This window comes from Streptomyces sp. NPDC048659 (assembly GCF_040650575.1).
Classification (GTDB): Bacteria; Actinomycetota; Actinomycetes; order Streptomycetales; family Streptomycetaceae; genus Streptomyces.
Map to the genome: position 1 here is coordinate 46,815 of NZ_JBEZHM010000031.1, position 51,067 is coordinate 97,881.

Genomic DNA, 51,067 nt, shown 5'->3' on the forward strand with positions numbered 1-51,067 from the left:
GACCACCGGCCCCACCGGGGCCGTGAAGCCCGCCAGGCCCGCGCCGGACGGCGAACCCGCCGAGACCACCGGCCCCACCGGGGCCGTGAAGCCCGCCGGACCCGCCTGGACCGCCGTCTCCGGCCGACCCGCCAAAGCCCCCGGCGACGTCTGGGCCGCCAGGCCCGCGCCGGACGGCGAACCCGCCGAAGCCACCGGCCCCGCCGACGCCGTCAAGCCCGCCGGACCCGCCCCCGGACCCTCCGGCCCCCGCACCTCCGCCCGGCCCGCCGGGCCCGCCGAGGTCGCCGGGATGGCCCGGCCCGCCGGTGTCGCCGGACCCGTACCGCCCCCGGATCCGCCCGCCTCCTCGCGGCCCGGCTCCGTCGGGGTCGCCGCGCCCGTCGGGGTCGCCGTGCCCGCCCGGTCCGCCGGTCCCGGGGTCGCCGCGCCCGGCCCCGGCCGTGGCGGCGGGTCGTAGGGGTTCGGGCGGAGGCGGCCGTCGGTGAGGCGGCGGGCTGTTCTGGCCGCGTCTCGGGTGGCCGCCGGGCCGGAGTCCGGGGGGGTCGGGGTCGTCATTCGGTCCACCTCACGTTCTCGGGGTCATCGGAACAAGCGCCGCCAGGTCTCCGGGCCCGGGTAGCCGTCGGCCGCGCCGCCGCGCCAGCCCTGGGCCCGCTGGAAGCCCTCGACATTGCGGCGGTCCGCCTCCGTCCACTGCGGACCGGGACCCGACGTGTAGTGCTTGCCGAAGCCCCGCTTCACCAGTTGTTTGCCCAGCTTCTCCACATATGCGCTGGATTGGCCCGGACGGAAGTAGCCACGCCCGGGGAACCCGCTCGCAGTTGCGCTCGACCCGCCCGAACCACTCGAACCGCCGATGTCCTTGCCCCCGCCCGACACCAGCAGCGCCCACGTCTGCGGACCCGGCAGGCCGTCCGCCGCGGCGCCCTTCCAGCCCTGGGCCTGCTGGAACGCCTGGGTCGCCCGGCGGTCCGCCTCCCCCCAGCGGGGGCCCGGGCCCTGCGCGTAGAACTTCTTGCCGCCGCGCGCGACCAGCAGCTGCCCGAGCTGGGTGACGTACGCGTTGTTCGCGCCCGGTCCGAAGCTCGCCGCGCCCGGGTACGGGGTCGCCGTGGCGTCCGAGCCCGATCCCGCGCCCGCGTTGCCCGAGCCGCCGCTCACCACCGCCTTGTAGCGGTAGGCGAGGTAGCGGTCCGAGTTCTCCCAGTACGCGAGCGGCGTCGCCTGCTTCCGGGTGCGCGGCTTCGTCTGCTCGTACGCGATGTACGAGGTGTGGGTGTAGTCCGTCCACCCGCCGAAGATCGTCACGTGCGAGCCGCGCGTCGGGTTGGCGGGGTTGTGGAAGAGCAGGATGTCGCCGGGCTGGAGGTCCGCGCGGTCGATGCGGTCGGCGAAGCGGTCGAGGCTGCCGGTCCACTCGTTGCTCCGCAGGTTCCACGCCATGGAGATGTAGCCGGAGCAGTCCTGCCGGTAGCCGTCGCTCCAGTACCGCTCCATCGAGTACGGCACCTGCGCCGCGACCCAGATCTTCGCGCGGTTGATGATCTCGGCCCGGGTCGTCTTCCGCAGCGTGGCGGTGGAGATCTGACTGGTCGTCGGGGTCGCGTCCGGGGACGGCGCCGAGCCGGGGCCCGGCGCGCCGTGCAGCGGGCCGGCGCCGCCCTGCGGGGTCTCCGGGCCGGGGACGGCGGCCAGGAGGCGGGCCTCCGCGCCCGCCGCCGTCGCCGTCCCCGACGGGTCGGCGGAGTCCGCCACCGCGTCCGCCGCGCCCGTGCCCGCGCCGCCGAGCACCACCCCCGCCGCCGTCACCAGGACCAGCGCGCGGCGGGCGCCGTGCGCGGCCGGGGGGCCGCCCGCCCGTACAGGGAGCCCCAGCGCGAGGTCGCGCCGCTGCCGCGCGCAGCCCGCGCACGGGCAGTCCGACGCGGGTTCGATTTCTTCGAAGACCGGCACACTCATGTGTTCCCCTCCACACTCGTCAAGATCTTTTGGAGCTCCTGCACGGGCGCCAGTGTCTCAACTGTCTGGACAAATCGCATTTTGACGGATCGAAGGCTCGATACGACCATCCGACAGGCCGGGCGGGCCGGGAAATGGTCGGGAGCACGGTCGGAGGTCCTGTAGAGTTCTCGATGTCAGCAGGCGCCGCTAGCTCAGTTGGTTAGAGCAGCTGACTCTTAATCAGCGGGTCCGGGGTTCGAGTCCCTGGCGGCGCACGCGAAGACTGAGGCCCCCACCGATGGTGGGGGCCTCAGTCGTGTACGCGCTTGCGGTGGGCGGTGAGCGGTGTACGGCTCTGGGCCCTGGGCGGGCCTCGCTCTACAGTGAGCGGAACCCCGACCTCCCGCGGCGGCTCCGGGCTCCTCCCGCGGCCCGTGAGCCCGCGGTCGAGGACCGGTCCGGCCGGCGGCCGGCGGGAGCCGATCCGCCGGCCGGTGCCCGGTCGGGTGTCAGCTCCTGGCCGTCTTCACCGAGGTCAGGTACGCCGAGACCACCACGTTCGCCGTGTAGGCGCCCGCCTCCCGGTCGAAGGTGCCGCCGCAGGTGATCAGCCGCAGCTCGGCCCGGTCGGGGTGCCGCTGCCCGTACGCCTTCCGGGGGTCGAAGCCCTCCCGTTCGAGGACCTGGACGTCCTCGATGGTGAATTCCGCGACGCTTCCGTCCGAACGGGTCACGTCGACCGTGGCGCCGGGCCTGGCCGCGCTCAGGCCGTAGAAGACCGCCGGGCGGGTCTCGGTGTCCACGTGCCCGACGAGGAGCGCGGCGCCCGAGGCGCCGGGGCGGGTGCCCGCCCCGTACCAGCCGACCGTCTGCGGCATCTCGAACGGCGGCGGGTCGATCGCCCCCGCCGCGTCGAGGCCGCGGGCCACCACCGGGGCGGCGATCCCCACCGAGGGGATCTCCACCCGGCGCGGCTCCACCGCCCCCGTCGGGGCGTGCGCCGGGGGCAGCGGGAGCCCGAGCGGGCGCCCCACGGCGGCGATGTCGCCGGTGGCGGGCGCCGGGAAGGCGGGGCCGTCCGCCGCGTCCCGGCCCCAGAGCCACAGGCCGCACAGCAGCAGGCCCCAGGCCGCCCCGGTCAGCGCCCGCCCGGAGGACACCGGGTCAGTCCGCGCCCTGGCCCGCGCCCGTACCGCGGCGGCGGGCGCTGCGGAAGGCGACGGACACGGCGGCGACGGCGGCCAGGCCCAGGCCCAGCAGCGTGTACGGGGTGCCCAGCCCCTCCTCGGCGGCGGTCTGCGCCACGCCGGGGGCCGCCGGGGCGGCGAAGGCGGCCGTGCCGCCGCCGCCCGCCCGGACCGGGGCGATCGGGGACGGGTGGTGGGTCGGCTCCTCGTGCCGCTTGACGTGCACGGTGCCGACGTCGGGGTGGTCGTGGCCGTCACAGGTCACGCTGACCTTGTACGTGCCCTCTTCGAGACCCGACTTGAGGGTGGTGTCGCCGAACAGCGGGTCCTTCCCGCCGTCCCGGCCGGTGAGACGCGCGTCGGCGACGAACGCCTGGGACTTGGCGGCGCCGGTCGTGCCCTTGCAGCCGGTGACCCGGATGTCGACGTCGGCGCCGGGATGGGTGCTGGCGGGGGTGACGGTGGCCTGGACTCCGTCGTGGGCCAGGGCGGTGCCCGCCGTGGGCGCGAGCACCAGAACCAGAGCCGCCCCCGTGGCACGGAGAGCGATGGGACCTGAACGCATGGTGACCTCCTGATACTGGCAGGGTCACCCGGTTCGGGCCGTTCCGCATCCGCAGGGGGGCGGCCAGGGGACGCGCGTCCCGTCGGTCAGACGCGCTCGACCAGGTCCGCGATCGACTTGACGACCTTGGACGGGCGGAACGGGAAGCGGTCGATCTCCGCCTGCGTGGTCAGTCCGGTCAGCACCAGGAAGGTCTGCATCCCGGCCTCCAGGCCGGCCAGGATGTCGGTATCCATGCGGTCGCCGATCATCGCGCTGGACTCCGAGTGGGCGCCGATCGCGTTCAGGCCGGTGCGCATCATCAGCGGGTTCGGCTTGCCCGCGAAGTACGGCTCCTTGCCCGTCGCCTTGGTGATCAGGGCGGCGACCGAACCGGTGGCGGGCAGCGGGCCCTCCAGCGACGGGCCGGTCTCGTCCGGGTTGGTGCAGATGAAGCGGGCGCCCGCGTTGATCAGGCGCACCGCCTTCGTCATGGCCTCGAAGGAGTACGTGCGGGTCTCGCCGAGCACCACGTAGTCCGGGTCGTGGTCGGTGAGCACGTAACCGATGTCGTGCAGCGCCGTGGTGAGGCCCGCCTCGCCGATGACGTACGCGGTGCCGCCGGGGCGCTGGTCGTCGAGGAACTTCGCGGTGGCCAGCGCCGAGGTCCAGATGTTCTCGACCGGGACCTCCAGGCCCATGCGGGCCAGGCGCGCGTGCAGATCGCGCGCGGTGTAGATCGAGTTGTTGGTGAGCACCAGGAACGGCTTGCCGGTGTCCCGCAGCTTCGTGATGAACGCGTCGGCGCCGGGGATGGGCACGCCCTCGTGGATGAGGACGCCGTCCATGTCGGTGAGCCAGGATTCGATCGGCTTGCGTTCTGCCATGGGTGCGGGACTCCTGCCGTACAAGACTTCCGGTGTGCTGGGGGCGACGCGACAGCTCTGTGGCGACGCCCCCAGCCTAGGGCCTGTCCGATAATTCGCGTCGGATCAGGCCGGGTCGTCCGGTGCGTGCGCTCGGCGTGCGGCCGGGACGCCCTCGTAGCGGAGCTACTTGGGCGTCCCGGCCGTGCGGCGAGCGTGCGTGCCGGGCGGGCCGGACCCGACGGGAATTGTCGGACAGGCCCTAGGTCAGGAAGCGGCGACCGTGACCCCGTCGATCACCCAGTACCAGTTGTTGGACCCGGTGTAGCGGAAGCGGAAGCTCACGCTGCTCGCCCCGGCGGGGACGGGGACCGTGACGGACTGGGGCTGCGAGATCACGTCCGCCGTGTAGCTCTTGACGAGCGTCGGCGTCCCACCGTTGAACGAGGCCAGGATCTCGGCCGTCTGGGCGCCCTCCTGGCGGTAGAGGGTGGTGAAGCCGAGGGTGACCCGGCTCGCCCCCGCGACCGCGTACGCCGGGGTGACCAGGGTCGAGTCGTAGGTGCCCGAGAAGCTCTTGTCGGCCCACTCGTCGGAGTCGGCGACCGCGAAGACGCCCCGGGCGCGCACGTTGAGCTCGCGGGACTGGTCGCGCTGGGAGCGGGACCAGAACTCGTCGGTGGCGAAGGCCCAGCCGCGCCACTCGGTCACGCCGCCGGTGCCCATGGCGTTGTTGATGACGGACCAGCCGGCGGGGGCGGTGTGGGTGAAGCCGAGGACGCCGGCGGGGATGCCGGTCTCGTCGACGCGGCCGGTGAGGGACGGGTGGAGGGTGTCGAAGGGGTCGGCGGAGCGGTCCTGGACCGGCTTGCCGTCCAGGCCCCAGGCCGGGTCGGGGACGATGCCGAGCTGGCGGAAGACGGTGGCGGCGACGTCGACGAGCCGGGTGTCCACGGGGCGGGCGCCGGCCGCGATGCCGGGGCCCTGGGCGAGGACGAAGGTGCGGCGCTCCTCGATGCTGGAGCCGCCGTGGCCGCCGGCGTCGGTGTGGCCGTGGTCGGTGGCGACGATGACGGTCCAGCGCTCGCTCGCGTACGTCGGGCGGGCCTGGATCGCCGCGAGGAGGCGGCCGAGGTAGGCGTCCTGGACGTCGATGGCGTCGGTGTACTTGGGGCTGGCGGCGCCGTAGTTGTGCCCGATCTCGTCGGTCTCGCCGAAGTAGACGAAGAGGACGTCGGGGTTCTGGTCGCGCAGCACGGACTCGGTGATCTCGGTGATCACGCGGTCGTTGACGGCGTAGTCGTTGTTGTAGACGACCTTGGCGTCGGCGCCGGGGGTGACCGTGCCGTAGGTGTCGAGCTCGGGCCAGTCGACGGCGGCGAAGAGGGAGAGTCCGGGGCGGACCTGGTGCAGCCGGGCGAGGAAGCCGGGGTAGGTGCCGTAGTTGCGGCCGGTGAAGGTGTTGTCCTTCACGCCGTGCTTGTCGGGCCACACGCCGGTGGAGATGGTCGACCAGCCGGGGCCGGAGGAGGTGGCGGCCATCGGGTTGGCGTAGAGCAGCGAGCGGCCGTAGGTGCCGTTCGCCATCAGGGACTTGAGGGTGGGCGCCTTGGCCGCGTCGATGCGGTCGTGGCGCAGGCCGTCCATGCCGACGACGAGCACCTTGTCCTTGCTGGTGCCGTCGGGGAGCGTCGGGGCGGCGGCGGTGGCGGCCGTGGTGGCGGCGAAGGCGCCGGGCGCGGTCACCAGGCCGGTGGCGGCGACGGCGGCGGTGGCGCCCGCGGCGGCGAGCAGGGTGCGGCGGGACGGCCGGGGGGACGGCTGGGCGGATGCCTGGGCGGACGGCTGGGGGGCGCTGGTGATGCCGTTGATCGGCATGACGGGAGTCCTCCGTGATCGGGGGTGAACTGACGGCACAGCAACGCCCCTGATTCCTCAGGGGCGTTGCGCGATCTGGCGTTGGTCCGTACCCGTTATCTTTTCGCTATGCGGGTGCGGGGCGGAACGGACGTGCGGTGAACTCTCAGCTGCCCGTGGCGGTCTTCCACGCGTCCACGTAGGCGGTGAGGTTCTTGTCGATGTCGGACCAGTCGGGCTCGAAGACCTCGACGCCGTCCATCAGCTTGGCGAGCGCGAGGGCGTTCGTGTCGGTGGGCTTGACGTCCTTGCGGGCGGGGAAGCCGCCGCCGATGGCGCTGACCTCGCGCTGGGCCTGCTCGCCGAGCATGAAGTCGAGCAGCTTCTTGCCGTTCTCGGTGTGCGGGGCCTTGGCGACGAGCCCGGCGGCGTACGGCAGGGCGAAGGTGGTGGGCTTGCCGCCGGCCTTGGCCGGGAACCAGATGTCCAGGTTGGGCATGGACCGGGCCTGGGCGTAGTTCATCTGGACGTCGCCGTTGGCGACCAGGATCTCTCCCTTGTCGACCTTCGGGGCGAGCTTGGAGGTGGAGGAGGACGGGCCGACGTTGTTGGCCTGGAGCTTCTTCAGGTAGGCCATGGCCGGCTCCTGGCCGCCGAAGTCGTGCAGGGCCTTGATGAGCACGGCGGTGCCGTCGCCCGCGACGCCGGGGGTGGAGTACTGGACCTTGTCCTTGTACTTCGGGTCCAGCAGCTCCTCCCAGGTGGTGGGGGCGGGCTTGGCCTGCTGCTTGTTGCGGATGAAGCCGAAGTAGTTGTTGACGACGGAGGTCCACTTGCCGTCGTCGGCCTTGTCGGCGCCGCTGACCTGGTCGGCGCCCTGCGGCGCGTACGCCTGGAGCAGCCCCTTGGAGTCGGCCTGCTGGATGAAGGGGGGCAGGGTGACGAGGACGTCGGCCTGGGTGTTGTTCTTCTCGCGGGCGGCGCGCTGGACCATCTCGCCGGAGCCGCCCTCGACGTACTTCACCTTGATGCCGGTCTGCTTCTCGAAGTCCTTGAAGACCTTGTCGTACCAGCCGTCGCCCGCCTCGCCCTTGAGGCCGTCGGCGCTGTAGACGGTGACGACCTTCTCGTCGGCGGCCGCGGAGGAGCCGCCGCAGGCGGTGAGGGTGGCGGCGAGGGCCAGGCAGCCGGTGACGGCGGCGATCGGCTTGGCGTACGGGAAGGGGGTAAGCATGACGTCGTTCTCTCCTAGCGGTACGAGGCTTTGGTACGGATGCGGGAGACGGCGAGCAGGACCAGCAGGGTCGCCGCCATGAGGACCACCGCGAGCGCGGAGCCCGTGAAGAGCGAGCCGCGGTCGGTGGCGGTGAAGATGAGCACCGGCAGCGGGAGCCAGTCCGGCGGGTAGAGCATCATCGTGGCGCTCAGCTCGCCCATGGACAGGGCGAAGCAGAGGCCGGCCGCCGCGGTCAGCGACGGCAGCAGCAGCGGCAGCCGGACCCGGAGCAGCACGTACGAGGGGCGGGCGCCGAGGCTGGCCGCCGCCTGCTCGTAGACCGGGTCGAGCCGCCGGATCGCGGCCGAGACGGACTGGTAGGCGAAGGCCGTGACGAGCACGGTGTGGGCGAGGATCACGATCCAGCGGGTGCCGTTGAGGAGCAGCGGAGGCTGCGAGAAGGCGACCAGGACCGCGAGTCCGACGACCACCGAGGGCACGGCCACCGGCAGCATGAACAGCGCGTCGACGATCCGGCGCCCGCGCTCGCGCAGCGCGGCGGCGGCGAGCGCGGCCCAGGTGCCGGCGGTCAGCGCGAGGGCGCTGGCGGCGAGGGCGGTGACGAGGCTGGTGGTGAGCGCGGTCAGCGACTCGCCGCGCACGGCGGCGGTGTAGTGGGCGGTGGTCGGGCCGGAGGGGAAGGCGCCGGACCAGTGGGTGGAGAGGGAGGCGGCGAGGATGACGAGGAGGGGCAGGGCGAAGAGCGGGACGAAGAGGACCGCGAAGAGGGCCCAGACCGCCCATCTCCCGGCTCGGCTATGCACCAGCACGGCGGCTCACCACCCGGTAGACGGCGTAGAGCCCGACGGAGAGCACCACGTTGACGACGGCGACGACGCAGGCCGAGGCGTAGTCGGATTCGAGGATGGCCTTGCCGTAGACGAGCATCGGGAGGGTCGTGACGCCCTTGGCGCCGGTGAAGAGCACGATCCCGAACTCGTTGAGGCACATCACCAGGACCAGGCTGCCGCCGGCGGCGAGCGCCGGGAGCGCCTCGGGGAGGATCACCCGCCGCACGATCCGCAGCGGGCGGGCGCCGAGCGAGGACGCCACCTCCAGCTGGGCGGTGTCCAGTTGGGAGAAGGCGGCGAGCAGCGGGCGCATCACGAAGGGCGTGAAGTACGTGATCTCGGCGAGGAGCACGCCCCAGGGGGTGGTGAGGAAGTGGAAGGGCCCGTCGGCGGCGCCGGTCAGGTCCGTCCACAGGCCGTTGGCCATGCCGACGGTGCCGTAGAGGAACAGCAGGGCGAGGGTGATCAGGAAGGACGGGAAGGACAGGAAGACGTCGATGAACCGGGCCACCGCCCGACCGCCGGGGAACGGTACGAAGGCGATGACCAGCGCCAGCGTGAAGCCGAGGACGAGGCACCCGGCGGTGGCGGCGAGGGCCAGCCACACGGTGGTGACCAGGGCGTCCCGGAACGAGGCGGACGCGAAGACGTCGGCGTAGGCGCCGGGGGCGAGGGACTCGCGGACGACGAGGGCGAGCGGGTAGAGGAAGACGACGGCGAGGGCGAGGACCGGGGGGACGGTCCAGAACCAGGTGGGCGCGCCCGCGCGGGTGCGGTTCCGGGGCTCCTTGGACGGCGTGCGGGGGGTGGCGGGCACGGCGTCCGCCGCGGGCCGCGCGGCCACGGCGCTCGCGCCCGGGCTAGCCATCGTTCACCCCGGCGGCCAGCAGCACCGCGTCCTCGCGGGCGAAGTGCAGGGTCACCTCGTCGCCGAGCGCGGGGGTCTCCCGCAGCTCCCGTACGTCGGCCTTGATCCGCTGCCCGGAGCCGACGTCGACGTACAGGCGGTGGGTGGAGCCCCGCCACTGGACCTCGGCGATCCGGCCGCTGAGCGCGTTGGGCCCGGGGCCGAGGCCGACGAGGTGGGGCCGGACGCACAGGGTGGCGCCCGCGCCCGGGGCCGCGCCCTCGACCGGCACGTCGAGGGCGACGCCGTCGAGGGTGACCCCGTCGGCGGTGACGAGGACCGGCAGCAGGTTGGCGTTGCCGACGAACGAGGCGGTGAACTCCGTGCGCGGCCTGCGGTACAGCTCCTGCGGGGTGCCGCAGTCCCGCAGCCGGGCCCGGTCCATGACGGCGATCCGGTCGGCGAGGGTGAGCGCCTCGACCTGGTCGTGGGTGACGTACAGGATGGACACGTCCGGCAACTCGCGGTGCAGGCGGGCCAGTTCCGCGAGCATCCCGGAGCGGAGCTGGGCGTCGAGCGCGGAGAGCGGCTCGTCGAGGAGGAGCACGTCGGGGCGGATGGCGAGGGCGCGGGCGATGGCGACGCGCTGCTGCTGCCCGCCGGAGAGCTCGCGCGGGTAGCGCCTGGCGTACGCCCCCATGCCGGTCATCTCCAGCGCCTCGGCGACCCGGCCGGGGATCTCGGCCTTGGGCGCCTTGCGCGCCTTCAGGCCGAAGGCGACGTTGTCCTCGACCCGCAGGTGCGGGAAGAGGGCGTACTGCTGGACGACCATGCCGATGCCGCGCTTGTGCGGCGGCAGCTCGGTGACGTCCCGGTCGCCGATGAACACCCGCCCGGCGGCGGGCCGGACGAAGCCGGCGACGGCCCGCAGGGCGGTGGTCTTGCCGGAGCCGGAGGGCCCGAGCAGGGCCATCACCTCGCCGGGCCCGACGGTGAGGTCGAGGCCGTCGAGGACGGTGTGGTCGCCGTAGCGGACGGAGACGCCGTCGAAGCGTATGCCGCTGGTCATGCCCCGTACTCCCGCAGCAGGTCGGGGAGTCCGGCGACGGAGGCGAGGACGTGGGTGGCGCCGTGCTCGGCGAGCGCGGCCTCGCCGTGCGCCCCGGTGAGGACGCCGGCGACGATCCCGGCGCCGGAGCGGGCGCCGCTGAGCATGTCGTACGAGGTGTCGCCGGCGACCACGGTGTGGCGGACGTCGTCGACGGCGCCGGTGCGCAGGAAGGCGGCGAGGACCAGGTCGGGGTAGGGCCGGCCGCGGCCGCCCGCGTCGGCGGGGCAGAGGGTGAGGGCGACGAGCTCGCGCCAGCCGAGCGCGTCGAGGATGGCGTCCTGGGTGACGCGGGCGAAGCCGGTGGTGAGGACGACGGTCCTGCCCTGCTCGCGCAGGGCCGCGATGGTGTCGGCGGCGCCGGGGACGGGGGCGATCCGGCCGGCCGTGACGAGCTCTCCGTAGGCTTCCTCGAAGGCCAGGTTGGCCTGGTGGGCACGGTGTTCGTCGCCGCCGAAGAGGTGGCGGAAGACGGAGATCTTGGACTCGCCCATGGTGGCGCGGACGTAGTCGATCATCGTGGCGGGGTCCTCGCCGAGGCGTTCGGCGGCGGCGGTGAACGCCTGCTCGACGAGGCCGCCGTCGGCGACGGTGGTGCCCGCCATGTCGAGGACGACGAGGTTGTGCTTCTGCATGGCGGTCACCAGCCCAGTTCGTTCGCGGTGGTCTCTGCGATGGCGGGCGAGCAGGTCATGCCGCGTCCGCCGGGTCCGGTCACCAGCCACACGCCGTCGCGCACCCGCTGGCGGTGGACGACGCGGCTGGTGTCGGTGCACTGCGCGTACACGCCCGCCCAGCGGCGCCGGACGCGCGGCAGGGGGCGGCCGAGGAAGGACTCGACGACGCGGGTGAGGTGCTCGTAGGGGTCTTCGAGGGTGTCGAAGGCGAAGGGGTGCTCGTACTCGTGGGTGTCGCCGATGGTCAGCCCGCCGTCGAGGCGCTGCACCATGAGGAGCTGCATCTTGTGGGCGGCGGCCGTCGGGTCCTGCGCCTGGCCCGCGTTGAGGGCGTCCAGCTCGGGGGAGGCGTACGCCGGGTAGTAGCGGAAGGAGTCGGCGTCGGCGACGGAGGTGGTGAGGGGCTCGCCGAGCGGGTCGGTCTGCATCATCTGGAGCCGGACCCGGCGGACCGGGACCGGGCCGGCGATCTCGCGGACCAGGCCGGAGAGCCAGGCGCCGGTGCACAGGACGACCGCGTCGCCGCTGTGGGTGTCGCCGTGGTCGTCGCGGACCGCGTGCTCGCCGACGACCTCGCGGACCTCGCGGTTCGGCAGGAAGGTGTAGCGGCCGGTGGCCAGGAGCGCCTCGCGGAGGGCGAGCTGGGCGGTGCGGGGTTCGACGGCGGCGTCCCGCTCGCACCACAGGGCGGCCTGGGCGACCCCGTCGTCGAACGCGCCGCGCAGGGCCGGGTTGACGGCCAGCGCCTCGGCGGCGGTGAGCAGCTTGTAGCCGCGGGCGGCGGCGTCGGGGCGGGCCAGGGCGGCCTCGGCGACGGCGAGTTCGAGCTCGTTGCGTACGGGGGTGAGGGACCCGATCGCCCGGAAGCCGAGCCCGGGGACGCGGGCGCCGACGCCCTCCCAGAGCTCGCGGGCGCGCAGGGCGGTGTCGAGCTCCTCGCCGCCCGCCCGGCCGCTGACCCATATCTGGCCGAAGTTGCGGAGCGAGGCGCCGCGCGCCTCCGCCTCGCGCTCGATGTGGACGACCTCATGGCCGCGTTCGACTGCGTGCCAGGCGTGCATGGTTCCCACCACGCCGGCTCCTACGACGATCACCTTCATGCCGTTCACGGTCGGGGCGGCGGGTGACCCGGACCGATCGGCTGGGCGACGGGATGGTGAACGGGGCGCCAAGGTTGGACTAGACCCGTTATTGGTTTGTTATTTGGGGTGGGGTGCGGAGGTGTGGGGGTGCGGGCGGCGGGTGGGCGGAGGGGCGGGGCGGCGGGTGGGCCGGGGCGGGCGTCAGTCCTGGCGGCCCAGGTGGGCCGTGAAGCTGAAGCGGTCGCCCCGGTAGAGCGTGCGGACCCGCTCCAGCGGCCGGCCCGCCGTATCCCGGGAGACGCGGTGGATGAGGAGCATCGGCAGCGCGGGCGGGGTCCCGACGAGCAGGGCCTCGCGCGGGGTGGCCAGGACGGTCTCGATGCGCTCGTCGGCGTCGCCGAAGGAGATGCCGAGCCGGTCGTGGAGATAGGCGTAGAAGGACGAGTCGGGGTCGAAGTCCGTGTCCAGGCGCGGGGCGCGCGCCTCGGAGACGTACGTGCTCTCCAGGCCGACCCGCTCCTCGTCGGCGAGCAGCACCCGCTCCATGTGCCAGACGGGCTCGCCGCGCGCGGCGCCGACCTCGGGGGCGAGCGCCTCCGGGCACGGGAAACGGTCCAGCGAGATCAGCGAACGCCCGGGGGTGCGGCCCTGCCTGCGGACGCCCTCGGTGTAGCTGGCGAGCGAGAGCGGCTGCTCCAGCTTGGGCCCGGCGACCACGGTGCCGCGCCCCTGGCGGCGCAGCCGCCCCTCCAGCAACAGCTCGCGCAGGGCCTGCCGGACGGTCTCGCGCGACACCTCGTAGCGCACGGCGAGGTCCCGCTCGGTGGGCAGCGCCCCGCCTTCGCCCAACTCGGCGATGAGCGCGGCGACTTTCGCCTTCACGGCGTAGTACTTCGGGATGCGGCCGTGCTCGGGGATGCCGGAGCGGATCGGCGCGCCGGGGTCATCGGGGCTGTTCGGGTTCTCCACCTGGTGATCGTTGCAGATGGGAGTGAACGGGGCGGTGTACGTGGGGTGGCCTGTGGGTGCGGCTGGGTGGGGCCGGGGTGCGCGGGTGGCCTATGCGTGCCGCCGGGCGCGGCGGGGGTACGTGGAGTGGTCTACGGGTGCGGCCGGGCGGGGCGGTGCACGCGGAGCGGCCTACGTGCGCCGCCGGACGCGACGGCCTACGCAGAGCGGCCTGTGCGCGGCGGTGTACGTGGGGTGGCCCATGTGTGCCGCCGGGCGCGGCGGGCGGCCAGCACCAGGGCCGCGCCCGCGCCGAGCAGCACCGCCGCGGCGGGCGCGGTCCGGCGCGCGGACTCGCGGCCGGTGCGGGCCAGTTCGGGGCGGGCCGGACGGGGGGACGCGCCGGGCGGGGTGGGGCGGGCGGGGTCGGCGGGGGCCGGTGGGCGGCTGACGCCCGCCTCGGCGGCGGGGTCGGCGGGGTCGGCGGGGCCGACGGTCAGCGTGTAGTCGCCGGACTCGCCGACCCAGTCGCCGTCGTCGCCGCGCCGCTGGACCACGGCGGCGTTGACGACGATCTCGTCGGACGCGGTGTCGGCGCCGAAGGCGAGACGGACGGGGACGGTGAGCGTACGGCGGGCGGGGACGGCGAAGCCGTCGAAGGGGGCGGGGGCGGTCGCTTCCGGTACGGGGGCCGGGGCGGTCCTTTCCGGTACGGGGGCGGGGGCGGCGGGTGCCGTGGCCGACGGGCGCGGCCCCTCGCCCGGGTCGCCGAAGACTCCCACGCTCTCCGCCCGGTCGGTCCCCTCGAAGGCGACGGGCCGCCACAGCCCCGCCTCCGCGTCGTAGAACTCGGCCCGGACCTGGGCGGGCCGCAGGGCGCGGGTGCGGTCGGTGAGGACGAGGACGGGGTGGATGCCGCCGCAGGGCCGGGCGGTGGTGTTGGTGAGGTCGAGGTTCCAGGTGAGGAAGTCGCCGCCCGCGGTGTAGGCGGTGGGCCCGTCCTGGATACGGGTGACGAGCGGGAAGTCGCGGGCACCGTCCGGCCCGCACTCGGGCGGGGGTGCCGGGGCGGGCGGTAGTGCCACAGTGGGCCGAGGCGTCAGCGCCAGTGGGAGCGCTGGGGCGGGCGGGGACGCCAGGGCCAGCGGGAGCGCTGGGGCGGGCGCGAGCACCAGGGCGCGCAGGGGCGCTGCGGCCAGCGGAGCCGCCACGGCGGGCGGGAGCGCGGCGGCCTGCGGCGGTGCCGCTGCGGGTGCGAGCGCCCGGGCATGCGGCGGCGCCACGGTGAGCGGGAGCGCTACGGCCTGCGGCGGCGCCACGGCGGGCAGGGGCGCCTGGGCCAGCGGGAGCACCACAGTGGGCCGAGGGGCCAGGGTCAGCGGGAGCGCCGGGGCGCGCCAGGGCGCTGCAGCCACCGAAGGCGCGATGGCAGGCGGGAGCGCGGCGGGCTGGGGCGGCGCCGCAGCCGGCGCGGACGCCACGCCCTGCGCGAGCGCCACGCCCTGCGCGAGCGCCAGGGCCTGTGCGGTCGGGGCCGCAGTGGCCGTGGTGAGGGCGGCGAGGGCTAGGGCCTTGCGGAGTCGCATGGGCGGTGCCTTTGCTGCTCGCGGGCGTGCGGGTCGGCCGCGACGCTGCCACGCTCCTCCGGGCCGCCGCCCGACCGACACGGCCGGGCCCCCCGGACGCCGCGCGATCCCGCCCGATCAGCCTATTTTCCGACCGGCTGGGGCGGGAAGCCCGAGGGCTCTGCGCCGAAGACCGGGGCCAAGAGCAGATGCGCCGCGCCCTCCGCCACCGTGTCGGGCGCGTCCGTCACCGCCACCTCCGCCGTCAGGCCCAGCTCGGCCAGCACCTCTCGGGCCCCGCGCGCGAAGGCTCCGGGGGCCGCCAGCACCGCCCGGCCGCCCAGCAGCACCCGGTCCATGTCCAGCAGCCGGACCAGGTTCGCCGCGCCCGTACCCAGCACCCGCGCCGCCCCGTCGAGGTCCCCGCGCGCGAGCGCCGCCAGGCACAGCACCTCCAGGCAGCCGCGCCCCCCGCACTCGCAGCGCGGGCCGTCGAGCTGCACGGTCTGGTGCCCCAGCTCCCCCGCCCCGGTCCGGCCCCCGCGCAGCACCGCCCCGCCCAGGACCAGGCCCGCGCCGAGCCCCGTACCGAGATGCAGGTACGCGAACGAGTCCGGGGCCCCGGGGCGCAGCGCCAGGCCCAGGGCGGCGGCGTTGGTGTCCTTGTCCAGCACCACGGGCATCCCCAGCCGCCGCGCCAGCTCCTCGCGCAGCGGGAAGCCGTCCCACTCCGGGAAACCCGTGACCCTCCCGGGCCGGCCCGCCCGGTGGTCCAGCGGGCCCGGCATCGCCACCCCGGCGCCGAGCAGCCCGGCCGGACGGCCTCCCGGACGGCCTCCCGGGCACCCGGCCAGCAGGGCGGCCACCTCCGCGCGGGCCGCCGCCAGCACCGGTTCCGCGCCCGCGCCCAGGTCCAGGGGGGCGCGGCGGACCGCGACGCGCTCGCCGGCCAGGTCGAGCAGGACGGCGGTGAGCTCGTCGCGGTCGAGGTGCAGGCCGACCGCGTGCCCCGCACCGGGCACGAGCCGCAGCACGGTCGCGGGCTTGCCCCCGGTGGAGGCCCGGCGCCCCGCCTCGGCGGCCAGGCCCGCCGCGCGCAGCCGGGCGGTGATCTTGCTGACGGCCTGCGGGGTCAGCCCGGCCCGCTCCGCCAGCTCCATCCGGCTGATCCCGTCCGGACCCGCCGCCCGGAGCAGGCCGAGCAGCAGGGCGGCGCTGGGGCCGAAGGGGCCTAGCGGGGCGGGCAGGAAGGGCGGGACGGGCGAGCCAAGTGGGACGGGCGGGGCAGGCAGGGCAGGCAGGGCAGGCGGGACGGTGCCCGGATCCGGCGTCGGGCCCGCGCCCGTACTCGTACCGGCGCCCGACCCCACACCCGGACCGGCACCCGGACCGGGACCGTCACCGGCACCGGCATCCGCGCCCGCGCTCCCGCTCACCGTCAGGCCCGCCTCCGCCCCCGCCCCCCTGTCCGTACCGCCGCCCGACCCCACACCCGTACCCCTGTCCGTACTCACCCGTCCATTCTCCCCCTTGCTTGCACTTTCGCAACGGCGTTGCCAAAGTGGCAGCCATGACTGGTACCGCCCCCGCCCCCCTCCGCGTCGGTCTCGTCGGCTACGGCCTCGCCGGGTCCGTCTTCCACGCCCCGCTCGTCGCCTCCTCCCCCGGGCTCGTCCTCGACACGGTCACCACCGGGAGCCCCGAGCGGGCCGCCCAGGCGCGGGCCGGGCACCCGGGGGTCACCGTCGCCGGTTCGCCGGAGGAGCTGTGGGAGCGGGCGGACGAGCTCGATCTGGTCGTCGTCGCCTCCCCCAACAAGACGCACGTCCCGGTCGCCACCGCCGCCCTGGAGGCCGGGCTGCCCGTCGTCGTCGACAAGCCGCTCGCCGGGACCGCCGCCGAGGCCCGCGCGCTCGCCGCGCTCGCCGACGAGCGCGGGCTGCTGCTCTCCGTCTTCCAGAACCGCCGCTGGGACGCCGACTTCCTCACCCTCCGCGCCCTCCTCGCCGACGGCGAGCTCGGCGCGGTCCAGCGCTTCGAGTCCCGTTTCGAGCGCTGGCGCCCGCTCCCCAAGGGCGGCTGGCGCGAGTCCGGCGCCCCGGAGGAGATCGGCGGGCTGCTCTACGACCTCGGCAGCCACGTCGTCGACCAGGCGCTGGTCCTCTTCGGCCCGGTCGTCCGGGTGTACGCCGAGTCCGACGTGCGCCGCCCCGGCGCCGAGGCCGACGACGACACCTTCCTCGCGCTCACCCACGCGAACGGCGTCCGCTCGCACCTCTGGGTCAGCGCCACCACCGCCCAGCTCGGCCCCCGCTTCCGGGTGCTCGGCCAGAGCGCCGGCTACGTGAAGTACGGGCTCGACCCCCAGGAGGCCGCCCTGCGCGAGGGCCTGCGCCCCGAGCCCGGCACCCCCTGGGGCGTCGAGCCGGAGGGCCTGTGGGGGCGGCTCGGCTCGGGCGAGTCCCCGCTGACCGGCGGCGGCACCCCGGTCGAGACCCTGCCCGGCGCCTACCCGGCCTACTACGCGGCCGTCGAGGCCGCCCTGCGCGGCACCGGCCCCAACCCGGTCACCGCGCACGAGGCGGCCGACGCCCTCGCCGTACTGGAGGCCGCCCGGCGCTCCGCCCGCGAGGGCGTGGCGGTGACCCTGTGACCGCCGCCGGGACGGCCGGGAACACCGGGGCCGCCGGGACCGCCGGGGCCGCCAAGGCCACCGCGATCGCCGAGACCCCCGGGACGGCCACCCCCACCGAAATCGCCTGGCTGGAGGCCCAGGAGGCCGCGCTGGTCCTCCCCCGTTTCACGTACGAGGACGCCTGGGCCCTCGGCACGATCCTGGTCGAGCTGGCCCGTGAGCGGCGCGCGCCCGTCGCGATCGACGTCCGGCGCGGCGCCCAGCAGCTGTTCCACTGCGCGCTGCCCGGGTCGAGCGCCGACAACGACGCCTGGATCGACCGCAAGCGGCGGGTCGTGGAGCGGTACGGCGTGAGCTCGTTCCTCGTGGGCGCCCGCTTCCGCGCCAAGGGCACCACCTTCGAGCTGTCCTCGCGGCTCGACCCCGACCGCTACGCCGCGCACGGCGGTTCGTTCCCGCTGGCCGTCGCGGGCGCGGGCGTCGTCGGCTCGGTCACCGTCTCGGGGCTGCCGCAGGCCGAGGACCACGCGCTGGTCGTCCTCGGCCTGGAGCGTCTGCTCAGTGCGTACCGGTCGAGCGGCGGCGCCGCCGGCTGACCCACACGAGCGCGCCGCCGCTGGCGGCGAGCCCGGCGGCGGTCACCCCCATGACGATCTTGCCGGTCGTCGAGCCCGCACCGGTGTCGGGGAGTTCGCCGCCGCCGGTGCTCGAACCGCTGGAGCCGCTGGAGCCGCCGGAACCACTCGTGTGGCCGCCGGAGCCACTCGTCCCGCCGCCGTCCGTGGACCCCCCGTCCGCCGAACCGCCGTCCGTCGAGCCCCCGTCCGTCGAGCCCCCGTCGGTCGAACCGCCGTCCGTGGAGCCGCCGTCCGTGGAGCCGCCGTCACTCGTGCCCCCGTCCGTGCCGTGCGAGTCCGTCGGGCTCGGCGTGGGGGTCGGAGTCGGAGTGGGCGTGGGGGTCGGGGTGGGACCTGCGGCGCAGCTCGGCAGGTCGCCGTTGAACGGGTAGGCGTGCAGCTCCTGCCCGCCGCCGCCGTTCGTCAGCGAGGTGTGGGTGAGCGAACCGCTCGTGTAGAAGCGCCCGTTCATGCCGGGCATGGTCACGGTCGCCACGCTCGCCTGCCGGCCGATCAGCACGCTCCCCTCGAACTGCCCGCTGCCCTCGAAGGCCACCTTCGTCGCGTCGGGGAAGTTCCACAGGAGCCGGTCCTGAAGGGCGTCCGGGACGTCTCCGCTGTACGTGTCGATGGTCCGGTCCGCGCCGTAGACGTTGACGAGGGCGGTCGCGCCGGCCGGGACGCCGGTGAAGCGGAAGCCCTGCGAGCCGCCGCTGTTCGACTGGAGGTCGAAGTCGACGTCGAAGACCTGGAGCATCGACTTCCCGTCGCCGGTGAAGAGCGTCTCGCTGCCGCTGTTGACGGCGGTGCCGGTGGCCGGGCGGTGCTTGCCCTTCACGTACGCGTAGCACTGGCTGGCGTCGGTGAGCTCGTCGCGCAGGTCCACGTACTTGGTGACCGCCGCCGTGTCGTGGACGGCGGTCGGCGAGACCGTGCCGGTGAGCTTCCCCGCGTACCGGACGATCCCGTGGACCGTGGCCTCCTCGGCGAGCAGCCGCTGCCCGGCGGCGATGGTGATGTCGCCGCCGGTCGCCATGAAGTCGGTGCCGTCGTCCGGCGGGACGCGCGAACCGACGCCCGCGACGCCGACGTTGTAGATCTGCGAGACGCCGGCCCGCTTGTTCATGTCGAACTTCCCGAGGACGACCACCTTGCCCTCGGCCTCCGCCGCCGCCTGCCGGACGAGGAAGTCGCCGCCGACGAAGACGTTGACGTTGTTGTCGCGGCCCGCGATGGCCCCGTTGTTGACGTCCGGGTACGGGTTGGGGCAGTTGCCCGGCAGACAGGGGCCGAGGCCGCCCGGGAGCGGGTCGGCGAGGCTCGCGGTGGCGAGGCCGCCGACGAGGGCGGCGGCCCCCGCCACCGCCACGGCCGTTCGCATCAGACGCCGACGATTCGACACATGTGCACTCATATGGGCCAATATGCAGAATTCGGGCGTGGATAGCGACGACCCACGCGCGGGGTGTCGGGGGCGTCGCCCGAACGACTCACCGCACGCGGGTCACGGCCGGCCGCCGCGCCGCCCGCCGCCGGAGGCGGGCCGACGGCTCGCGACCGGCCGCCGCCTCAGGCGCTCTTGAGCTGCTGGCGCTGCCGCCCGAGGCCCTCGATCTCCAGCTCGACGACATCGCCCGCGCGCAGGTACGGCTTGGGCTCCGGCTGCCCCATCGCGACACCGGCGGGGGTGCCGGTGTTGATGATGTCGCCGGGGTACAGCGTCATGAAGCGGCTGACGTACCGGACCACCTCGGCGACCGGGAAGATCTGGTCCGAGGTGTGCCCGTCCTGCTTCAGCTCGCCGTTGACCCACAGCCGCAGGGCGAGGTCCTGCGGGTCCGGCACCTCGTCGGCGGTGACCAGCCAGGGCCCCAGCGGGTTGAAGGTCTCGCAGTTCTTGCCCTTGTCCCAGGTGCCGCCGCGCTCGATCTGGAACTCGCGCTCGGAGACGTCGTGGGCGAGCGCGTACCCGGCGACGTGGGCGAGCGCCTCCTCGTCGGTCTCCAGGTAGCGGGCGGTGCGGCCGATGACGATGGCCAGCTCGACCTCCCAGTCGGTCTTCACCGAGCCGCGCGGCACGAGGACCGTGTCGTCGGGGCCGACGACGGTGTCCGCCGCCTTCAGGAAGACGACGGGCTCCGCCGGGGTCGCGGCGCCGACCTCGGCCGCGTGCCCGTGGTAGTTCAGCCCGATGCACACGACCTTGCCGATCCGGCCGACCGGCGGGCCGATCCGCAGCCCCGTCGCGTCGAGCGGAGGCAGCACGCCCGCCCCGGCGGCGGCCCGTACCCGGTCGAGCGCCGAGGCGTCGCCGAGGAGGCCGCCGTCGATGTCGTCGACCAGCGCGGACAGGTCGCGGAGAGTCCCGTACTCGTCGAGGAGGGCGGGCCGCTCGGCCCCCGCCGGGCCGACACGCAGCAGCTTCATGGTCTTCTCCCTGTGGTCGAGGCGGCCCGGGGGGCGGGCCGTGGTGCACCCCGGCCGATGGAGTGCGGCCATCGGAGGATTGGTCGATCCTCCAATGGAACGGGTCACCCCGCAAGACCCCGTTCACACCCTGGACCCTTACGCGGGAGTAACCAGGGCGCCGGCGGCGGGCATGTCCCGGTAGAGGAACGCCCGCTCGACCGCCGTCCACGTGGTGCTGGTGACGATGTAGAGCGCGGCGGCCAGCGGCACGGCGGCGACCGAGAGCAGGGTCGCGAAGGAGAGCAGCGGCAGATAGCGCCCCATGGCGGCGGCCATGCCCGCGCCGGGCTGGCCCGGGTCCGCCACGACGGGGGCGGGGGCGGCGGCGGACTGGCGCCGGGCCCGCAGGAAGTTGTACGTGGCGACGGTGGCGACGATCGCGAAGATCACCAGATAGACCCGGCCGGCCGGGCCGAAGGCGCCGCCGTGAGCGAGGGCGTCGGCGTAGTGGTCGCCGAGCGGGGCGCCGAGGAGGTCGTGGCCCGCCATCCGCCCGCTGGAGAAGAGGTGGAACATCAGGAAGAAGGCGGGCGCCTGGAGCAGGCTCGGCAGGCAGCCGGCGAGCGGCGAGACCTTCTCCTCGGCGTGCAGCTCCATCACCGCCTTCTGGAGCCGCTCGGGGTTCTTGGCGTGCTTCTTGCGCAGCTCGGCGAGGCGCGGGGCGAGCCGGGTGCGGGCCTTCTGGCCGCGGGCGGCGGCGCGGGACAGCGGGTGGACGGCGAGCCGCACGCACATCGTGAACAGGATGATCGCGGCGGCGGTGGCGCTCAGGCCGAAGAGCGGCTGGAGCAGGTCGGCGAGTCGCTCGACCAGGGAGGCGAAAACGGACATGGGAGCCCTCCGAGGGGTCTCGTCGTGCCGGAAGAGAGAGACGTTTTCGGCAGGACGGAACCGCGAGAGGGGTGCGTGAACGAGAGGGTACGGGCCCCTACGCGGCCGTCGGGAGGGGACGGCCGGGCGCTCGTGGCCTGCGGCGGCCCGAGGCGTCGGGATCGCGCTGCGGCAGGAAGGCGGTCCGCCGGGCGCGGTCGCGCAGGGCGGTGCGGACCCGGGTCGGCGGCACGGGCAGGACCGCGGCGGCGCCGATCAGGGAGCAGACGAGGGCGGTCGCGGCCATGGCGACGGCGGCGGAGAGCCCGGCGCCGGTGGAGCCCTCGGAGAGCAGCAGGTCGGCGAGGGCGAGGAGGAAGAGGAGCGGCGCGAGCAGGCGCGGCGTCAGCCCGTTGCGCATCCCGGCCTCCCGTCCGTCCCTGGCCGCCGACGCTCACGCGTCGTCGGTCACCGGCTCCTGCTCGCCCTCCCGTTATACACGACCGGTCTCACGAGCTTGACTCACGAGCGCTCTCACGAGCGGTCTCCAGTGGTACGAGGAGCCGGCGGGGGGTGAGGAGGGCGCGGCCGACCGGGTCGGCGGGGTCCGGGTCGAGGCCGGCGCCGGGCCGCATCTCGATGTCGGCGGGGTGGACGGGGATCCGGCAGGCGGGGCACTCGCCGTGCGGGCCGAGCTCGGTGCCGCAGTCGAGGTGGTGGAAGTGGCGCATGGGCGCGGTGCCGGTCAGCTCCTCGCGCCCCCACAGCCCGAGCGAGCGCAGGACGGGCCAGAGGGCGATGCCGCGCGCGGTGAGCACGTACTCGTCGCGCGGCGGCGACTCCTGGTAGCGGCGCCGGTCGAGGACCCCGGCGTCGACGAGGGTCTGGAGGCGGGCGGCGAGGACCGCGCGGGGGGCGCCGAGGTGGTCGAGGAAGTCCTTGTAGCGGCGCACGCCGTAGAAGGCGTCGCGCACGACGAGGAGGGTCCAGCGCTCGCCGACGATCTCGAGGGCGCGGGCGATGGAGCACTGCTGGGTCGCGTAGTCCTTGCCGAGGGCCATGGGAACGAGTGTAGAGGAACGGGTTCAATGAATGAACCTTCACTGGTACGGTACGAGGACGCTCAAGGTTCAATGAACGAACCGACGGAAGCCGAGGTCCTGCCATGCCCCACTCCGCCGCACAGCCCCCCACCGGGCGGACCGCCGCCGGGAGCCTCGCCGCCGGGAGGGCTGCAGGGAGCGTCGCCAAGGCCGCCGCCGAGGCCGGGGACGGTGACGGCGTCCGGGCCGAGGCAACTGCGGCCCCCCACACCCCCCGGCACGGACGCGCCACCCTCGCCGTCACCAGCGCCGCCACCGCGCTGACGCTGATGAACTACACGGCCCCGATGCTCACCCTCCCCGGCACCGCCCGCGCCTTCGGCACCCCCGCCGCCCTCCAGGCGTGGCTCCTCAACGGCACCCCGCTCGGCCTCGCCGTCCTCCTCCTGGTCGCCGGCAGCCTCGCCGACACCCACGGGCGGCGCCGGGTCTTCCTGCTCGGCACCCTCGGCCTCGGCCTCACCACCGCGCTCGGCGGCTTCGCGGCCTCCACCCTCACCTTCACCCTCGCGCGCGTCGCCCAGGGCGCGGCGAGCGCCGCCGTGCTCGCGGCCAGCCTCGGCCTGCTGGCCCACGCGTACCCGACGGGCGCGGAGCGGATCCGGGCCACCGCCGTCTGGGGCGCCTTCGTCAGCGCGGGCATCGCGCTCGGGCCCCTGCTCGCGGGCGCGCTCAGCACGGTCGCCGACTGGCGCTGGACGTACGTCACGCTGGGCGCCGCGACCCTCCTCGTGGCCGCGCTCGGCACCCGTACCCTCGTGGAGTCCCGCGCCCCGCGCGCCGGCCGGACGGACCTGGCCGGGGCGCTCGCGCTGGGCCTGGCGCTGGCGGCGCTGCTCACCGCGCTGACCCTGGGCCGGGACGGCTGGCTGCGCCCGGCGGTGGGTCTGCTGGCGCTGGCGGCGGTGGCTTTGACGGCGCTGTTCGTGCGGGTCGAGCGGCGGGCGGCGGCCCCGATGATCGACCTGGCGCTGTTCCGCACCCCGGCGTTCCGGGCGGCGACGGCGGGGGCGCTGTTCACGGGGCTCGCGGTGATCGGCTTCTTCAGCGTGCTGCCCGCGCTGCTCCAGCGGGGCGCGGGGATGGCGCCGCTGGCGACGGCGTGGCTGTTCCTGCTCTGGTCGGGCACGGCGTTCGTGGTGGCGCTCCAGTCCCGCAGGCTGGCCGGGCGGCTCTCCGCCACGCACCAGCTCGCGCTGGGCTTCGCGCTGTCGACGGCGGGGGTGCTCGCCCTGTACGGCGCCCTGGAGGGCGCGGGCTGGCCCCGGCTGCTGCCGGGCCTGGTGGTGGCGGGCGCGGGCAGCGGCCTGCTGAACGCGGCCCTGCCCCGGCTCGCGGTGGACTCGGTGCCCCGGGAGCGGGTGGCGATGGGCTCGGGCGCCAACAACACGGCCCGCTACATCGGCTCCTCGGCCGGTGTGGCCCTCGCCCTGGCCCTGTCGACGGCGGGCCCGGACGCGGCCCTGCTGACGTCGGCGGCGCTGGGGCTGGCGGGGGCGGCGGTGACGCTGGCGACGGGACGGGGCTGAGACACCCCTCGCTTCAGCGCGGCAGCCGGGCGTCGGTGAACTCCTCGCGGGCGAGGACGTCGGCGTCCGGCCGGGGGTCGTCGCCGGCCGCAGGCCCGTACCGGCTGACGAGGACGGCGACGGCGAGGTTGACGAGGAGGGCGAGCAGCCCGGCGTTGAGGCCCCAGAGGGGGTCGTTCCCGGTGAAGACCAGGCAGCAGACGAGCACGACCCCGACGACGAGCCCGCAGATCCCGCCGTAGAGCGTCATCCGCCGCCACACCAGCCCCAGCAGGAGCAGCGGCAGGAGCTGCGCCATCCCCTCGTACGAGATGAGGGAGAGCCGGACGAGGGTGGTGGGCGCGGTGTACGTCATGACGAGCGCGAGCACTCCGGCGACGACCACGACGAGCTGCGCGAGCCCCTTCTCGCGGTGGCGCAGCCGGGGCGCGAGGGAGAGCACGCTGCGCCCCCACATGGTGCCGATGACCAGCATGAAGACGGCCATCGGGACGATGGAGGAGAGCGCGGCGGCGACGCCGACGAGGCCGACGGCCCAGGGCGGCAGGGAGTCGGTGACGAGCTCGAAGAGGGCGAGGTTGGAGCCGGCGCCGGTGAGGCCGGGGACGACGAAGAGGGCGGCCATGCCGAGCAGCATGGGGACGAAGAGCAGCACGTTGTAGGCGGGCAGCCAGACGGCGTTGCGGCGCAGGGTGTCGGCGTCGCGGGCGCCGAGGTAGCCGGCGACGGTGGTGGGGAAGATGACGACGGTGAGGGAGTTGAGCAGGGTGGTGGAGGCGAACCAGCCCACCCCGTACCCGCTGGCCTCGCCGCCGTGCCCGGGCAGCGCGAGCCACTCGCGCTTCTCGTCGACGAGGCGGCCGAGGAACTCCCCGTAGCCGTCGAAGTAGTGCAGCGGCACGTACACGGCGAGGAAGCCGAGGGTGAGGATGACGAGGGCGTCCTTGAGGACGGAGACCCAGGCGCTGCCGCGCAGCCCGCTGACGACGACGAAGCCGGTGGTGACGGCGAAGGCGAGGAAGTAGGCGAGGTCGAGCCCGATCCGGCCGTACGAGACGGTGGAGAGCACGACGCCCATGCCGGTGATCTGGAGCTGGATGTACGGGAGCAGGAAGACGGTCGCGAGGACGGCGACGAGCGCGCCGACCCAGGGCCGCCGGTAGCGGTGGGCGGCCATGTCGCTGACGGAGACGAGCCCGTGCTTGCGGGCGTAGCCCCAGAGCATGGGCCCGACGACGTAGCCGAGGGCGTAGCCGCAGGACATGTAGGCGACGACGTACAGCACGGGGGCCCCGTAGTTGTACCCCCATCCCGCGGCCCCGAGATAGCTGAAGCTGGTGTACCCCTCCCCCGCCATCAGCACCCAGATGAACACGGGCCCCAGCGACCGCCCGCCGACCGACCAGTCGGCGAGCCCGCCGCTCTCCTGCCGGCGGACGGCGAGCAGCCCGAGGAGCACGGTGAGGACGAGGAACCCGCCGACGATCCAGAGCGCCGCGCTCACTTCGTCCCTCGCCCGGCCCGCCGGTCGCCGCGCCGCGCGAGGGCGACGGAGAAGGGGGTGAGGACGGTGGCCCCGAGCAGCCAGAAGAGCAGGAACGGGACCCGGTTGACGAAGGGCAGGGCGGCGACGAACAGCAGGTACGGGACGAGCAGCCAGAGCAGATGGGGACGACGCTTGATCACGCGGTCGAGCCTAGGCCCTACGGGGTCACCAGCTTCGCCCAGACGATGAGCCGGTAGGTGGAGGTGTACTCGGGGGTGCAGGTGGTGAGGGTGAGGTAGGCGCCGGGCTCGTCGTACCCGTAGGACGGCTTGTAGAGGGAGCGGGGTACGGGCGCGATGACGCCGCGGTCGCGGGGCGAGGTCTGCGGGAGGACCAGGTCCACGCGGTAGGTGAACGTCCCCTGCCGCGTCCGCACCTCGATGGTGTCGCCCTTGCGCAGCCGGTTCACATAGCGGAAGGGCTCGCCGTGGGTGTTGCGGTGCCCGGCGAGCGCGAAGTTCCCGGCGCGCCCGGGCGCGGCGGTGCCGGGGTAGTGCCCGACGTAGCCGCGGTCGAGCACGCCGCGCTTGGCGACGCCTTCGGCGACGGGGGCGGTGAGGCCGATGCGGGGGATGCGGAGGACGGCGTAGGCGGGGGAGGCGGCGGTCTGCGTATCGGGCTCGGTCTGGGCGTCGGGCCGGCCGCCCGGCCGGGCACCGGCCCGGACACCGGACGGGGCATCGGCCCCGGTACCGGCCCCGGTTCCGGACGGGGCATCGGGCCGGTCGTCCCGCTCCCCCCACTCCCGCTCCAGCGCGCTGACCTGGCGGCCGGCCTGGGCGCGGGCCTGCTCGTTGGTCCACCACAGCTGCTGGACGACGAAGAGCACGAGGACGACGCCGCAGGTGACGAAGAGCTCGGCGGCCACCCAGAGCGCGCGGCCGGCGCGGCCGACGCCGCCGCGCCCCGCGCGCCCCTGCACCACCACCGGATTCCGACGCCGCACGGCGGGCACGATAAGCGCTGGGGCGCCAACTCTCCAGGGCCGTACAGCAGTACGGTGGACGGCATGCGCCCCGACATGTCTGCCGATCACACCACCGAAGCCGAGCGCCTGCTCCGCACCGCGGGGCAGTACCCGGAGGACCGCGAACCGCTGCTGCTGCGGGCGGCGGCCCACCTGGAACTGGCGGGCGACCGCGAGCGGGCCACGACGCTGTACGACACCCTCCTCGCCGACGCGCCGGCGCGGCCGCTCCTCATCAGGTCGCTGAAGGCGGCGAACCTGTGGGAGTACGGGCACGAGGCCGAGGCCCGCGCGATCATCGAGGGCGTCCGGGCGGCCCGCCCGGAGGACCCGGCGCCGTGGGAGATCGCGGCGGAGACGCTGGAGGCGCACGACGAGCTGGAGGAGGCGGAGGCGACGTTCACGGAGGCGGCGGCCCTGCTGCTCCCGCCGTCGGCCGAGGACATCTCGTACGCCCTCCAGTCCCTGCTCGCGGCCCGCCACCGCGTCCGCCGCCTGCTGGCGCTGCCGCACGACGCGCACGACACCCTGGCGGACGGCCTCCACACCGGCGACGTCCCCTTGGACGAGCTGCACGACCCGAAGCGGCTGTGGGCGCTGGGCTCCTCGGACCCGGCCGAGCTCCAGGCCGAGATCACCCGCCTCCGCTCGGAGCTGGGCTCGTACCGCACGGCGCTGTCGCGCCCGTTCCCGGTCGCGGTCCTGCACTGGCCGGAGGCGGAACTGGACGAGCTGCTGGCCGCCTACCCGGAGCTGGAGGCGGAGTACCCGACCTACCGGGCGCACCTGACGGACATCGAGGCGTCCCTCCGCGAACTCGCCCAGGCCGGCACCCCGAACCTGGGCATCGTCCCGGCGACGGTCCCGTCCTACGAAGCCTTCGCCGCCTCGGAAGCCTCCACCCCGGCCAACCCGGACCTCCTCCCCCAGTACGCCACCACCCTGGCCGCCCGAGGCCGAGCCGCAGCCTGGCCGCCGCTGCGGGGGGCGGGGTGCTGGTGCGGGAGGGGGGTCAGTTACGGGGAGTGCCATGGGGGCGCGGAGGGGTAGGCGGGGCCACGGCGAGGCACCGCGCACCGCCCCTCGCTGTCGGTGTCGTCCATTAGTGTCTACGGATCAGCAGTGGCGCGCGTATCCCAAGGCGAGACATGACGACCGACTGGCAGTTCGAGGTACCCACCGCCGGCAGCAAGCGGCTGCCTCCGGACGCTCGCTACATGGAGGCCCTCAGCAGTCAGGGCTACGGCTTCGAAGCGGCCATAGCGGATCTGGTGGACAACTCCATCGACGCCGGCGCCAAGGATGTGGTCGTCCATTTCCTCCGGGACGGGGACCGTCTCGTCAGCCTGCTCATAGTCGACGACGGCAAGGGCATGGACGAGGAGGGGCTGGACATCGCGATGACCGTGGGTGGTCGCCGCGATTACGACGCGCAGGCCCTCGGCATGTTCGGCACGGGTCTGAAGTCCGCCTCGCTGAGCCATGCCGGTTCCGTCACCGTCGTCAGCAAGGTGCGAGGAACGCGCGCCGCCGCTCCGGCCGGCCGGAGATGGACGATGGAGCGAGCCGTGACCGGCTACCAGTGCGACATCGTCGCCCCGGAGTACGCCCAACAGCTCATCGACCGCTACTACGACTGCCCGATCGTCTGGCAGGGAACGGTCGTCCGATGGGACGCGGTCAAGAACTTCCCGCAGACGGCGGGCGGCGGTCAGACCGACCGCTACCTGCACCGGACGATCAACAAGCTGGGGCTCCACCTGGGCCTCCACCTGCACCGCTTCCTGGCACGTGACGACTTCAACATCACCATCGCGGTCGAGGACGTCTCCACCGGCGTCGAGTACATGAACTTCGGCGTCCAGCCGCTCGACCCGTTCGCCTACCCCGTCACGGGGCACCCCGACTACGCCCGTGAGTTCGTCGCCACGGTGCCGTCCGTAGGCCCCATCCCGCTGACCGCGCACATCTGGCCCCCGAGGTCGACCGCGGACGAGTTCAAGGCGGTCGGCACGGGCATCGAACGGCAGGGTTTCTATTTCTACCGCCGCGACCGGCTGGTCCAGGCCGGCGGCTGGAACAACTTCCGGCAGCCCGAGCAGCACCTCGCGCTGGCCCGCGTCGCCGTCGACCTCCCGGACGACGCCGTCGCCTCCGAGGTGTTCCGCCTCACCGTGAAGAAGGACGGGGTCGACTCGTCCCCCGAGTTCGTGACCGCGCTGGAGTCCGCGACGGACGGCGACGGGCGCACGTTCGCCGGGTACGTGGCGGACGCCGACGCAACCTACCGCGCCGCGCGGAAGCGGACCGCCACCACCCGCAAGGCCGTGATTCCCGCCGGCAAGGGTTTCGAGAGCTCCCTTCGGGAGGCGATCGAGGACGAGTTGCCCTTGATCCCCGGCGAGGAACCGATCGCCGTCCGCTGGCAGAAGATCGACAACGGCACCTTCTTCGAGATCGACCGCGAGGGCCGGACGATCGTCCTCAACCACCACTACCGTGGCGCGCTCCTCGGCGGCCGACGCGGTGGCCTCAACGACGCCCCCGTGGTCAAGTCGCTCATGTACCTGCTCCTTCACCAGGTCTTCGAGAAGGAGTACAGCGGCAGCCGCGAGAAAGACAACCTGCAGCTCTGGCAGTCCGTGCTGGTGGCAGCCGCCCGAGCCGAGCTGAACCGGGTCGCCGACCATGACTGATTCCGCCGAGGGTCCCTCGCTGCCCTGGTCGACGGTCGAGCACTACCTGGGGGAAGGGCATGCCGCCAGCTATCCCCTCTCCACCGACGCCGCGCGTCCTCTCGTCTCCTACGAAATAGGCCACGGTGGCGGGGACATCGCCCTGTTCGTGGAGCTCGGGCGGAACGACCGGCTCCCCCGCTCCTCGCTGCCCGCCATCCACATCGACCAGGTGTCCGCGAAGGGCCTGCGCATGGCCCGGATCCGGACCACCCAGGTGACGCTGATGCGCGACTTCCACGACCTGCTGCTCGCCGTGGCCGATCGGATCGTCACGAAGAACCGTTCCCTCGACCACGCCTTCACCGAGACCGTGGACGGCTGGAGTTCCCTGCTCAACCGCCCCCGGATGCTGGACGTCCAACGGCGGATCGGGCTGTTGGGCGAGCTGGCGACCCTGGCTCGACTCGCCGATACGCACGGCTGGGAGTCCGCCGTCGCCTCGTGGACCGGTCCGTACGGCGAAGAGCACGACTTCGCCCTCGGGACCTTCGACCTCGAGGTGAAGACCACCGCGACGGAGCGGCGCCGTCACGTCATCCACGGAATCGAACAGCTCCAGGCCGCACCGAACCGCCCGCTGTGGGTAGCGTCACTGCGCCTGACCCGCGGCGGGACCGGAGGACGCACACTCGCCGATGCTGTCCACTCGGTTCGCCGGGCGGTGACGGAGCAGTCCCCCTCCACACTGGGACGACTCGACGCCGCTCTCGATCGATCCGGATGGTCCGCGGACCTGGCAGACGACGAACGCTGGACACCCCGGGACGAGACTCTGGTCCTGGCGGCCGACGCCGTGCCCCGGCTCACCCCGGCGCTGATCACCGCCGCCACTCTGGAGAGGATCTCGGCCGTACGCTACGAGACGGACCTCACCGGGCTCCCTCCCACTCCGGGGGCCCCTGTGGACCTGGCCGGACTCCTCCTTCCGTGACCTTCCGACCCTCCGCTCTTCCGCCCAAGACGTCCCGATCGCCGAGGAACCGCTGATGAACAGTCCCGACACAGCCGCCGGCGTCCGCCTCGACCTCCACGCCCGCGCGCTGGGCGACATGAGCTCCGGCAAGCCGAAGCGACTCGTCCGCGCACTGGAGTACCAGGCCGAGGACCTCGTCCCCGAGGCCATGGAGTACGCCTCCGAGGCGGACTTCCTGTCCGTGCTCCGCGACGCGCGCTCCATCGACCAGTTGGTCGAAGTCTGGCGCAAGCAGTTGACGCGTTGGGACTACAGCGAGAACGTCGGCTGGTCGGTCCACCCGCCCCGTACCGACGAACGGCGCGCCGACGTGTACGCGCTGCTCGGCGTCGGTGACGAGACCCGCAAGCGTCTCGACGTGCTCATCCCCGTCTCGAAGGCAGACGGGGCTGTCGTCATCAGCACGGAGCACACGCCCTGGTACACCCCCCAGTCCCTGCAAGGGCGCCCCTGGTACTGGCCCGCGTACCGCAGGCTGCTGGTGGAGAAGGGGTGGCCCGAGCACGTCGTCGCCGGCCTCGACGAAGCGACGGACCGGGTCGTGGAACGACTCGCCGACCCGACGGCGCCCGAGGCGTACCAGTCCAAGGGCCTCGTCGTCGGCTACGTCCAGTCGGGCAAGACAGCCAACTTCACCGGCGTCATCGCGAAGGCGATCGACGCGGGCTACCGGCTCGTGATCGTCCTGGGCGGAACGCTCAACATGCTGCGCGCCCAGACCCAGCGGCGCCTGGACATGGAACTGGTCGGGCGCGAGAACATCATGCGCGGCGCGAGCGAGTACGAGTCGGACTACGCCGACGACCCCGCCTGGAGCCAGGGCAGGTTCGCCGCCTTCGGCGCGATGCCCTCCACTCTGGGCGCCTTCGACGTCCATCGGATGACCACCCGTGACGACGACTACCGGAGCCTGCTGCAGGGGATCGTCGCCCTCGAGTACGAGAAGCAGGAGCCCGGCCTTCCGCTCTACGACCCTCGCAACCTCCACCGGGCCGCAGCGCGCCTGATGGTGGTGAAGAAGAACAAGCAGGTGCTGACGAAGCTGGTCAAGGACCTGAGGAAGATCAAGACGCCGCTCTCCCAGATCCCGGTCCTGATCGTGGACGACGAGTCCGACGAGGCGTCGGTCAACACGGCCGACCTGGCCAAGCCGAACGCCGAACGCACCGCGATCAACCAGAAGATCTCGGAGCTGTTGCACATGCTGCCGCGCGCCCAGTACGTGGGCTACACGGCGACCCCCTTCGCGAACGTCTTCGTCGACCCGAGCGACACCGAGGACATCTTCCCGAAGGACTTCATCATCTCGTTGCCCCGCCCGGACGAGTACATGGGCGCCCGCGACTTCCACGACCTCGACTCGGATCCGTCGGACGGGGAACAGACGTACGCGAACTCCAACGAGATGGCCCACGTCCGCTCCGTCGTCGTGGAGGACGACGAGGACGACACCTGTCTCCAGCGCGCCATGGACATGTTCGTGCTGGCCGCCGCGATGAAGCTCTACCGCGAGGACAAGGGCGGCCTCGGCGAGCGCTACTTCCAGCACCACACGATGCTCATCCACGAATCCGTCCGGCAGGAAGATCATCGGCAACTGCTCGGTCGGGTCACCGGGCTGTGGTGGAACTCCGGCTACCTCGGTCCCACCGGCCGGGAGCGGCTCCGCACCCTGTTCGACACCGATGTCGCTCCGGTGTCCGCCGTACGCGCGGACGGCCACGCCGTACCGGCGACGTTCGAGGACCTCGCCCCTTACATCGGCCCCGCCTCCATCCGGATCGGCGGCGACGACAAGCCCATCATCGTGGTCAACGGCGACAAGGACCTCGAGACCGGCGAAGCGGACTTCGACAAGCGGTCCATCTGGAAGATCCTCATCGGCGGACAGAAACTGGCCCGAGGTTTCACGGTCGAGGGGCTGACCGTCTCCTACTTCCGGCGGCGGGCAGGCAATGCCTCCACGCTCATGCAGATGGGCCGATGGTTCGGCTTCCGCAAGGGATACCGGGACCTGGTCCGCCTCTACCTGGGGCGCCAGGAGACCATCGGCAAGAAGGAGATCGATCTCTACGAGGGGTTCGAGGCGATCTGCCGGGACGAGGAGGCGTTCCGTGCGGAGCTCGCGCAGTACTCGGTGACGGTCGACGGGCGCCCCCAGATCACCCCGGACAAGATCCCGCCGCTGGTCTCCCAGCACATTCCGTGGCTCAAGCCCACCAGTCCGAGCAAGATGTACAACTCCCGGCTGGTCACCCTCCGCTCCCCCGGCCAGTGGCAGGAACCGACGGCCTACCCGTCCAAGGCACCCGACCTGCGACACAACACGAACCTGTGGACGCCCGTCCTGGATTCGCTGTCCACCGAGCCGACGCAGTTGTCGTACCACCTGGCCGAGAAGGGCGTCACCCACCGTTACGCGGCCTTGACGGGTCGGATCGCGGCGACCTCGCTCCTCGACCTGCTGACGTCGGTGCGCTGGGGGGCTCCGACCCAGTTCGCGCCGCACCTGGACTACCTGCGGGAGATCACCACGAGTTCCCCCGCCCAGGTGGACGACTGGGTCGTCCTCGCACCGCAGCACGCCCAGGCAGGGCAGCGGATCGGACTCGGTGCCGCAGGGCGCACGTACTCCTACTTCGCTCGTGACCGCCGCCGCGACCCGCTGTTCGGCGCCATCAGCGATCTCAAGCACCGTGCGGCGGCGCTGCGCATCGCGGGCAGCCTCGCCGATCCGGGTGACGCCGGCGTGGAGGGGCTGCGCGCCCCTCGCCAGGGCGTGATCGTCCTGTATCCGGTGGTAGAGCCCGAGCACCGTGCGAACCTTGTCGAAGGCGCGCCGCTCGATCCGGGCCGGGTCGTCATGGCCTTCGGCTTCATCGCACCCGCGTCGGCTCGCAGCCGCGACGGCAGCGTGCTGCGATTCACGACCATCGACTCCTCCCAGGAGGGAGTCGCCATCATCGACAGTGCCTCCACGCGGGCCACGGGCTGACGGAGATCGCGATGAACACCGAAGCGCCCCGCCTTCGAAGCCTCGGCGTCTGCGCCGGAGCCGGAGGTCTCGCCCTCGGACTGGAGAAGGCGGGCTTCGACCCCGTGCTCCTCCTCGACAACAGGGCCGTGGCCTGCGAAACGCTGCGCATGAACCGACCCTCTTGGCAGGTCCTCGACGTCGATCTCCTCGACTTCGACCCCGTGGACCACCAGGAGACCTACGACGTGGACCTGCTTGCGGCCGGACTGCCCCGCGTCAAGGCCACCGCCTCGGTGCACCGCACGGACACCGGCAGCGAACTGGAAGTGCTGAGGGCCACGATCATGCTCATGCACGGCGTACGCCCCCGAGCGCTTTTGATCGAGAACGTCCCGGACCTCGTCACCAAGCCGACCTACGATCCGATCCGGGAATTCGTGACCAAGGAGCTCATCCACCTCGGCTACGACATCCGGTGGTTCGTGCTCAACGCGGCGGACCTCGGGGTGCCACAGGATCGGAAGGAGGGAGTCATCGTCGCGCTGAGGGACGGACGGCTCGACGCCTTCGTTCCTCCGGTCGCCTCGGTCACCCGCCACGTGACGGTCGGGGAGGCACTCGGCACGTCCATGGCCGCCCGCGGTTGGCCCGAGGCCGCTGCCTGGGCCTCCCAGGCAAACAGACCCGCTCCGACATTGGTGGGGGGTTCATGGAATCGCGGCGGCGCGGACCTGGGTCCGACCGGTACCAAGCGGGCATGGGCTCGGATGGGCGTGGACGGCGGCACGGTGGCCGACGACGTCCCCGGCCCGGGCTTCGTCTGGGATCCGTCGCTCGGGCGAGGCGGCATGATGCCGCTCACCGTGCGCCAAACCGCGGATCTGCAGGGGTTCCCATCCGGCTGGGCCTTCGCCGGCCGAAAGACCGCACAATACCGACAAGTGGGGCACGCCACCCCACCTCCGGTCGGGCAGGCGCTGGGCGAGGCGATCAAAACAGCCCTTCGGTCCTGAACACGTCGGATCGAACTGCCTCACCTCCGGCCGGCAACGAGCGACGAGCGACAGTCGCAGTGCCGGGGAGGGCGGTCCGGGTAACCTGTAGCGCTGCCGGGGTCTCCCGGCCAACTCTCTACGAACTCACCATCCACCTGGAGAACACGTGCCACGCCCCGAGATTGTGGATCTTTTCGCCGGGCCGGGTGGGCTCGACGTCGCGGCACGTGATCTGGGCTACGAAGTGACGGGGATCGAGTTCGACCAGGACGCCTGTGACACGCGAAGCGCGGCCGGGCTCGTCACGCTGCAGGGAGACGTACGAGACTTCGGCCCGCACAAATTCCCCAATGCCACGGTCCTGGCCGGGGGGCCTCCGTGTCAGACGTTCACCGTGGCCGGCGGCGGGGCCGGCCGCCGCGCGCTGGACGAGGTGATCGAATTCGCCAGGCGGATGGCCCGGGGCGAGGACGTCCGGTCCAAGCTCGCCGTGCTGGAGGACGAGCGGACCGGGCTCGTCCTGGAGCCACTGCGGTGGGCCCTGGAAGCACTGCGTGACGACCGGCCCTATGAGGCGATCGTGCTGGAGCAGGTCCCCGCGGTCCTCCCCGTCTGGAAGGAATACGCGAGGCTCCTGTCCGCGAAGGGCTACTGGGTCGCCGAACCGAAGGTGCTCCACACGGAACAGTTCGGTGTTCCCCAGACCCGGCGCCGCGCCATCCTCGTGGCCCGCCTCAGTGCCGTGGTCGACCTGCCCGCTCCCACCCACCGCTTGTATCGCAAGGGCGTACCGCGCGGTCATGGCGACCCCGCCTTGAAGCCGTGGGTGTCCATGTCCGAGGCCCTCGACCGGTCGGGCTCCTTCGAGGTGATCTCCAACTACGGCACCGGAGGGGACCCGAAGGCCCGCGGTCGACGCTCCTCCGACGAACCGGCGTTCACGGTCACCGGGAAGATCTCTCGCAACCGGGTCGTGGACACACGTACAAAGGAGGAGTCCCGCTTCACCGACGACGAGGCCGGCCTCCTGCAGACCTTCCCGCGCGGCTACCAGTGGTCCGGCCGGGCAATCGCCCAGCAGATCGGCAACGCGATCCCGCCCTTGTTGGGCAAAGCAGTCCTGGGAGCCGCTCTCGGCTCGGCGACCGAGTACGCCGCCGCCTGATCAGCCGGTCACACGAGGTCCGAGGGCTTCACGAGGGTGACGCCGGAGGACCGCGGAGCGGGAACCGACGGTTCTTCCCCCTTGGCCGGCCGTCTCCGCCGTAGAGGGGCCTCCGCACGCAGCTTCTCGAAGAGGGGAAGCAGCGCGTCCACCGCCGCGCGGGCCACCCGACCGTCATGGGGACCCTCCGGGTGGTCCCAGTCCACGGCCTCCTCGACACCTGCCTGAATCCAGTCGTGGAGCTCGTCGGCGTCGGGCGTCGCGTCCGGCGCCAACACGTCGTACATCAGGGTGCTGCCGGCCGCGTTCACGGCGGACGAGAACGCGTTGACATGGTCTCCGGGGCGAGGAACGCCCGCGTCGAGAAGTCCGCCGATGACACGGATCATGGCCTGGGCTGTGGGCCGGTGATCGATGACGTCCAGGCGCATCGTGGTGTTCAGGACGTCCTGGATCCGGCACGCGGTGGCCACGGGCCCGTAGTCGTCGCCGTCACGGAAGAGTTCCGCCGCCCACCAGAGCCGAGAGAACGTCTGGGTGTAGTGCGGGCCGCAGAAACGGGCGGCCGTCGCGATCCCGGGCCCTTCCGCGGTGTCGGCTCCCTTGTGCCGCCAGACCACGTAGTCCGGGGCCACGACCATGGCCAGGTGGTTCCACACCCGGCTGTCGGCGGCCTCGGCACGGCTCATCCGGAGGGTGGCGTGGAGCCGGGGGGCGAGCCAGCCATCGGCTGCGTAACGGTCGTCGGCGAACCGTCGCATGGCCTCGTCCAGAAGCTCACGGACGGGTGCGGTGCGGCGTCGCGCGGCGGTCCGCTCGTCGTACGCGACGCCGGCCTTGGCGAGCGCCACCTGCGGCGGACGTTCCCGGCCCGACTGAATGCCCCGCCCGAGGTACTTGGCGACGGCTGCATCCGGCAGGAGCGCGAGGACCGGCGGGACTCCGGCGGAAGTGGAAGGGGTCATCGGGCTTCGCTCCTGTCGGCACGGTCGACGGCGCGCACTCCGTCGGCCACCTTCCTGGCGAGCCGGCTCCGCTTGCCCGCCGCGTACTGGATGTTCGTCTGCAGTTCGGACCAGCCGAAGCCCTTCGTACGACGTTCCTCGATGTCGTACAGGGCGTCGGTGAGCGGACGCCCGGGAAGCACATCGGGGAGCATCACCCGGAGCACGGCCTCACGCCAGCCGGTCGGCATGACGGGAGTGCCGTCCTCGTCGGCATCCAGGTCCCCGACGGCGGTGTGGAACATGGCGATCCACGCGTCCTGCGCAATCTGGCCGGTGGTGACATCGCGCAGCACCTTCTCGGCAGCACTGCCGCCGCTGCCGTTGAGCAGCTCGATGAAGCCTTCGGTGGATGCGGTGTTGAGGTAGACCGTGGGAATGTCGCCGGCGGTCTCCACGATCCAGGGCGCGTCCTTGTACGGCCGGAGCCACTCCAGGGGCCCCTCCCGGAAATCCTCCTGCACGATCTCGATCTCCCGTTGACGAACCGGGGCGGCACCCTTGAGATCGAGATACCAGTCCTGCTCGGTCGTGCCGATCACCCGTCCCGGGACCCCGTCGACGGTGGCGACGACGGTCAGACCGAGAGCGGCACGGTTGAGGTGACGGTCCCGGTGCAGGTCGATGTCCCCGTTCCAGACACCGTCGGCCGTCCTCCGGAGCACCGTCGTGGTCCGTGCGTTGGTCGCCTTCTCGGTGAGTGCCGCCAGGCAGACCAGGTCGGTCCACGTCCCGCCGGAGATCTCCGCCTCGGGGAGCGCGGCCTGCAACCGGAGGGTGCAGTACTCCCAGTTCTCTCGACCGGCCTGGTGCAGCGCCACGGTCCGCTCGGGCTTCGAGACGTGCGAGAACGGAAGGGAGGACGTCCCGTCGACGCTGATCGACAGAACGTCGAGATCGATGTCGCCGAACAGGGTCGGGTACGGGTAGACGGACTTCACGCCGCTCCTCCACGGGCCTTCTGGACATCGACGACCAGCCGGGCGAGACCGCCCTGAACCGGATGGGTGGCGGGGTCGGTCACACCGGTGAACACGGCGTTCCGCACCCCGGGTTCGACGACGAGATCGCCGTTCTCCACCCGACAGGCTTCGGATGCGGCGAGCACGGCCCATCCCACAGTGGGACGCCCCCCGGACCGCACGTCGAACTTCGCCACGGGCGTCAGCACCCAGGGGTCTTCGGCAGAGGGCAACTTGATGCCGACGGTCACATGCCAGGCACCGTCATCGGAGACCCGAGCCTGAACACTGCGGACGACCGGGAAGCCCTGGACACGCTTCCCTCCGCCGGTACCTCCTCCTCCGTCCAGCTTGAGCAACTCCCTGAGCGCGGCGGGACCACCCGCCCGGACGACCTCTCGGCGGGCGACCAGACCGCGCACGGCCTTGTCGATCTCGGTCCGGAATTCCTTGAGCCGGGTGAGCGCGCCCCTCTCGTAGAGGGTGGTGAGCTCTTCCGTACGGTCCCACCGGTCGTGCTCGGGCGGTTCGGAGGCCCGGAGGAACGACTCGGCGAGCTCGACGTCCTCGCCCTCCCGGCCGGTGGCGAAGCCCGCGAGCAGCACGGCCTGGAAGGGGGCCGTCCCGAGGGGGAGTTCACGGGGCCGCTGCTCCGTGATGGTCATCCGGTTGCCGCGCATGCATACGACCCGGCTGTGGCGCTCGTCGTGGTCACCGGCCGAAGTGAGGAGCAGGATCGCCCGGTGTTCACGGCCCTTGCCCCGGGCGCGGCCCTTGAGCGGGGACACGACGAGCGGCACCTCGACCATGGCGACCTGGTCGGCGGCCGTCAGCTCCTGGACGGTCTCACCGTCCAGATACGCCTGGAAGGCCCGCCCGAGCGCGGGATGGTGGGCGTGCGGCTCGACCCTTTCCTCGGGAATCAGGACATGGCCGTTCCGGAACGTGGTGACGCTTGCCTCCATGAGCGCGCCGGCCGACTTGCCTCCGATCATGGAGGCCCAGAATCCCTCGGCGAGCGATCGGACGATCTTGTCGTGCATCTCCTGCAGCGTCTCGGCGTCGCCTGACGCGTCATGCGCGCCGACGATCAGGAAGGAGGTACCGGCGGCCGTGCTCCGGCGGTCCAGATGCAGCGCGCGGGTCTCCTCCTCGTCCGCCCACCAGGATCGGGAGACCCCCTTGTGGTCGGGATCGGATTCCGCCTCCCCGAACCAGGCGGGACCGGCGTAGGCGTCGCCGTCGAGTTCGTGCCAGGGCAGATCGAGGCGCCCGACCACGCGACGCTCGACGCGGCCCTCGTGCGGCTCCGAGAGCGTGGAGTTGACCAGGACGAGTCCCAGCCGGCTCGTGGCCCAGAGAGTGGCCTTGCCCAGGCCGTACGAGCCGCCCGCACGACCGCCCGCCTGCTTGTGACTGTCGAGTTGGCGACGCACAACGGCGGCGTACCGGCCGTCCTCGTACTCCGGCCCGGTCAGTCCGGCGGCGTTGTAGTCGTCGACCCGGAGCAACAGGAGGGAACGCTGCTCGTCCAGGTCGTCGAGTGCCGCCTGGAGGCTGCGCGAGACCTTCTGCCCCCCACCGGCCGCCGCCGCGTAGTGCGGCCTCAGGTCATCCCACCGCAGAGCGTCGAGAAATGCGTCGAGATGCTCACCGGTGAGCTCGTGCAGGACGTAGCGGACACGGACCGGCGCCGTGGGGTCCAGGCGCTCGTCGAGCGAGTTCTGGGTCGCCTCGCGCGCGAGGACGGAGAGATCGGCGTCGAAGGCGAAGGCCGCCGCGTTGCCGTACTCCCGACCGCCGTCGAGATGGGCGCGTCGGTGGTGCCACTGCCGGGGCAGGGCGGACACGATGTCCGTGGTGCGGTTGTAGACGGAGGCGGGATCCACGTCGAAGACGGCTGCGATCGCCCGCTTGGTCTCCTCACGAGGCTCCGCACGCCCGTTGATCCAGGCCGAGACCGCGGCCCGGGTCAGCCCGAGCCGCTGCGCGAGATCGACCTGCCGCATGTCCGCCCGCGCGAGCTGGCGCTCCAGCCAGGCCCCGAAGTCTTCGCCCTGTGTGTCCGTCATGCGTGTCCCACCCCTGGGAGGTCGCTTCTCACTACGCGAGTCGACACGTGGGCAACAGCGCTCCCTCCGTGTCCGGCGACCAGGCTAACACCGGATATTTGACAGAACGACATGCGTCAAAAACCGGTAAGCGGCGCTACTTGGCGTGCCTGCCGTCTGCCACACCGAGCGTCACGCGCCGCTCCGTGACGATGGCCGCCACCCTCTCGGCTGCCTCGCCGGCGCTTTCGTGTTCCCAGACGCGGAGCGACATCCAACCCGCCTTGGCCAGGCGGGCGTCGGTGTCCGCGTCCCGAGCACGGTTCTTCTGGATCTTGTCTCGCCAGAACTCCGCGTTCCGTTTCGGCCAAGTCGCGTGTTCCGGACAGCCATGCCAGAAGCAGCCGTCGACGAACACGGCGACCTTGGCCGGGCCGAAGACGATGTCCGCTTCGCGCCGCACGCCCTTCAGCGGGCGCCGGTGAATCCGATAGCGAAGCCCTGCCGCGTGCAGGAAGCGGCGGAGCGCCACCTCCACACCGGTGTTCCGGCTGCGCTGCCTGCTCATCCGGGAGCTCGTCGGCGGAGTCGTCTCCAGGGACTTCATGTCTGCCATTCTCGCTCTCCGCTCGCACCCGGGGCGCACCATGGGCGCGAAAGGTGGTGCCATACGCTCGAGGAACGACGTTCTCGACGAGAAAGGGCCCCCGCCATGCCCCGTATCCCCTCCCCCGCCATAGCCGCCGCCGGGCTCGTCGGTGGGTACGCCGTCGCGCGGTGGACCAAGAAGCGGCCGCTCGGTGGGGCCGTGCTCGCCGTTGCCGGTGGGGTGGCGGCCCGGGAGTGGTGGCGGGTCGGCGGGGCGCCGGTCGGGGTGGGGCTGACGGTCGGGTATGTCGGGGCCTTCGCCGGGTCGCACCCGCTCGCCAAGAAGATCGGGGCCTGGCCCGCGGTGTTCACCGTGGCCGCGGGCATGGCCGGCACCGCGTACGCCGTGACGCGCGCCGGCGGATCGTCCCGCGGCTGACAGGCGGGGACCGGGATCGGCCAGCCCGTACGTCGCGCGGCTGACCAGGAGGGCCAGGGATCAGCGGCCCGGCCGCTTGATCCGGCCGGCCCGTTCATCGCACCGCCGACCCCGTGGTCCGGCCGGCCCGGTCGTCGCCGCGCGGCCCCGGCCATCCGCCGACGGCCCGCCCCTACCCCCCCGCCGCCCGGCTGACCGTATAGATCAGCAGCCCCGCCAAGGCGCCCACCACCGTGCCGTTGATGCGGATGAACTGGAGGTCGCGGCCGATGTTCGCCTCGATCTTCTTCGAGGTCTGGGTGGCGTCCCAGCCCGCCACCGTGTCCGTGATCAGGGACGTGATCTCGGTGCGGTAGGTCGTGACCACGTACGCCGCCGCGTCCTCCGCCCAGCCCTCCACCTTCGTCTGGAGGCGCTCGTCCGAGGACAGGCGCTGGCCGAGCGAGATCAGGGAGGAGCGGGCGCGCAGGCGGAGCTGGCTCCGGTCGTCCTCCGCCGCGGCCAGGATCAGCGCGCGCACCGAGGACCACGCCGAGGCGATGAGGTCCTGGACCTCGGGCCGCGAGACCAGGTCCGACTTCAGGCGCTCGACGCGGGCCCGCGTGTCGGTGTCCGACTGGAGGTCGGCGGCGAAGTCCGTCAGGAAGCGGTCGATCGCCCCGCGCGCCGGATGCGACGGCATGTCCCGCATCTCCGTCACGAAGCGGAGCAGCTCCTTGTAGACCCGCTCCCCGATGCGCCGGTCCACGAAGCGCGGCGTCCAGCCCGGCGCCCCGCCCTGCACCGCGTCCATCACCGAGTCCCCGTGCGTCACCAGCCAGTCGTGCGCCCGGGTGCAGACCAGGTCCACCGCCCGGTGGTGCGAGCCGTCCGCGACCATCCGCTCCAGGGTCTTGCCCAGCCCCGGGGCGATCTCCGCCGATTCCGCCCGCCGGGTGATCGCCTCCCCCACGACCGCCTGCACGTCCGAGTCGCGCAGCACCGTGAGGGCGCCGCGCAGCGCCGCCGCCAGCTCCGAGGTGACCCGGTCCGCGTGCGCCGGGTCCGCCAGCCACAGCCCGAGGCGGCGCGCGATGCCGAAGCCGCGCAGCCTGCCCCGTACGACGTCGGCGGAGAGGAAGTTCTCGCCCACGAAGGTGCCGAGCGACTCGCCCAGCTGGTCCTTCTTGGTCGGGATGATCGCCGTGTGCGGGATGGGGAGGCCCAGGGGGCGGCGGAACAGCGCTGTCACCGCGAACCAGTCCGCCAGCGCGCCCACCATGCCCGCCTCGGCCGCCGCGGCCACATAGCCCGCCCACGCGCCGGCGCCCTCGTTCTTCGCCCACGTGGCCAGGCCGAAGACCACCGCCACGAACGCGAGCAGGCCCGTCGCCAGCAGCTTCATCCGCCGGACGCCCTTGCTCTTCTCCTCGTCCGCCGCCGTGTACGTGAAGCTCACCATCACCTCACCTCCCTTTCTCCCTATCTCAGTGACTCCCGGGCGGCATCCGGAGTTCCCCCGGATCCGGCGGTTCCGGCCGTTCCCCCGGTTCCGGCGGTTCCGGTGGTTCCGGACGTTCCCGCAGTTCCGGCGGCCGTTCCCTCGTGCCCGCCTCCGTACATCTTCGCGATCACCGCCTCGATGTCCGGCTCCCGCACCGACAGGTCCACCAGCGGGTGCGCCGCCGCCACCGCCGCCACCACCGGCGCCGCGGACGACTCCGCCGGGATCGCCAGCCACTGCCGCGGCCCCTCCGCCCGTACGAAACGGGCGCCCGGCACCTCGATCGGCGCCTCCTCCCGCGCCAGGTCCACCACCAGCAGCCGCTCGCTGCCGCCCGCGCGGTGCAGTCCGGCGAGCTCCCCGTCGTACATCAGGCGCCCGTGGTCGATCACCATCACCCGGCGGCAGAGCTGCTCGATGTCGGTCAGGTCGTGGGTGGTGAGCAGCACCGTCGTGCCGCGGCTCGCGTTCAGCTCGCGCAGGAAGCCCCGCACCTTCGCCTTCGACACCACGTCCAGGCCGATCGTCGGCTCGTCCAGGTACAGCACGTCCGGGTCGTGCAGCAGCGCCGCCGCGATGTCGCCGCGCATCCGCTGGCCGAGGGAGAGCTGGCGGACCGGCACGTCGAGCAGGTCGCCGAGGTCGAGGAGCTCGACGCAGCGGGCGAGGTTCTCGGCGTAGCGGGCGTCGGGGATCCGGTACATCCGGTGGACCAGCGTGTACGAGTCGCGCAGCGGCAGGTCCCACCAGAGGGTCGTGCGCTGGCCGAACACCACCCCGATACGGCGGGCCAGCCGGGTGCGCTCGCGCGACGGGTCGATCCCGGCCACCCGCAGCCGGCCGCCGCTGGGGGTGAGGATGCCCGTCAGCATCTTGATCGTGGTCGACTTCCCGGCGCCGTTCGGGCCGATGTAGCCGACCATCTCCCCGCGCGCCACCGTGAACGAGATCCCGTCCACCGCCCTGACCTCCCGCTTCTCCCTGCGGAACGGGCCCGTCCGGCGGCGCACCCTGAAGACTTTCTCCAAGCCCTCCAATTCAATGAAGGGGGCGGGAGTAGGGGTTGGGGTGGGGGCGGAGCCGGGCAGCGGGGGGTCGGTGGGTGGTTCCATTCTGGTCTCCTCAGCTTCCTGTCGATCGGTAGCCGCGCAGCCCCGCCCGCCACGCCAGTCCCGCCGCCCCGCAGCACACCACCGCCACCGCCGGGGACAGGAACGCCGTCCAGCCCGGGATCCCGGCCGGCGGCGTCCGCCCCAGGACGTACAGGGCCGGCAGCCAGTTGACGAAGGCGAGCGGTACGACGAAGACGACGCCCCGCACCAGGTCCTGCGCGAAGATCGTCGGCGGGTACTGGAGCATCGTGTTCCCGCCGTACGTGAACGAGCTGGTCACCTCCGCCGCGTCCTGCAGCCAGAACAGCGTGGACGCCCCCAGCACCATCAGCGCCGCGAAGATCAGCGCGCCGCTCAGCAGCATCACCGGCACCAGCAGCAGCTTCGGCACCGACCACTCCACGCCATCCAGCAGCACCACGCCCCACCCCAGCACCAGCAGCCCCTGCGCCACCCGCCCGAGCCGCCGCAGCGCGAACTTGTCGGCCGCGACCTGCGCGAGGACCGGCGCCGGGCGCAGCAGGAAGGTGTCGAGCGAGCCGTCCCGCACCCGCTTGCCCATCCTCGGCAGCGAGCCCATCACCAGGTCCGCCACGGCGAACGAGGTCCCCGCCGTCCCGTACAGGAACGCCACCTCCTCGAACGAGAAGCCGCCGAGCCCCTTCACCTGGCCGAACATCAGCAGGATCACGACGAAGTCGAAGAAGGTGACGAGGAAGGAGGAGAGGAGGGTCAAGGCGAAGGAGGAGCGGTACGCGAGGGTGGAGCGGATCCACATGCCGGCCACCAGGCGGTACGTGCGCCAGGACTCCGCCGCGCCCGCCGCCAGGCGGTGCGCAAGCCGAGGCCCGGCCGCGCCCGTCACCGGACGGTGCGTACGCCGCTCCGCCCCGCCCGCCGCCGGCCGGGACGTACGCCGGGACTCCGCCACGCCCGTCACCAGGCGGTCCACCCGCCGGCGCTCACCCACCCTGCACCACCACCTTCCGCGTCGCCAGCGCCTGCACCCCGCGTCCCGTCGCCAGCAGGGCCAGCGCCCAGCCGCCCTGGAAGGCGTACGCCCGCAGCAGCCCCCAGCCCTCGTGCCGCCCCAGGTACACGTCGGCCGGCACCTGGAGCATCGACGCCCAGGGCAGTACGCGCGCGAGCTCGCCCAGGGCGCCGGGGAAGACGTTCAGGGGGAGCAGCATCCCGGAGAAGAACAGCCCGCCCAGCCACGCCGCCTGGAGCACGCCCTGGCCGTCCAGCAGCCAGAAGGCGCTCATCGCCGCCAGGTACCAGAGGGCGAAGCTGACGGCCGCGCCGAGCGCCACCGAGGCGAGGAACGCCGGCCAGGTCCACCAGTGGCCCGGCAGCGTCAGGTCGAAGACGAGGGCGCCGAAGACCATGGGGGCGATCCCGCGGCCGAGCAGCTGGTAGGCGGACCGGCCCAGGTTGGCGGCGAACCACCAGGTCTGGAGGTCGGCGGGCCGGTAGAGGTCGACGGCGATGTCGCCGGTCCTGATCCGTTCGACCAGCTCCTCCTCGAAGCCGCCGCCCATCAGCCCGCAGACGGTGATGAGGGCCTGGCCGATCCACACATAGGCGAGGGCGTCGCCCTTGTCGTACCCGCCGAGCGCGGGACGGGCGTCCCAGAGCGCGATGTAGGTGTACGACAGGATGAAGCCGAAGACGGTGTTGGTGAACACCCCCGCCGCCGTGGCCACCCGGTAGGTGGCATGGCGTCTGAAGCCACCGGCGGCCACGGTCGCGTAGAGCCGCAGCATGTCCCTGCTCCCTCCGGCCGGTCGTCCCGCGCAAAGGGCCCGACCTTAGAGGGACTTCCCGTGCCGTCGCGACCGGTTTTCCGGCCACATGGGGGCAGGATGTGGCGTTATGTCCCCTTCTTCCCGCATCCCCGGCGGCGGTACGGACGGCCCCCACCCGGCCGACTCCGCCGCCTGGGCGCCCAGGGATCCGTCCGTCCCCGCACCTCCCCGGCCCCGCCCCCGCTCCCTCCCCCGCCGGGTGCTGCGCGCGCTGCTCGGGCTGTCCGTCCTCGGCGGCCTGCTCCTCGCCGGCGGGCTCGCCGCCGGATACCTCCTGGTGGACATCCCGCCCGCCAACGCCGCCGCCGTCGCCCAGTCCAACCTCTTCCTCTACCGCGACGGCACCCCGATCGCCCGCGCCGGGGAGGTCGACCGGGAGAGCGTGGCGCTCGCGCGGATCCCCGCCGGGGTGCAGGACGCCGTGCTCGCCGCCGAGGACCGCGACTTCCACACCTCCCCCGCCGTGGACCCCCGCGCCATGCTCCGGGCCACCTGGAACACCCTCACCGGCAAGGGCCGCCAGTCCGGCTCGACCATCACCCAGCAGTACGTCAAGAACTACTACCTGGGCCAGGAGCAGACCCTCACCCGCAAGGCGAAGGAGTTCTTCATCGCGCTCAAGCTGGGCCGCGAGAAGAGCAAGGACGAGATCCTCGAGGGGTACCTGAACACCAGCTACTTCGGGCGCAACGCCTACGGGATCCAGGCCGCCGCCCGCGCGTACTACGGCAAGGACGCCAAGGACCTCGGCACCGCCGAGGGCGCGTACCTCGCCTCGCTGCTCAACGCGCCCAACGCGTACGACGTCGCCGCCCACCCCGAGAACCGGCCGCGCGCCCTCGCCCGCTGGCGCTACGTCCTGGACGGCATGGTCACGGAGGGCCGGCTGACCCCCGCCGCCCGCGCCGCCGCCGTCTTCCCCGCCCCGCGCCCGGCCCACGCCTCGGCCGGGCTCTCCGGGCAGCGCGGCTACCTCGTGCAGGCGGTCGGGCAGTACCTGACCGAGCACAACATCGTCGACGAGAAGGCCCTGGCCGCGGGCGGCTTCCGGATCACCACCACCCTCGACCGGTCCCGGCAGGACGCCCTCGTCCGGGCCGTCGACGCGCACGTGACCGCCCGCCTGGACCCGGCCCGCAACCCCGCCGACCGGTATGTACGGGTGGGCGGCGCGGCCGTCGAGCCGGGCAGCGGCCGGGTCGTCGCCCTCTACGGCGGCGTCGACTACACGCGGCAGTACGTCAACAACGCCACCCGCCGCGACTACCAGGTCGGCTCCACGTTCAAGCCCTTCGTCCTCGCCGCCGCGCTCCAGCACGGCGCGTTGACCCAGGAGGGTGAACGGATCACCCCGAACACCTTCTACGACGGCGGCAACCGGCGCCCGGTGCGCGGCTGGAACGGGGCCCCCTACGACCCGGCCAACGAGGACGACACGAACTACGGCGAGATCACCCTGCGCTCCGCCACCGACCACTCGGTCAACGCGGTGTACGCGCAGCTCGCCGTCGACGTCGGCCCCGGCCGGGTCCGCGAGGCGGCGGTCGCGCTCGGGCTGCCCGGCAACACCCCGGACCTCACCGCCTCCCCCTCCATCGCGCTCGGCCCGGCCACGGCGAGCGTCCTGGACCTCGCGCAGGCGTACGCGACGCTCGCCAACCACGGCGCCCGCGGCACGTACACGCTGGTCGAGCGGATCACCCGGGGCGGCGAGGAGCTGGCGCTGCCGGGCACACCGGGTCCGGGCGGGGCGCGGCAGGCGATCGGCCGCGAGGCCGCCGACACGACGACGGCCGTGCTGCGCGGCGTCGTCCGGGACGGCACCGGCACGGCGGCGCTCGCGGCCGGGCGCCCGTCGGCGGGCAAGACGGGCACGGCGGAGGACGACAAGGCGGCCTGGTTCGCGGGCTACACCCCGGAGCTGGCGACGGTGGTCGCGCTGCTGGGCCAGGACCCGGAGTCGGGCCGGCAGGAGCCGCTGTACGGGGCGCTGGGCCTGCCCCGGATCAACGGGGGCGGGGCGCCCGCCGAGATCTGGGGCCAGTTCACCCGCGAGGCGCTCGCGGGGGTCGCGCCGAAGGAGTTCGACCTGCGGCTCCTGGAGGGCGCGGAGGAGCTGCCGGAGGTGCCGCCGGTACCGGACTTCCCGGACCCGGCGCAGGGCCTGGAGGGCCCGGGGGCGCCCGGGCGGGGCCCGGGGGCGCCGAAGGGCGGCGGGCGGGATCGGGAGCGCGGCCGGGAGCGGGCGCCGGAGCCGGACCGCGAGCCCGTACGGGACCGGGACCGCGAGCCCGTACGGGCACCGGCCCGGCCCCGGCCCCAGCCGCCGGCCCCGGAGCGTGCCCCCGTACCGGAAGCGCCGCCGGGGCCGACGACGGGCTCAGGTCCGCCCCGGTGACCCGGTGACCCGGTGACCCGGTGACGTCAGTGACCCGAAGTCGCCTTCAGGCCGACCACGGCCACCAGCAGCAGGCAGACGAAGAAGATCCGGGCGGCGGTCGCCGGCTCGCCGAGCACCAGCATGCCGAACACCGCCGCGCCGGCCGCGCCGATGCCGACCCAGACGCCGTAGGCGGTGCCGATGGGCAGGGTCTTGGCGGCCTGCGAGAGCAGCAGCATCGAGACGACGATGCCCGCGCCGGTGAAGACGCTGGGCCAGAGACGGGTGAAGCCCTCGGTGTACTTCATGCCGATCGACCAGCCGACTTCGAGCAGACCGGCGATGATGAGCAGGACCCAGGCCATGACGACGAACCTCCGCGAGACGGGAACTACAGGAGTGCGTCGTCTTGTCGTGTAGCCCGGTACGGCGCGTCTCGTCGGGTGTCCCCAGCCTAGCAAAGGACAGGCAAAAGCCCTGGTGACACCGGTCACCAGGGCTTCGTACGAGGGGCGCGGCCCTACAGGTACAGGCCGGTGGAGTCGGACTGCCCCTGGAAGCGGTCGGCGGCGACGGCGTGCAGGTCGCGCTCGCGCATGAGGACGTACGCGACACCCCGGACCTCGACCTCGGCGCGGTCCTCGGGGTCGTACAGGACCCGGTCGCCGAGCTCGACGGTGCGGACGTTCTGGCCGACCGCGACGACCTCGGCCCAGGCCAGCCGCCGGCCGACGGCGGCGGTCGCCGGGATGAGGATGCCGCCGCCCGAGCGCCGTTCCCCCTCGGGGGTGTCGGTTCGGACCAGGACCCGGTCGTGGAGCATCCGGATGGGCAGCTTGTCGTGGGTGTTGTCGCTCACGACTCGAACCTACCTGGCCGGGCGTGTCGCCCGTACCCGGGACGGGGTGCCCGGGCGGATCCCTTGCTCAGTCCTTGCCCTTGCGGGCGGAGGCGGCGATCAGGCCGACGACCGCGACGGCCACCAGCGCGACCGGCACGACGCGCTCCAGGCGCGGCGCGCCGTCCTCGTGGGTGAAGCGGGCCTTCACGTCCGAGACGACGCGGTTGACCGCGACGAAGGCGCGGCCGGCGGTGTGGTCGACCGTGGCGGCGACCTTCGCCTTCGCGTCGCCGACGATCGTCTTCGGGTGCACCCGAATGCCGATCTCGTCGAGAGTGACGGCGAGCTGCTCGCGTCGGCGGACGATGTCCGCCTCGATCTGCGCAGGGGTCCTGGCGTCCGACACCGCGCTGCCTCCGTAGTCTGAACCGGCGAGTACCGGCGTGTTCCGGTCGTCGGTGGACAGTCTGTCAGCTTCCGTGCCCGCGGGTCGTCCCCGACCCCCATTAGGCTCTGAACGCGTACGCGAACATTCCCGAGGAGAGCCATGAGCGAGCGACTGCAGCCCGGCGACACCGCCCCCGCCTTCACCCTGCCCGACGCGGACGGCAACGAGGTCTCCCTCGCGGACCACAAGGGCCGCAAGGTCATCGTCTACTTCTACCCGGCCGCCCTGACCCCCGGCTGCACCAAGCAGGCGTGCGACTTCACGGACAACCTGGAGCTGCTGGCGGGCGCGGGCTACGACGTGATCGGCGTGTCCCCGGACAAGCCGGAGAAGCTGGCGAAGTTCCGCGAGAAGGAGCACCTGAAGGTCACGCTGGTCGGCGACCCGGAGAAGAAGGTCCTGGAGGAGTACGGCGCCTTCGGCGAGAAGAAGCTGTACGGCAAGGTGGTGACGGGCGTGATCCGGTCCACGATCGTGGTGGACGAGGAGGGCAAGGTCGAGCGCGCCTTCTACAACGTGAAGGCGACCGGCCACGTAGCCAAGATCATCAAGGACCTGGGGATCTGACCCCGTCCGGTCCGCACGACGGCCCGCACTCCCTGGACGGGGGTGCGGGCCGTTCCGCTTCTCGAACGCGACAGATACGCGACCAGTACGCGATATGGCGTAACTGTCCGATATTCGACTCGTTAACCCGTACGAGATCCGCACTGGGGACGGGATGCGATGGAGACGAGTCCGTACACGAAGGAACGGCTGGCCGAGGCTGCGCGAGGGGCGCGGACGCTGACGGAGGCGCTGGAGCGGCTGGGGGTGGATCCGAGGAGCGGCTCGCGACGTTACCTCCACGACCGCATGCGGAAGCTGGGGGTGGACACGTCGCACTTCGAGCGGGAAGGAGTGCGGTGGACGCGTGAGGTCTTGGCGGAGGCTGTGGCGGCGTCCACCAATATGTGCGAGGTGCTGCGGCGGCTGGGGGTGGAGATCGTGGGCGGACAGCACACGCACATCAGCCGACGTATCAAGGCGCACGGGATCGACACCTCGCATTTTCACGCGCCGTCGCGACGAGGCACGCCTTGGCGCCTCCGGACACCCGAAGCCCTGCTTGTCGAGCAGACCGGCCCGCGGGCCCGGCGTACGCCGGGCGACCGTCTCAGGTGGGCGATGACGGAGTCAGGAATCCGGAAGCGGTGCGCGATGTGTGGCACCGAAAGCTGGCGCGGCGGGTCGATCCCGCTGGAGGTCGACCACATGGACGGCGACTGGCGCAACAATCGCATCGAGAACCTGAGGTTCCTCTGCCCGAACTGCCACTCCACGACGGACAGCTATCGGGGCCGCGGGAAGCGGCGGACCGGATGACGACGTCTCACTCTCCCCACCGGCGGCGCCGTGGCGGGCCGCCCCCGCGCCCCACACCGGAAGACCTGCGGCGCGCGACCATGGGAGCGACCTCCATCGCCGGTGTGCTGCGCGCCCTGGGAAGACCCGACAGCGGGCACATGCGCGCCCTGTTCCACCGATGGACAGCCGAGGACGGTCTCACGACGTCCCACTTCCTGGGACAAGGCCACAGACGGGGAAAGCCGGGCGCGATCAAGCCCGCGACGGAGATCCTGGTCCGTCACGACGGCAAGCGCCGGACCAGAACGCACCTGCTCCGTCGAGCGCTCCGCGATATCGGTGTCCCCGAGGTGTGTGCCGAGTGCGGCGTCGGTCCCCGATGGCTCGGAAAGCCGATGCCACTGGAGATCGACCACATCAGTGGAGACTGGAGTGACGACCGTCGCGAGAACCTCCGACTGCTCTGCCCCAACTGCCATGCGCGTACCGACACCTGGTGCCGGGGAGGACGACGGGTAAAGTAAGGGAGCGTGTACGCGCCCGTACGCCAAGGGCTGAGCGGCGATCTTTAGGTGGTCGTGTCTGTCGGTTCGAATCCGACCGGGCGTACCGTACGACGGCCCAGCGGGCAGATCGCCGCTGGGCCGTTCGCATGCCGCCGTCAGCCCAACAGCTCCCGCACCACCGGCACCAGGGCGCGGAACGCCTTGCCCCGGTGGCTGATCGCGTTCTTCTCGGCCGGGGTGAGTTCGGCGCAGGTGACGGTGAGGCCCTCCGGCTGGAGGATCGGGTCGTAGCCGAAGCCGTTGGTGCCCGCGGGGGTGTGGCGGAGGGTGCCCGGCATGCGGCCCTCGACGACGCGTTCGGTGCCGTCCGGCAGGGCGAGGGCGGCGGCGCAGGCGAAGTGGGCCGCGCGGTGCGGGGCGTCGATGTCGGAGAGCTGGGCGAGCAGCAGGTCCAGGTTGGCCTTGTCGTCGCCGTGGCGGCCGGCCCAGCGGGCCGAGAAGATGCCGGGGGCGCCGTTCAGGACGTCGACGCAGAGGCCCGAGTCGTCGGCGACGGCGGGCAGTCCGGTGGCCCGGGCCAGGGCGTGCGCCTTGAGGAGGGCGTTCTCGGCGAAGGTGACGCCGGTCTCCTTGACGTCGGGGATCTCGGGGTACGCGTCCGCGCCGACGAGCTCGTGGTCGAGTCCGGCGTCGGCGAGGATCGCGTGGAGTTCGGTGATCTTGCCCGCGTTGCGGGTGGCGAGGATCAGACGGGTCATGCCCCGATTATCGGGCGGGCGGGACGGTCGCCGCGGCCGGGGCTGCAGACCTTGCCGACCTCGGTGGCCGCGTCGGTGATCGGCTTGATGTCGGGGGTGGCGTCGCCGTTCTTGACCGCCGTGC

At 72.9% G+C, this 51,067-nt stretch carries 48 protein-coding genes, 2 tRNA genes, 1 pseudogene and 1 riboswitch; of the genes and pseudogenes, 17 read left to right on the plus strand and 34 right to left on the minus strand.

Annotated features, from left to right (window positions below; all coding sequences use genetic code 11):
• Positions 1 to 460, plus strand: a pseudogene (locus AB0C99_RS23100) (hypothetical protein); the annotation flags it as partial.
• 122 nt (positions 461 to 582) lie between these two features.
• Here AB0C99_RS23100 and AB0C99_RS23105 read toward each other — a convergent pair.
• Positions 583 to 1,962: a peptidoglycan-binding protein gene (locus AB0C99_RS23105; protein WP_362478007.1), complete on the minus strand. Its 1,380-nt coding sequence runs from the start codon at positions 1,960 to 1,962 to the stop codon at positions 583 to 585.
• 183 nt (positions 1,963 to 2,145) lie between these two features.
• On the opposite strand from AB0C99_RS23105, the gene AB0C99_RS23110 reads away from it, so the two are divergent.
• Positions 2,146 to 2,219, plus strand: a tRNA-Lys gene (locus tag AB0C99_RS23110).
• Positions 2,220 to 2,453: 234 nt separating this feature from the next.
• Here AB0C99_RS23110 and AB0C99_RS23115 read toward each other — a convergent pair.
• The 13 genes from AB0C99_RS23115 to AB0C99_RS23175 all read right to left on the minus strand — a co-directional run bounded on the left by AB0C99_RS23115 (position 2,454) and on the right by AB0C99_RS23175 (position 15,939).
• A complete protein-coding gene (locus AB0C99_RS23115) occupies positions 2,454 to 3,104 on the minus strand; it encodes a class F sortase (RefSeq protein WP_362478010.1) in 651 nt (216 codons plus the stop codon).
• Between the two features lie 4 nt (positions 3,105 to 3,108).
• The gene (locus tag AB0C99_RS23120; RefSeq protein WP_362478012.1) at positions 3,109 to 3,696 is read right to left on the minus strand and encodes a hypothetical protein; all 588 of its coding nucleotides are present in this window, start codon (positions 3,694 to 3,696) and stop codon (positions 3,109 to 3,111) included.
• A gap of 86 nt (positions 3,697 to 3,782) precedes the next feature.
• The gene (locus tag AB0C99_RS23125; protein WP_362478015.1) at positions 3,783 to 4,562 is read right to left on the minus strand and encodes an HAD-IIA family hydrolase; all 780 of its coding nucleotides are present in this window, start codon (positions 4,560 to 4,562) and stop codon (positions 3,783 to 3,785) included.
• A 246-nt stretch (positions 4,563 to 4,808) separates the two neighbouring features.
• Positions 4,809 to 6,419, minus strand: coding sequence for an alkaline phosphatase family protein (locus AB0C99_RS23130; RefSeq protein WP_362478018.1), 1,611 nt, complete (start codon positions 6,417 to 6,419; stop codon positions 4,809 to 4,811).
• 145 nt (positions 6,420 to 6,564) lie between these two features.
• Entirely contained in the window at positions 6,565 to 7,632 is a 1,068-nt protein-coding gene (locus AB0C99_RS23135; RefSeq protein ID WP_362478020.1) for a 2-aminoethylphosphonate ABC transporter substrate-binding protein, read from the minus strand.
• A 14-nt stretch (positions 7,633 to 7,646) separates the two neighbouring features.
• Entirely contained in the window at positions 7,647 to 8,444 is a 798-nt protein-coding gene (locus tag AB0C99_RS23140) for an ABC transporter permease subunit (protein ID WP_362478022.1), read from the minus strand.
• Positions 8,431 to 9,333 (minus strand): 2-aminoethylphosphonate ABC transporter permease subunit, encoded by a 903-nt coding sequence (locus AB0C99_RS23145; protein WP_362478025.1) that lies wholly within the window; start codon positions 9,331 to 9,333, stop codon positions 8,431 to 8,433. Before AB0C99_RS23145 ends, AB0C99_RS23140 begins: the two co-directional genes overlap by 14 nt.
• Positions 9,326 to 10,381, minus strand: a complete 1,056-nt coding sequence (locus AB0C99_RS23150; protein ID WP_362478027.1) for an ABC transporter ATP-binding protein — start codon at positions 10,379 to 10,381, stop codon at positions 9,326 to 9,328. Before AB0C99_RS23150 ends, AB0C99_RS23145 begins: the two co-directional genes overlap by 8 nt.
• The gene (locus tag AB0C99_RS23155) at positions 10,378 to 11,055 is read right to left on the minus strand and encodes a phosphonatase-like hydrolase (protein ID WP_362478029.1); all 678 of its coding nucleotides are present in this window, start codon (positions 11,053 to 11,055) and stop codon (positions 10,378 to 10,380) included. Before AB0C99_RS23155 ends, AB0C99_RS23150 begins: the two co-directional genes overlap by 4 nt.
• A 5-nt stretch (positions 11,056 to 11,060) precedes the next feature.
• A complete protein-coding gene (locus tag AB0C99_RS23160) occupies positions 11,061 to 12,197 on the minus strand; it encodes a TIGR03364 family FAD-dependent oxidoreductase (protein ID WP_362478032.1) in 1,137 nt (378 codons plus the stop codon).
• A gap of 183 nt (positions 12,198 to 12,380) precedes the next feature.
• Positions 12,381 to 13,148 (minus strand): GntR family transcriptional regulator, encoded by a 768-nt coding sequence (locus AB0C99_RS23165; protein WP_362478034.1) that lies wholly within the window; start codon positions 13,146 to 13,148, stop codon positions 12,381 to 12,383.
• Between the two features lie 197 nt (positions 13,149 to 13,345).
• The gene (locus AB0C99_RS23170; protein ID WP_362478037.1) at positions 13,346 to 14,713 is read right to left on the minus strand and encodes a hypothetical protein; all 1,368 of its coding nucleotides are present in this window, start codon (positions 14,711 to 14,713) and stop codon (positions 13,346 to 13,348) included.
• Positions 14,714 to 14,835: 122 nt separating this feature from the next.
• Complete coding sequence (locus tag AB0C99_RS23175) at positions 14,836 to 15,939, minus strand: ROK family protein (protein WP_362478136.1); 1,104 nt, start codon at positions 15,937 to 15,939, stop codon at positions 14,836 to 14,838.
• Between the two features lie 323 nt (positions 15,940 to 16,262).
• Here AB0C99_RS23175 and AB0C99_RS23180 point away from each other — a divergent pair, with 323 nt between their 5' ends.
• Positions 16,263 to 17,345, plus strand: a complete 1,083-nt coding sequence (locus tag AB0C99_RS23180) for a Gfo/Idh/MocA family oxidoreductase (RefSeq protein ID WP_362478040.1) — start codon at positions 16,263 to 16,265, stop codon at positions 17,343 to 17,345.
• Between the two features lie 65 nt (positions 17,346 to 17,410).
• Positions 17,411 to 17,923: a heme-degrading domain-containing protein gene (locus AB0C99_RS23185; RefSeq protein WP_362478139.1), complete on the plus strand. Its 513-nt coding sequence runs from the start codon at positions 17,411 to 17,413 to the stop codon at positions 17,921 to 17,923.
• On the opposite strand, the gene AB0C99_RS23190 is transcribed toward AB0C99_RS23185, so the two are convergent.
• The 5 genes from AB0C99_RS23190 to AB0C99_RS23210 all read right to left on the minus strand — a co-directional run bounded on the left by AB0C99_RS23190 (position 17,886) and on the right by AB0C99_RS23210 (position 22,284).
• Positions 17,886 to 19,325 (minus strand): choice-of-anchor A family protein, encoded by a 1,440-nt coding sequence (locus AB0C99_RS23190; RefSeq protein WP_362478043.1) that lies wholly within the window; start codon positions 19,323 to 19,325, stop codon positions 17,886 to 17,888. The genes AB0C99_RS23185 and AB0C99_RS23190 overlap by 38 nt on opposite strands.
• Positions 19,326 to 19,513: 188 nt before the next feature.
• Positions 19,514 to 20,371 carry a fumarylacetoacetate hydrolase family protein gene (locus AB0C99_RS23195; protein ID WP_362478045.1) on the minus strand — a complete coding sequence of 286 codons (858 nt, stop codon included), beginning with the start codon at positions 20,369 to 20,371 and terminating at the stop codon, positions 19,514 to 19,516.
• 138 nt (positions 20,372 to 20,509) lie between these two features.
• A complete protein-coding gene (gene yidC, locus AB0C99_RS23200) occupies positions 20,510 to 21,244 on the minus strand; it encodes a membrane protein insertase YidC (RefSeq protein WP_362478047.1) in 735 nt (244 codons plus the stop codon).
• 97 nt (positions 21,245 to 21,341) lie between these two features.
• Positions 21,342 to 21,644: a DUF6412 domain-containing protein gene (locus tag AB0C99_RS23205; protein WP_362478050.1), complete on the minus strand. Its 303-nt coding sequence runs from the start codon at positions 21,642 to 21,644 to the stop codon at positions 21,342 to 21,344.
• 88 nt (positions 21,645 to 21,732) lie between these two features.
• Positions 21,733 to 22,284, minus strand: coding sequence for a helix-turn-helix domain-containing protein (locus tag AB0C99_RS23210; RefSeq protein WP_362478053.1), 552 nt, complete (start codon positions 22,282 to 22,284; stop codon positions 21,733 to 21,735).
• A gap of 104 nt (positions 22,285 to 22,388) precedes the next feature.
• Between AB0C99_RS23210 and AB0C99_RS23215 the strand changes: the two genes are divergently transcribed.
• Positions 22,389 to 23,855, plus strand: a complete 1,467-nt coding sequence (locus AB0C99_RS23215) for an MFS transporter (RefSeq protein ID WP_362478056.1) — start codon at positions 22,389 to 22,391, stop codon at positions 23,853 to 23,855.
• 13 nt (positions 23,856 to 23,868) lie between these two features.
• On the opposite strand, the gene AB0C99_RS23220 is transcribed toward AB0C99_RS23215, so the two are convergent.
• From AB0C99_RS23220 to AB0C99_RS23230, 3 genes are read right to left on the minus strand one after another with little or no spacing between them, the layout of a single operon-like run.
• A complete protein-coding gene (locus AB0C99_RS23220) occupies positions 23,869 to 25,359 on the minus strand; it encodes a sodium:solute symporter family protein (RefSeq protein WP_362478059.1) in 1,491 nt (496 codons plus the stop codon).
• Positions 25,356 to 25,541 (minus strand): DUF3311 domain-containing protein, encoded by a 186-nt coding sequence (locus AB0C99_RS23225; protein ID WP_362478062.1) that lies wholly within the window; start codon positions 25,539 to 25,541, stop codon positions 25,356 to 25,358. The genes AB0C99_RS23220 and AB0C99_RS23225 overlap by 4 nt, the downstream gene beginning before the upstream one ends.
• Before the next feature lie 17 nt (positions 25,542 to 25,558).
• Positions 25,559 to 26,347: a class E sortase gene (locus tag AB0C99_RS23230; protein WP_362478065.1), complete on the minus strand. Its 789-nt coding sequence runs from the start codon at positions 26,345 to 26,347 to the stop codon at positions 25,559 to 25,561.
• A 63-nt stretch (positions 26,348 to 26,410) separates the two neighbouring features.
• On the opposite strand from AB0C99_RS23230, the gene AB0C99_RS23235 reads away from it, so the two are divergent.
• The 6 genes from AB0C99_RS23235 to AB0C99_RS23260 all read left to right on the plus strand — a co-directional run bounded on the left by AB0C99_RS23235 (position 26,411) and on the right by AB0C99_RS23260 (position 35,216).
• Positions 26,411 to 27,418, plus strand: coding sequence for a hypothetical protein (locus AB0C99_RS23235; protein ID WP_362478068.1), 1,008 nt, complete (start codon positions 26,411 to 26,413; stop codon positions 27,416 to 27,418).
• 98 nt (positions 27,419 to 27,516) lie between these two features.
• The gene (locus AB0C99_RS23240) at positions 27,517 to 29,064 is read left to right on the plus strand and encodes an ATP-binding protein (protein WP_362478071.1); all 1,548 of its coding nucleotides are present in this window, start codon (positions 27,517 to 27,519) and stop codon (positions 29,062 to 29,064) included.
• Positions 29,057 to 30,037, plus strand: a complete 981-nt coding sequence (locus AB0C99_RS23245; RefSeq protein WP_362478074.1) for a PD-(D/E)XK motif protein — start codon at positions 29,057 to 29,059, stop codon at positions 30,035 to 30,037. Before AB0C99_RS23240 ends, AB0C99_RS23245 begins: the two co-directional genes overlap by 8 nt.
• Positions 30,038 to 30,092: 55 nt before the next feature.
• Positions 30,093 to 33,074, plus strand: coding sequence for a Z1 domain-containing protein (locus AB0C99_RS23250; protein WP_362478076.1), 2,982 nt, complete (start codon positions 30,093 to 30,095; stop codon positions 33,072 to 33,074).
• Positions 33,075 to 33,085: 11 nt separating this feature from the next.
• Positions 33,086 to 34,069: a DNA cytosine methyltransferase gene (locus AB0C99_RS23255; RefSeq protein WP_362478079.1), complete on the plus strand. Its 984-nt coding sequence runs from the start codon at positions 33,086 to 33,088 to the stop codon at positions 34,067 to 34,069.
• A gap of 148 nt (positions 34,070 to 34,217) precedes the next feature.
• Positions 34,218 to 35,216, plus strand: a complete 999-nt coding sequence (locus AB0C99_RS23260) for a DNA cytosine methyltransferase (protein ID WP_362478081.1) — start codon at positions 34,218 to 34,220, stop codon at positions 35,214 to 35,216.
• Between the two features lie 8 nt (positions 35,217 to 35,224).
• On the opposite strand, the gene AB0C99_RS23265 is transcribed toward AB0C99_RS23260, so the two are convergent.
• From AB0C99_RS23265 to AB0C99_RS23280, 4 genes are all read right to left on the minus strand, one after another.
• The gene (locus AB0C99_RS23265) at positions 35,225 to 36,181 is read right to left on the minus strand and encodes a DUF6339 family protein (RefSeq protein WP_362478084.1); all 957 of its coding nucleotides are present in this window, start codon (positions 36,179 to 36,181) and stop codon (positions 35,225 to 35,227) included.
• Complete coding sequence (locus tag AB0C99_RS23270) at positions 36,178 to 37,161, minus strand: hypothetical protein (protein WP_362478087.1); 984 nt, start codon at positions 37,159 to 37,161, stop codon at positions 36,178 to 36,180. Before AB0C99_RS23270 ends, AB0C99_RS23265 begins: the two co-directional genes overlap by 4 nt.
• Positions 37,158 to 39,254: a helix-turn-helix transcriptional regulator gene (locus AB0C99_RS23275; RefSeq protein ID WP_362478089.1), complete on the minus strand. Its 2,097-nt coding sequence runs from the start codon at positions 39,252 to 39,254 to the stop codon at positions 37,158 to 37,160. The genes AB0C99_RS23270 and AB0C99_RS23275 overlap by 4 nt, the downstream gene beginning before the upstream one ends.
• A gap of 136 nt (positions 39,255 to 39,390) precedes the next feature.
• The gene (locus AB0C99_RS23280) at positions 39,391 to 39,840 is read right to left on the minus strand and encodes a very short patch repair endonuclease (protein ID WP_362478091.1); all 450 of its coding nucleotides are present in this window, start codon (positions 39,838 to 39,840) and stop codon (positions 39,391 to 39,393) included.
• A 105-nt stretch (positions 39,841 to 39,945) separates the two neighbouring features.
• Here AB0C99_RS23280 and AB0C99_RS23285 point away from each other — a divergent pair, with 105 nt between their 5' ends.
• A complete protein-coding gene (locus AB0C99_RS23285; protein ID WP_362478094.1) occupies positions 39,946 to 40,260 on the plus strand; it encodes a hypothetical protein in 315 nt (104 codons plus the stop codon).
• Positions 40,261 to 40,432: 172 nt separating this feature from the next.
• Here the strand turns inward: AB0C99_RS23285 and AB0C99_RS23290 are convergent, their stop codons facing one another.
• From AB0C99_RS23290 to AB0C99_RS23305, 4 genes are all read right to left on the minus strand, one after another.
• The gene (locus AB0C99_RS23290) at positions 40,433 to 41,701 is read right to left on the minus strand and encodes a DUF445 domain-containing protein (RefSeq protein WP_362478097.1); all 1,269 of its coding nucleotides are present in this window, start codon (positions 41,699 to 41,701) and stop codon (positions 40,433 to 40,435) included.
• Positions 41,702 to 41,721: 20 nt separating this feature from the next.
• Positions 41,722 to 42,855 (minus strand): ATP-binding cassette domain-containing protein, encoded by a 1,134-nt coding sequence (locus AB0C99_RS23295; protein ID WP_362478100.1) that lies wholly within the window; start codon positions 42,853 to 42,855, stop codon positions 41,722 to 41,724.
• 10 nt (positions 42,856 to 42,865) lie between these two features.
• Positions 42,866 to 43,633 carry an ABC transporter permease gene (locus tag AB0C99_RS23300; protein WP_362478142.1) on the minus strand — a complete coding sequence of 256 codons (768 nt, stop codon included), beginning with the start codon at positions 43,631 to 43,633 and terminating at the stop codon, positions 42,866 to 42,868.
• Positions 43,634 to 43,817: 184 nt separating this feature from the next.
• The gene (locus AB0C99_RS23305) at positions 43,818 to 44,618 is read right to left on the minus strand and encodes an ABC-2 family transporter protein (RefSeq protein WP_362478145.1); all 801 of its coding nucleotides are present in this window, start codon (positions 44,616 to 44,618) and stop codon (positions 43,818 to 43,820) included.
• Positions 44,619 to 44,730: 112 nt separating this feature from the next.
• Here AB0C99_RS23305 and AB0C99_RS23310 point away from each other — a divergent pair, with 112 nt between their 5' ends.
• Positions 44,731 to 47,061: a transglycosylase domain-containing protein gene (locus AB0C99_RS23310; RefSeq protein ID WP_362478103.1), complete on the plus strand. Its 2,331-nt coding sequence runs from the start codon at positions 44,731 to 44,733 to the stop codon at positions 47,059 to 47,061.
• 26 nt (positions 47,062 to 47,087) lie between these two features.
• Here the strand turns inward: AB0C99_RS23310 and AB0C99_RS23315 are convergent, their stop codons facing one another.
• From AB0C99_RS23315 to AB0C99_RS23325, 3 genes are all read right to left on the minus strand, one after another.
• Positions 47,088 to 47,408, minus strand: a complete 321-nt coding sequence (locus AB0C99_RS23315) for a multidrug efflux SMR transporter (protein WP_362478106.1) — start codon at positions 47,406 to 47,408, stop codon at positions 47,088 to 47,090.
• 33 nt (positions 47,409 to 47,441) lie between these two features.
• A riboswitch (guanidine-III (ykkC-III) riboswitch) is annotated at positions 47,442 to 47,513 on the minus strand.
• A 50-nt stretch (positions 47,514 to 47,563) separates the two neighbouring features.
• Positions 47,564 to 47,902 carry a co-chaperone GroES gene (locus tag AB0C99_RS23320; protein WP_362478109.1) on the minus strand — a complete coding sequence of 113 codons (339 nt, stop codon included), beginning with the start codon at positions 47,900 to 47,902 and terminating at the stop codon, positions 47,564 to 47,566.
• Between the two features lie 67 nt (positions 47,903 to 47,969).
• Positions 47,970 to 48,290 carry a DUF3618 domain-containing protein gene (locus tag AB0C99_RS23325; RefSeq protein ID WP_362478111.1) on the minus strand — a complete coding sequence of 107 codons (321 nt, stop codon included), beginning with the start codon at positions 48,288 to 48,290 and terminating at the stop codon, positions 47,970 to 47,972.
• 141 nt (positions 48,291 to 48,431) lie between these two features.
• Here AB0C99_RS23325 and bcp point away from each other — a divergent pair, with 141 nt between their 5' ends.
• The 4 genes from bcp to AB0C99_RS23345 all read left to right on the plus strand — a co-directional run bounded on the left by bcp (position 48,432) and on the right by AB0C99_RS23345 (position 50,288).
• The gene (gene bcp, locus AB0C99_RS23330) at positions 48,432 to 48,899 is read left to right on the plus strand and encodes a thioredoxin-dependent thiol peroxidase (RefSeq protein WP_362478114.1); all 468 of its coding nucleotides are present in this window, start codon (positions 48,432 to 48,434) and stop codon (positions 48,897 to 48,899) included.
• A 159-nt stretch (positions 48,900 to 49,058) separates the two neighbouring features.
• Positions 49,059 to 49,697 carry an HNH endonuclease signature motif containing protein gene (locus tag AB0C99_RS23335; RefSeq protein WP_362478117.1) on the plus strand — a complete coding sequence of 213 codons (639 nt, stop codon included), beginning with the start codon at positions 49,059 to 49,061 and terminating at the stop codon, positions 49,695 to 49,697.
• Complete coding sequence (locus AB0C99_RS23340) at positions 49,694 to 50,203, plus strand: HNH endonuclease (protein ID WP_362478120.1); 510 nt, start codon at positions 49,694 to 49,696, stop codon at positions 50,201 to 50,203. The genes AB0C99_RS23335 and AB0C99_RS23340 overlap by 4 nt, the downstream gene beginning before the upstream one ends.
• 12 nt (positions 50,204 to 50,215) lie before the next feature.
• Positions 50,216 to 50,288: transfer RNA gene (locus tag AB0C99_RS23345), tRNA-Leu, on the plus strand.
• Positions 50,289 to 50,340: 52 nt separating this feature from the next.
• Here the strand turns inward: AB0C99_RS23345 and rdgB are convergent.
• Positions 50,341 to 50,943 (minus strand): RdgB/HAM1 family non-canonical purine NTP pyrophosphatase, encoded by a 603-nt coding sequence (gene rdgB, locus AB0C99_RS23350; protein WP_362478123.1) that lies wholly within the window; start codon positions 50,941 to 50,943, stop codon positions 50,341 to 50,343.
• Positions 50,944 to 51,067 lie beyond the last annotated feature (124 nt).

Excerpts from the sequence above, each read along its gene's own strand:
- AB0C99_RS23105 (WP_362478007.1), bottom strand. The coding sequence starts at position 1,962 with ATGAGTGTGCCGGTCTTCGAAGAAATCGAACCCGCGTCGGACTGCCCG.
- AB0C99_RS23120 (WP_362478012.1), bottom strand. The coding sequence starts at position 3,696 with ATGCGTTCAGGTCCCATCGCTCTCCGTGCCACGGGGGCGGCTCTGGTT.
- AB0C99_RS23125 (WP_362478015.1), bottom strand. The coding sequence starts at position 4,562 with ATGGCAGAACGCAAGCCGATCGAATCCTGGCTCACCGACATGGACGGC.
- AB0C99_RS23130 (WP_362478018.1), bottom strand. The coding sequence starts at position 6,419 with ATGCCGATCAACGGCATCACCAGCGCCCCCCAGCCGTCCGCCCAGGCA.
- AB0C99_RS23135 (WP_362478020.1), bottom strand. The coding sequence starts at position 7,632 with ATGCTTACCCCCTTCCCGTACGCCAAGCCGATCGCCGCCGTCACCGGC.
- AB0C99_RS23145 (WP_362478025.1), bottom strand. The coding sequence starts at position 9,333 with ATGGCTAGCCCGGGCGCGAGCGCCGTGGCCGCGCGGCCCGCGGCGGAC.
- AB0C99_RS23150 (WP_362478027.1), bottom strand. The coding sequence starts at position 10,381 with ATGACCAGCGGCATACGCTTCGACGGCGTCTCCGTCCGCTACGGCGAC.
- AB0C99_RS23155 (WP_362478029.1), bottom strand. The coding sequence starts at position 11,055 with ATGCAGAAGCACAACCTCGTCGTCCTCGACATGGCGGGCACCACCGTC.
- AB0C99_RS23160 (WP_362478032.1), bottom strand. The coding sequence starts at position 12,197 with ATGAAGGTGATCGTCGTAGGAGCCGGCGTGGTGGGAACCATGCACGCC.
- AB0C99_RS23170 (WP_362478037.1), bottom strand. The coding sequence starts at position 14,713 with ATGCGACTCCGCAAGGCCCTAGCCCTCGCCGCCCTCACCACGGCCACT.
- AB0C99_RS23180 (WP_362478040.1), top strand. The coding sequence starts at position 16,263 with ATGACTGGTACCGCCCCCGCCCCCCTCCGCGTCGGTCTCGTCGGCTAC.
- AB0C99_RS23190 (WP_362478043.1), bottom strand. The coding sequence starts at position 19,325 with ATGCGAACGGCCGTGGCGGTGGCGGGGGCCGCCGCCCTCGTCGGCGGC.
- AB0C99_RS23195 (WP_362478045.1), bottom strand. The coding sequence starts at position 20,371 with ATGAAGCTGCTGCGTGTCGGCCCGGCGGGGGCCGAGCGGCCCGCCCTC.
- yidC (WP_362478047.1), bottom strand. The coding sequence starts at position 21,244 with ATGTCCGTTTTCGCCTCCCTGGTCGAGCGACTCGCCGACCTGCTCCAG.
- AB0C99_RS23205 (WP_362478050.1), bottom strand. The coding sequence starts at position 21,644 with ATGCGCAACGGGCTGACGCCGCGCCTGCTCGCGCCGCTCCTCTTCCTC.
- AB0C99_RS23210 (WP_362478053.1), bottom strand. The coding sequence starts at position 22,284 with ATGGCCCTCGGCAAGGACTACGCGACCCAGCAGTGCTCCATCGCCCGC.
- AB0C99_RS23215 (WP_362478056.1), top strand. The coding sequence starts at position 22,389 with ATGCCCCACTCCGCCGCACAGCCCCCCACCGGGCGGACCGCCGCCGGG.
- AB0C99_RS23235 (WP_362478068.1), top strand. The coding sequence starts at position 26,411 with ATGCGCCCCGACATGTCTGCCGATCACACCACCGAAGCCGAGCGCCTG.
- AB0C99_RS23240 (WP_362478071.1), top strand. The coding sequence starts at position 27,517 with ATGACGACCGACTGGCAGTTCGAGGTACCCACCGCCGGCAGCAAGCGG.
- AB0C99_RS23245 (WP_362478074.1), top strand. The coding sequence starts at position 29,057 with ATGACTGATTCCGCCGAGGGTCCCTCGCTGCCCTGGTCGACGGTCGAG.
- AB0C99_RS23250 (WP_362478076.1), top strand. The coding sequence starts at position 30,093 with ATGAACAGTCCCGACACAGCCGCCGGCGTCCGCCTCGACCTCCACGCC.
- AB0C99_RS23255 (WP_362478079.1), top strand. The coding sequence starts at position 33,086 with ATGAACACCGAAGCGCCCCGCCTTCGAAGCCTCGGCGTCTGCGCCGGA.
- AB0C99_RS23265 (WP_362478084.1), bottom strand. The coding sequence starts at position 36,181 with ATGACCCCTTCCACTTCCGCCGGAGTCCCGCCGGTCCTCGCGCTCCTG.
- AB0C99_RS23275 (WP_362478089.1), bottom strand. The coding sequence starts at position 39,254 with ATGACGGACACACAGGGCGAAGACTTCGGGGCCTGGCTGGAGCGCCAG.
- AB0C99_RS23280 (WP_362478091.1), bottom strand. The coding sequence starts at position 39,840 with ATGAAGTCCCTGGAGACGACTCCGCCGACGAGCTCCCGGATGAGCAGG.
- AB0C99_RS23285 (WP_362478094.1), top strand. The coding sequence starts at position 39,946 with ATGCCCCGTATCCCCTCCCCCGCCATAGCCGCCGCCGGGCTCGTCGGT.
- AB0C99_RS23290 (WP_362478097.1), bottom strand. The coding sequence starts at position 41,701 with ATGGTGAGCTTCACGTACACGGCGGCGGACGAGGAGAAGAGCAAGGGC.
- AB0C99_RS23295 (WP_362478100.1), bottom strand. The coding sequence starts at position 42,855 with ATGGAACCACCCACCGACCCCCCGCTGCCCGGCTCCGCCCCCACCCCA.
- AB0C99_RS23300 (WP_362478142.1), bottom strand. The coding sequence starts at position 43,633 with ATGTGGATCCGCTCCACCCTCGCGTACCGCTCCTCCTTCGCCTTGACC.
- AB0C99_RS23310 (WP_362478103.1), top strand. The coding sequence starts at position 44,731 with ATGTCCCCTTCTTCCCGCATCCCCGGCGGCGGTACGGACGGCCCCCAC.
- AB0C99_RS23315 (WP_362478106.1), bottom strand. The coding sequence starts at position 47,408 with ATGGCCTGGGTCCTGCTCATCATCGCCGGTCTGCTCGAAGTCGGCTGG.
- bcp (WP_362478114.1), top strand. The coding sequence starts at position 48,432 with ATGAGCGAGCGACTGCAGCCCGGCGACACCGCCCCCGCCTTCACCCTG.
- AB0C99_RS23335 (WP_362478117.1), top strand. The coding sequence starts at position 49,059 with ATGGAGACGAGTCCGTACACGAAGGAACGGCTGGCCGAGGCTGCGCGA.
- AB0C99_RS23340 (WP_362478120.1), top strand. The coding sequence starts at position 49,694 with ATGACGACGTCTCACTCTCCCCACCGGCGGCGCCGTGGCGGGCCGCCC.
- rdgB (WP_362478123.1), bottom strand. The coding sequence starts at position 50,943 with ATGACCCGTCTGATCCTCGCCACCCGCAACGCGGGCAAGATCACCGAA.